Source organism: Janthinobacterium lyxosi (assembly GCF_051380665.1).
Lineage (GTDB): Bacteria > Pseudomonadota > Gammaproteobacteria > Burkholderiales > Burkholderiaceae_D > Janthinobacterium.
The window spans coordinates 1-53,230 of record NZ_JBNYXM010000003.1; the positions used below are offsets into that span (position 1 = coordinate 1).

The following is a 53,230-nucleotide window of genomic DNA, read 5'->3' on the forward strand; positions in this document are numbered from 1 at the left end:
CTGCAGCATTTCAGCCTGGCCGGTACGGCTGGTGACGCCTGTGTTATTCCCGGCAGCATCGTAGCCAGTGTATCCCTGGGTCAGCGGCGGCGTGCCGCCCGCCACCATCCACATGCCAGCGCTGAAATTGGCGACCAGACGACCCGCGTTTTTCAGGCTGCGCAGGATGCCGGTCGGCTGCCCCGAAGGAAGCAGCTTGACCTCACCGACCTGCAGCGGCCCGCGCGAGCCATTGAACCCGCCAACATCGGTGGCCTGCCGCACTGCAGTCAGGTCGGCGACCCGGCCCTCAACGTTCACACTCCCTGCCGAACAAGTCACCAGAAAACGCTGCTCACCGGCATACGGCCCGATGGGCGTCAGCGCGACAGCGCCGACAGTCCACGATTGCAGCGGTGTATTGCCGCCGGCCATGTCGAGCCGATGTACTTTGCCAACAGTGCCCGCAGTGCCCGATACGTTCAGCACCTGACCTTCAGGCAAGACCGCTGGAGCTTGCTGGGCAGGCTGCAAAGTCAGCGATCCCACGGCAATCTGGGGCACCTGCAGTTTCAGCCCCGGACGCGGCAAGAAGTATTCAAAGCCACCCGTCAGGTCAGCCGATGCCTGCTTGGATTCGATCATGCCAGCTTCGGTGCTTGCATCGAACGTGGCAATAGCGCCGGCAGGGCGTTGAGCGTATGGCTTCAGCAGGCGGATGGTCATGGGCGAGACTTTCTTTCAGTTGGTTTTACTTGCGGCACAAGGGCGGCCGTTGCGCTGGCAGGCAAGCCCGCCACGCCGTACCCGTTGGCGCGCAAGATTTCCTTGGCGCGCTCGGCATCGACCACATGCTCGACGATCAGGCCGAGCGTCTTGCCGTCAGGCTCGCCCACTGCGCGGATGATCATGTCTCGGTAGTGGCGCGGATTCATATCACGCGGTCCAGGCGTGCAGCGCCGGCTTGGCCAGCGCCCACAACCAGGGCCAGGCCAGCAACACGAGCGCGACGATGGCGCCACCGACCACGGCACCCATCAGGGCGATGCCCACGATCATGCGACCGATATCGAAGTTGAACATTTAGCGCACCACTTCCGCATAGACCGTGCCGAATGGCTGGAATTGCAATGCAAACTTGTTATCATCTGCGTGCTGCTTGTATTCGATAGGCAGAAGCTCCCCGGTGCCGTTGGTGTCGAAGACACGCACGATCTTGCCGTTTGCTTGGTACTCGAACGCGCCTGGATTCACTAAGGCTGCTGGGGTAATGACGTTCATGATTTGCGTACCTCAAATAAAAAAACCGCTGGCGCACGTTTGCGGTCAGCGGCGAAGGCCCGGCTGATGCCGAGCGAGGAGACAGTTTTCAATTCCCGCGAATTCGACGGAATTAGAATCTAAAGCGGTGGCCTGAGCCAATCTCCGGCCTGTCTCGCATTTATTTGTATGCACAAATAAATTGACATGCCATCTATTTGTGCATACAATAAACAAATGAACTACACACACGACCCCAAAAAACTCGCACAGAACGTAGCCAAGCATGGCGTGTGGTTCGATATCGCAGAAGGCTTTGACTGGGAAAATGCAATCGTCCGCATTGATGATCGTAACGATTATCCAGAAGCCCGGCTTGTCGCGATGGCCCCGATTGGGAGCCGCCTCTATGCGATGGTCTTTTGTCTCCGTGAAACAACTGTCCGCATCATCAGCCTTCGCAAGGCCAACCGTAGGGAAGTGAAAGAATATGAAAACCAAGCTTAAACTGATCCTGCCCACCGAGGCAGAGGATATCCAAATCAACGCCGGCATCGCCGCCGATCCAGATAACCCGGAATGGTCGGCCGGTGATTTTCAGCGGGCGCAGCCAGCGAAAAAGTTCTTCGGTGCCGCGACCCTTGAAGACCTGGTCACATTAAAACGCAAGCCGGGTGAGCGCGGGCCGCAAAAGTCGGCCGTGAAAGAGCGCATCACAATCCGTCTGTCGCCTGACATCGTCAGCCGCTTCCGTGCTACCGGGCCAGGTTGGCAAGCAAAGATTGACGAGGCGCTGGCAGACTGGCTCGGTGCGCATTCACCGGATGAACTGAGCGCCTGAGCAACAAAAAAGCCCGCGACCGTAAGGTGGCAGGCTTCATATGGGCGTAACAAGGCATCAATGGTCTCGGCTTCAGGTTGGCCGCTGCCCTGCGTCGCGCCGTAGCGCTAGGCTTGAATTATGCGCGCTGGATGGATCGTAAGGCGCGCAGTGGTTCGATTATATACCTGTGTTTACAAACAGTGCAACACATTCCCTCACGTCACAAAACCATATCAGCGGCCAGGCGCTTCATGGTCAGTCCGGCCGCGTCCGCCGCCATGGCGTTGAGCGTCTCCACCATATCCTCGACCAGGTGCAGCATCTTGTGCTGGGCCTGCACCGCTCGCGTGCCGGTACCGTCACATGCCCGACACGCGACGTCCGATAGCACCGTCGTCTGACCGCGCACTGGCTCGTAGGCGCGGCCGGTGCAGGCCGGGCACACATCGTTTAGCCAATGATCCAGCGACAGGCGCGCCACCTTGGCCGGGCTCACGTCTGCCGGCCAGGTCCTGTACCCTGCCTTGCTCTTCACGATCTCGCGCCAGGCGTCTAGCAGTGCCGGGTAGCTGGTGGCGTCGCCGGCGTACTTCACGCGGAACAGCTTGGTGCCCAGGTCGCGGCACAGCGCTGCGGCGGCCAGCACCTCGGTGCTGTGGTGGTGGGCGTCGTCGCGCAGGTTCGAGGAGCCGAGGGCGCTGGTGTATTTCTGGATTACGTTCATTTCATTCCTATTCGAGTGCGCCAGGTTGTCAGCAGTGAGTGACAACCTTCGGGTAATTTCAGGCTGTTTTGTCAACCGCCCGGCTTCTGCTTTGTCGCTTAGCGACCAGGGAATCCTCCCCCGCTCTTTTGCGGCGCCGCGGCTGGCGCGCGCGCATGCCATCGGTAAGGCAGGTCTTCGAACCTGGTCTGGCTGCCGATGTAGGCCATGCCGATGACGCCGGGCTCGCCCTGGCGCACCTTCCCGCAGTTCACCTCGCAGACGCCTTTGTCCATGGTTTCCGGGTTGTAGACCTCGTCCCGGTATAGAAAGATGATGACGGCCGCGTCCTGCTCGATGGATCCGGACATGGCCAGGTCGGCCATGATCGGCCGTTTGTTGGGCCTCTTCTCCAGCTCGCGATTCAGCTGGCAAAGCAGTACGACAGCGCAGTCGAGTTCCTTGGCCAGTTCGATCAGCCCGCGCGTGTACTCGCCCACGACCTCATACGATTTATCGGATTTTCCGCCTGTGATAAAACTGAGCTGATCGATGACGAGAGCATCGAGGCGGCCGAACTTGCGCCGGGTCTTGCGCGCCTTTGCGCGGATCGCGGCCATGTTCAAGCCGGTTTGGCAGTCGACGTCCAGGCGCATTTCCTTTGCTTTGGCGATGACGTGCGACAGCGAGGTCCAGTGAGCAGAATCCGGCGAATTGGCGCCAATACCTTCGCTAGGCTTTCGCAGCCACTTGAGCGGAATCTTCCCCAGCGCCGAAACGTTCCTGTCGCTGACCTGCGTCCTTGCCATTTCCATCGATAGGAACAGCGCTGCACCGTCCTGCGATACATTGCGCGCGATGCCCAGGCCCAGGGCCGTCTTGCCCATGGCCGGGCGCGCGGCCACAATCGTCAAGGTGCCGCGCTCAAGGCCGCCGTCGAGCTGCTCGTCCAGGTGGACGTGGCCGGTACTGATTGGCTTGATCTTCCCCTCCAGGCGATCCGTCAGCACCTGCATGTAGTCGCCCATCATGTCGCACATCCATTCCGGATCCGTCGAGGTCTTTTTCTGCGCCAGCGCGTCAAGCCTCCCGGCCATGGTGTCGATACACATGGCAGCAGGCTGCGCCGACGATGCCATGGCCTGCATCTCAATGCCGATCGACACCAGCTCGCGCTTGTCCGCCTTGTCCATCACGATGGCGGCATGCCTGGCGATGTTGGCGGCGCCGCCAGAGGTGGCATGCAGGGAGAGCAGATATTTCAGGCAGTCCACGACCTTGTCGCCCAACGCCGCAAAGACGGTCATGGCGTCGGCGCGCTGACGTGCGCCCACCTGGCGGCAAATTTCCTGAAAAATCAGCTGGTGGTCAGCGCGGATGAAGTGCGCAGCCTGCAGGTCGGGGATGCGGTCAAGGGAATCGCTGTCGTGCATCAGCGCGCCGATGACGGATTGCTCGGCACGAATCGACACGCCGTGGTCTTCCAGGTACTGCTGTTCGTTCATGTTCATGGTGCGTCTCGGTGGTATTTATTTTCAAGCGTTTTGGCGAACCCGCTCGGTGAAAAGAGGAAATCGATATCGGCAATGAAAGCCGGCTTGCCCGGCTGAGGCGGCGCCTGGCCGGTCAGGAACTTCGACTCAGCGCAGACCGCGAAGAATTTGCGCCAGGCCTCCAGGCCGGCCGACATGCTTGCGTAGCCGAACGGCTCGCAGTCGAGCTTCGCGGCTTCCAGCCACCGCGCTCGGATCGCAGACTTCCTAGCGGCGTTGATGACTTTGGCCTGCGGGTTGAGCGGCATCAGCTCGTGGTACAAGTTCACCAATGTCCCGGTCGGGCATTGCCGCACGTCGTCGCCAGACGACATAGGCTTTTGACCTTGGTTTATAGATGTAGATGGAGATGGAGATGAAGGGCCGTCACCTTGCGGCTCACCAAAGGGGGGCTTTGGTGATGGCTTTGGTGGATGGTTCGTATCGCTGGAATCGCCATCCTTTGGTGCGCCCTTTGGTGGCTGGTTATCGGCGGAATAACGTGTGCTTGCGCCACGACGCTGCCGTACATACTCATCGCGTACAAAGCGACTGCAATACCAGCACGGGCCGTCACCAGCGACTACAAGCGTGACCGGCTCGCCGTCCTTGCCAGCGTGACGAGGCGTGAACACGTAGTCGGGCGCGGCCTTATCTGCGCCCTTGAGCACATCTTTAGTAGACAGCTCGCGCACCAGCTTAACTGGCACGCCGGCAGCCTGCGCCAACTCGGCCAGTGGCCAGCGACACACGCCGTATTCATCCTGGTCGTGCAGGACACACATGACATCGAGCCATGCCCCGCGCGCGGCCGGCGAGCAGCGGCGCAACTTGGAATTATTCCGATAGTCAGCAGGGTAAAACTGAAAGGATGGGCGCTTCATACGACCCATCCTGGGAGCATCGCGTAGTAGTGACCTACTTCAATTCGCCCTGCCCGACCTCGAACTTGATCGCTGCAATCACGGTATCTGCATGATTTGCCGGGAAAATAATCACATGATCGTCCTCGCCCATACTCCCCTGCTGGCGAATCACCACGTCGCCGTTTTCGTTCGAGTAAACGGCCAACGCATTGACGCGAGGAATCACTTGCGAAGTTTTTTCCTCGTCCCCGTTCCAGTTCCAATCCGACATATTTATCCTCTTTAATTGGTAGAAAAACCATGATAAACCAACCTTCCATCCAGCCGTTAAAAAAGGTCGGGGCTTGACCAGCGGGCTGGAATCGCTTGGTCGCGGCTGCGCAGCCGCTGCCCCGTTTGTGATCGGGACTACTTGTTATCTGACGGGCTCGGCTGAGCACCACCTGGGCGCGGGCACACTTGTTTGCCATCACGATCCAAGCGCGGCACCAGCACCTGGAAGGCGTCGGTGGAGAGGTAATGGCATCCCGTTTCGTTGTCGACGTAAAGCACTGGCGGGTAAGCCATCGTCGCGGGACGGTCGGGAGTACCCGTTCGAGGGTGGGGATCAGCGAATGGTGCTGAGCCAGCGTTGTGAGTGGCCACCATAAACATGGTCGGCGTCAGCGCAACCAGCAGCGCCGCAGCTGCCAGCAGCTTCATGACAGCACCGCCGCGCCGCGCGCAAAGCGATCCGACGCCTGCTCGGCGCGCATGCTGCGCAGCTCGGCCAGCACCAGCAGCTGCACCACCAGGTCGGCCGGCTGCTGCAGCTGGTCGGCGGCGGTGAACAGCTCGCGCTTAATCTGCGCGAGGGCAGAGTTATCGCGCGGCGGCGCCGACTTGCATGCAGGGGTGTCGAGCAGTACGTCGACACCCCTGCTATCGCTTGGCGCCGGCGTGCAAGCATGCGCTGGAACTTCAGCGCGCTGGCCAGCCTTGAGCACCTGCTCCAGATATTCCAGCGCGTCCTGCGCATCACGGTGGCCCTCGAACACCAGGCGCGTTTGCGCGATGGCGCCGCGCAGCTCGACGGCGTGGTCGATGGTGCAGTTGCCGGAAAATTTTCCGGGAAGGTCGGTCGCAGGTGCTACCAGTTCAGGCCAGATGCGCGCCCAGCTGTCCGGAAACAGTTCCTGCCGCGTGACTTGGCCGCCGGTAGCGCGCTCGATGGCGGCGCCGTGTTCAGCAGGAACAGGTCTGCCGCCAAGAGCGATGCTTGACGCGAAAGCCTGCGCCAAGCCGGTAGCTTTGACGAATGCTGCCTGATTGCCGTGCGCGAGCGCGAAGTATTCGGAGAGGGTCATGGCGCTTCCAATATCAAATAAAAACAACGTGTAAGGGCGAGGGTTGCCAAATGCGCTACTATTTCAGTTCCCCAACTTCAACAACAGAGCAAAGGAACCCTCATGAAACTAGATGCCAGCAACGTCCAATTGCAGATCCCCTGTCCCAACTGCGAGCAAAAAATCCCGGAGACGATCGGACGGCTGAAAGATGACCCGAATGTCACCTGTACCAGCTGCGACACCGCCTTCACCGTCAACTCGACAGAGCTCGACAAGGGTATTGAGGCTGCCGAGAAAATGCTGGCAGATTTCGGGCGAAGTCTTAAAGACAGCTTCAAGTGATGCCAGAGCCGCCTGGAGCGGCGCAGTGTCGGCGCCAAGCTTGATTTCGGCACCGATACCACCTACTGCCGGTGCGCCAGTGGCGTTATCGGTGGTGGTCATGGAGCTTCCTTGGTGGTAACGAGTTCTGGCCAGAACCGATGCCAATCATCCGGCCGCAGATCCCTTCGGCAGACCGCGCCCTGAGTGGCTTTTTCGATTTCGACGCAGCGATCAGGTGGAGTGGGTCTTTGCACATTTGCCCACTGACTGATGAGAACTGGCGAGATGCCGAGTTGCTTTGCCAGCAATCGCTGCGATCCACGTACCTGGAGATAGTCTAGAAGTTTCATTAAACCACTATAGCAATTTGCTTTTGCTTGGTCAATAGCAAATTGCGCATTGCCTTTACGAGCAATTTGCTATTAAATATCGACATGGCCACCTCAAAACAAATTCGAATCGAAAACCTGCGCTCACTCGTCAAAGAGTTTAAGACGGCGGACGCCGTTGCTCAACGCGCGGCCACGGCTCCTATGTATCTCAGTCAGATATTGAATAGCGCGAAGTCATCTACCGGCACTGCACGTGGAGTGGGCGACAAGTTGGCTCGCAAGCTGGAGGTCGGCTGCGATAAGCCGGAGGGGTGGATGGATACTGACCACAGCGGCGACCAGAATGAGGATGGCCATCAAGATCACGGCGATCCCGTCTCCACCTCCCCTGCCCACCCTCTCTTGCCTGGTGCGCGCCGCGTCACCGTTGGCGAATCCAGCGTGACAACGATTCCCATCAAACTGGTCACAATGCACCTGCAGGCCGGGATCATGGGATTTGAAGTGGAGCAAAACTTTGATGATGGCGGCACCTTAGATGTGCCATTGCAATGGGTCGAGGAAAATGATTATGTCGCGCACTGTCTGATTGCCATCAAAGTGCGAGGCGATAGCATGCAGCCCCTGCTGTACCAGGGCGATATCGCTGTGGTTAATATCGCCGATAACAAAAAAGTAAGCGGAGGCGTCTACGCCATCAACTTCAATGGCGAGGCCGTCATTAAGCGCCTCAAATATGAGGGTCGCGAGTGGTATCTGACTTCGGAGAATGGAGATCCTCAATACGCTCGCAGGCTTTGCCGTGGCGGCGACTGCATCATCGTCGGGCGCATAGTGCGATTCGAGGCGCGCAATTTCAAAGATCGACTGTAACCCGCAGATGATCTCCAGATGTCATCGCCATAAAGCCCGCCTCTGCGGGTTTTTTTTCGACCAGAATAAAATAAAAGCAAATTGCTCTTGCCAAATAAAAAGCAAATTGCTATAGTCCGTCTCACATCAACGCAATACTGACTGAGGCGAACATGACTACCACTACCAGCAGCACCGCGCCAGCCGGCGCAGACTTTAGCCAGCTTTCTACCAGCCACCGCGAACTCGCCGCTCAACTCGGCATCGAGCTCATTCTGTTTCCTGGCGGATTCGGTGCAAAAAAAGATTGCGACATTTTGGCAGAGGATCTCACGGCTGCTGAAATCAAAGAATGGCTGGAAGGCTACCTGAATGGCCGCGATGAAATCGACGTGCCAGCACTGCTCAACGAGCTTGCGCTGGCCGATCAAATCATCATGACCTTGGTCGCCCAGATGAACGACTCTGAAAAGGAGTCGGCACGTAGCTCCTTGGTGATCGCCGGGTTCGAAGAAACCCACACCATCCGTTGCAAGCAGCGCCATAACCTGATCGCAACCACGCGCCAGGCGATCAGCGCCAGCTAAATACGATCAGCCAAGCCTTTATCTGAAGCAGAAACGTAAAAGCCCACCCAGCGTTCTAACGCCGAATGGGCCGGTGCGCTCTTTTGCAGCAAAAGACGCATGGACATTAATTAATGATCTTTTTTTGGCGGGGTACGAGATTTGACATCGATTGTGGCCACGTTCTTGCTCGCATGTATGGATATCAGCTCGTCATTATCGCGAGCCTTCCGCATAAGGACATCCACCAGTTCATCGTAGTCAAGCTCAATTACCGGCCGCACGGTGTTGGGTTGCGCACCGGCACCTTCAAGGCCCAGTTCAAGACACGCAATGAACTCGGCGTTGAGCGAACGCCCCTTTGCCTCGGCTTGCGCAGCAAGTCGAGCGTGCAGTGTCTTCGGCATGCGAAGAGCTGTTTTGATGTAGTCGTCTTGTTTGGCCATGGCCCGATTGTACGCATTGCGTACCTAAACTGCCACCAAAATAAAAGATTGCCTTTAATTTGAAGGCGCATCATAATTCAACTACGCCTTCATTTTGAAGGCAGAAAGCACAAGATGGGGAACGACGCAAAAATCCAGCTTCGATTGCCGATTGAACTACGTGACTGGTTTACGGCTTATTGCAAAGAGCATGACCGATCGATGAATGGACAGATGATTGTCATCTTGAAAAATGTTATGCAGCAAAACCAGAGCGCTGCCAACCAGGAGAACACAAAGTGAGCGGACCAATCCGAAATTTTGATGCAACGATGTGCAGCGTGGATATCGTGGACGTAATCAACGAAGAGCGCAAAGCGGAAGCTGCGGGATCGACCTTCGCAGCGATGCAGCACAAAAATTTCATTGCGAAGGTTGAGGCCCACCCAGGAATCCAATCGGCTAAATTTTTAGCCGATTACAAGGATGACCGCGGCCGTATGCAAAAGTGCTACAACCTGCCCAAGCGCGAGGCCGAGCTGATGGTCATGTCGGAATCGTTGAAGGTGCAAACCCGTGTCTACGATCGCCTGGCGGCGATCGAGGCTGGTGCGCTGCCGGCCAAGCCAGCCGTGCTATCGCGCATGGATTTGATCGAGTTGGCTATGGCCGCCGAGCGCGAACGGATGGCCGCCGACGCCAAAGTGGAACAACTGGAACGCCAGGTCGCAGACCAGGCGCCCACCGTCGCTGGCTTCAATTTAATCGCTGACGCCAGCGGCTCGATGTGCTTCCGCGATGCAGCCGCCACGCTCAATATGCCCCAGTACGACCTGACCGACTATCTGGTCAGCAAAGGCTGGATCTACGAGCGGGCGGGCACGGAGGGCTATAAGGCCTACCGCGCTCGATTGCAGGCACTCGACCTGCGATACAACACCTTCGGGTATGAGAGCAAAACCACTGGCGAACGGAAGGCGCGCCAACAAGTCCGCATCACGAACAAAGGCTTGTCCAGGCTGGCGGAAATGATCGCGGCCGAAGCTGATGAGCGGAAGTTGGATGCCGCAACTCCTCAGCACCAGCACCGACTGGGCCTCGATCCCTCGTAGCCCCGCAGGCTGAAAAGCCAACCCACAAAAGAAAAGCCCAACCGGTGTTGACGCACCGGCTGGACCGTTACGCCCTAATTTTTTGGAGAAAGACCATGGCGAAGCTTAACAATAGCACAATGTTACCAGCAAGCACAAGCGGCTCAGGCTTGACGCATAACAAAGAGGTGCCAGTCGGATCGCTGAGCGACGAGTCAGGCACCCTGCAGCTGACGCTTGAAGGCGTGCGCCTCCACGCAGCCGATATGGCAGCCATCTGGAACGGCAATGAAGATAGCCCGCGCAACACAATGCCGTTGCTCGAATGGCGTGACAGTTGCCGCGACTGGATCCGTGACGAAATCCTCGAAGAAATCCAAGGATGCGCCCAAGATGATCTTCTGGCCGCGTGGGCCAAGACATTTGACGGCGCGACTACAGGAGGCTTGCTCGACACAATTGAAGATGTAAGTGCTGACATTTTTCTTGCCGCCACCTCCATACGCGACCTTGCAGCACTCGTACTTGCTGAATGCAGCCTCGAAGGTGCCTATGTGGGAAAGGCGAAAACATTACTTTACGCGTTGCTGCGATGCGTGGAAGACATTAATGAACTGACCACTTGGATTAAGCGCGAAGCCGCTACACAAGGCGGTGCAGCATGAGCGCCAGCAACCCGCATTTCAACAATATCGACCGCGCTCCATGTGAGCTTGGAGGTTTGCTGCGCGTACTGCCCGCCCACTTCTCGGTGGACCACGTCATGTCCACCGACGAGCGCCAGCAAGCAGAAGCGGCAATCCAGCATGCCGGCAACGCCAGCTATGTACTGCTGGCAGGCCTGGAGTCCATCGGGAAAATCCTCTTCTCGGCCGCCACCAACGAAGACTGGCCGGTGAAGGCGGGAACGCTCTCCGATCTTGCGGCGCTAATCAACCACATCGCTGTTGAAGCGCAAGCCGTGCAAGAGACCCGGGCGGACTTGCAATCCAACCTCGACCAGGACGCAAAGCGCGCCGCACCAGCCGGGCCAGCCAAGAAAGGCGTAGCCAAGTGACCATCACCCCATCCCGCGCCACCACCATCAAGCGCCTCGCCTGCCTGGCCGACGTCGTCGGCGCGCTGCTGGCTGCAATCGAAATCATGGAACCGGCATCCCAGCCGGAAGCACTGGAAACCTGCGCCACGCTGGCCAGCGATATCGCTGACGGCCTGGACAAACTGACGAGGACCAAGGAATGAAAAGATCAAAAGTCGAGCAACTTGAGGCTGTGCTGGCCAACTGCTCAAAATCCATCGTCACCGAATTTCTCTTTGCTCGCTTCAATGCGCGTGAAATTCACAACATGAGGGAAAACCTCTGGGCCTTGCTGGCATATGGCCGCCGTGCGGTCGTAAAGCTTGAGGCAAATCCGTTCAACGCCCACCGGGCGGAATTTATCCGCATTGAGCTGCGAAAAATGGACAAGCAGTGTGACGAATTGGATGAAGTCTGGCGAGGCGTAGGCGCCGCCCTGGTCGGCATGGCAAAGGAATTCGACGCGGCTACGACGTTCGAGCAGCGCTGCGAGCTGCTGGGCGTGAACGTTGTCGACCGCGCCCAGCTGCCAGCCGACAGCGGCATGGTGCACATTGCTTCAGCATATGGCCTGGAGGATTCCGCAGCCGGCCGCGGCCTCCCGCACAAGAGCGGGCCGCTGTGCGCCGCGATACAGGCGCATATGCATCACGTCATGTTCACGACACCAGAGGGCCGCGAGGCCATGGACAAAATGTGGGAAAAGCTGACCGAGCCAGGCGGCCTGTTCCAGGGCCTGCCGATTTACGACGAGGCCGGCGACGGCTCAATGGTGCGCCGCCCGCCCAAGCTCGCGCTCGTCGCCACCACCCCGACAATCCAACCAGAAAGCCAACAATGAAATACGTTAATTTTTACAGCGGCATGGCCATGGTGCTGATCGCCTCCCTCTTGGGCAGCCTGGGCAGCACCACTGGCGAACTTGCGCCGCCGCTTGTTCTTGGCGCCCTGCTCGCCACTGTGCTAGTGCTGGGCTGGGCCGGCGGCGCCAGCGACTCGCGCCACGAGCTCGACGGCGGCACCGGCCCGAAGGCGGCAGTCTTCCTGGTCAATATCAGCCTGACGTCCTGGACCTACACCAAGGAAACGGCTGAAGCCTACGCCCGTGGCTGGAACAGCGGTGTGCGGGCGCTGCGGGGCGCCCTGACCGAGGCGGCGGTGGTCAAGCTGCTGCCGACGGCGCTGGGCGATAACTCGGCGGGAAGCGCCAGCACGCCGGCGACGACAGGAGCGCAATCATGACGCGCATCCCGAGCAGTGGCTGGGCTACTTTCCAGGCTTTCGTGTGGATGCCAATTTTTACCGTGGCGGCGTTGAATTGCTTCGAATGGGTGGCGACCTTAAGCCGCGTGGGCCAGGCGACATTCTTCATCACATGGTTTTACGTCACGCTGGCGCCAACGATCTATGCAGTCTGGATCTTGCCAGCCCTCGATGCGCGCCGCGCAGCCCCGCCGCCCGAGGGCAAATGACGCCGAAGACCCCACCCGGTGGCTGGTGGCGCGGCAGCGGGCCGCCCGGCGATCCTGGCGCCCTGCACTTCACCGCGGCGCTGGCAAGCGCCGAATACAAGGGCTGCCTGTTCGAACGCAATGATGCGGCGACATGCCGTCGGGCCGGCGAAATTGCAGCGGCGATGGGATTGCCAGACTGCGAGGAACGCGCTGATCATGCCAGGCTCACTTTTGAGCCCGGCATTGGAGGCTCAAAAGTGAGCCTCCAATCGGCTTCGCCAAACCGCAAAGAACATGCGCCAGCCGGCCAGGCCTACATCTACGTGCAGGACAAGAGCGACCCGCGCCAGGTCGACCTGATCAAAGTATTGAAATCAACTGAAAGCGAAAAATGAGCGATATGAGCGAAGTGAAAAAATTCATGCGCATGCCTGCCGTGATCGAGGCCACCGGCAAGGCGCGCCAGACCATCTACGACAACATGAAAGCGGGCACGTTTCCGAAGGCTGTTCGCATCGGCCCAAGGTCCATTGCGTGGGATGCTGGCGAGATCGCGGAATGGCAAAAAAAGGTGCGCGACGAGCGCCAATAGTCCAACTATGTACGGAAAAATACGGCAACAGCCCATATTATTTAAGGCACCGCTAAGGCACGAAGCACTCAGGCAAGAAAAAGGCCAATCCGAAGATTGGCTTAAGTCATTGATTCTTATGGTCGGGACGGGAAGATTCGAACTTCCGACCCCATGCACCCCATGCATGTACGCTACCAGGCTGCGCTACGCCCCGACGAGGTGGGAATTATAGCAGAGGCTTTTAGGTTTTTGCCATGCTTTGCGCATGATTCATATCGAACTGCGCAAAGTTTTTTTCAGCCTGGAGGCAAAGCGTTCTACTCGCCCAGCAGCAATGCTGTCAGGACGATGCGGAAACCGGCGATCAAGGGTTCGACCTTCATGTCCGGATTGTGCACCGCCCGCACGGGCAAGCCCTGGTACATGGCGATCATGGCATTCAGCCGGCCTTCCAGCATCTCTTCGTCGGCCGGCAAGCCGCGCTTGATGCGCGCATCCCTGATAATGGACAAGAACAGCTGGCGCGAGCGCTGATCCGCGCAGTGCAACATTTCCGCGATGGCTGGGTTGCGCGAAGCTTCGGCAAAGATTTCCAGCGGCATCACCCAGGTTTTCGGGTCCAGGCTTTCCAGCACATGCTCGCCAGCATTGTCGACCACGGCCTGCAGCGGGTCTTCGCGCTGCGCCAGGTCCTGCATCAGGTTGGTGACCCGCTCCATGTTCTTCATGACGAAGGCGGCGATGATCGCATCCTTGCTATCAAAATAATTATAGATGTGGCCCGCGCTCATGCCGGCCGCCTTGGATATCTCGGCCATGCTGGCGCCGTGGAAGCCGCGGCGGCTGAAACAGCTTTCGGCTGCATCGAGCACCTGCTTGCGCCGCGTGTTGGCGCGCTCGGGATCCGGATGCTTCTTTTCAACTTGGTTCATGACTTTTCCAGTAGCGCGCCGGCCCTGCCCTTGCGGGCAAGGCCGGCGTCGGCGTCCCCGTGATTATTGGACGCCGCCAGCCGCCGCGACGGCTGTCTGCTCAGGCTGCCAACCGCCGCCCAGCACCTTGTACAAGGTCACCAGGTTGGTCGATTTGGCCAGGCGCGCCGTGATCAGGCTTTGCTGCGCCGTGTACAGCGCGCGCTGGGCCACCAGGGCGTTCAGGTAGGACTCGGCGCCCTGCTTGTAGCGCGCGTCGTGGATGGTGTAGCTCTTCGTCGACGCCTCGACCAGCGAGACCTGCGATTGCAGGCGCTCGTCGATGGTGCCGCGCTGGGCCAGCGCATCGGACACTTCACGGAAGGCGACCTGGATCGCCTTTTCGTATTGCGCCACGGAAATTTCACGCTGCACCTTGGCGATATCGAGGTTGGCGCGGTTCACGCCGCCATCGAAGATAGGCAAGCTGATCTGTGGAATGAAACTCCACGTGCCGCTGCCCGCCTTGAACAGGCCCGACAGGTTGTCGCTGAGCGAACCCGCTGTCGCCGTCAGCGAAATGCGCGGGAAGAAGGCCGCGCGCGCCGCGCCGATGTTGGCATTCGCGGCGCGCAGGGTGCGCTCGGCCGCCAGCACGTCGGGACGGCGTTGCAGCACGTCCGACGGCACGCCAGCCGGAATATCCGTCAGCGCCGTCACGGCGCCGAACTCGGCTGGCGGCAGCAGGTCGGCCGGCACGGGGCCACCCACCAGCAGGACCAGCGCGTTCTGATCCAGCGCCACCTGGCTCGTGAACACAGCCACGTCGGAACGGGCCGACTCGACACTGGTCTGGGCATCGTACTTGTCCAGGCCGGAAGTAGCACCGGCATTGAAGCGGCGCACGGCCAGATCATACGACGACTGCTGGCTTGTCAACGTGTCCTGCGCCACGCGCAGGCGCTGCTGGTCGGCCACCAGGTTCAGATAGGTGCTGGCCACTTCGGCCACCAGGCTGATCTGCTGCGCACGGCGTGCTTCTTCCGTCCCCAGGTATTGCTCCAGCGCGCTGTCGGACAGGCTGCGCACGCGGCCGAAGAAGTCCAGCTCGTACGCCGATACGCCCAGGTTCGCCGTGTACTGGCGATTGATGGACGCTTCGCCGTTGGCGCTGGCGTTCTTCGGCACGCGGCTGGCCGTCTGGCCGCCGGAAGCCGACAGGGTCGGGATCAGCGCGGCGCGTTCGATGCCGTACGTGGCGCGCGCCTTCTCGATGTTCAGGATCGAGACGCGCAGGTCGCGGTTGTTGGCCAGCGCCAGTTCCAGTACCTGGCGCAGGCGCGCATCGGCAAAGAACTCGCGCCAGGCGACGTCCGCCACCGGCTTGGCGTCGGCGGCGGCCGTGTCGGCCTTGTAGGAAGGGCCAGTCGGCCACGCCGTGGGCGCCGGCGCTGCCGGACGCTCATACGTGGGAGCCAGGCTGCAACCGGCCAGCAAGGCCAGTGCCGCCATGGAGAGTAGCGTTTTTTTCATATTAATGCGCATCCTTAGAAAGCGTGACGGCTGGCGAGCCAGGCGTCGCCGGCGTGGCTGGCGCGTCCGGCTTCGAGAAGAAGCCGCGCACCAGCACGAAGAACACCGGCACGAAGAAGATACCGAGGAAGGTGGCCGTCAACATACCGCCCAGCACGCCGATACCGATGGCGTTCTGGCTGCCGGAACCGGCGCCGCTGGAGATGGCCAGTGGCAACACGCCCAGGCCGAAGGCAATCGAGGTCATCAGAATCGGACGCAGACGCAGACGCACCGCATGCAAGGTCGCGTCCAGCAGCGACATGCCCGATTCCTGCATTTCCTTGGCAAACTCGACGATCAGAATCGCATTCTTCGCCGACAAGCCCACCACCGTGAGCAAACCCACCTGGAAGTACACGTCATTCGACAGGCCGAACATCCACGTACCGAGCACGGCGCCAATCACACCCAGCGGCACCACCAGCAGCACGGAGAACGGAATCGACCAGCTTTCATACAGCGCAGCCAGGCACAGGAACACGATCAGCAGGGACAGCGCGTACAGCTGCGGCGTCTGCGAACCGGATTCGCGCTCTTCCAGCGAGACGCCGGTCCAGCTGAAGCCGATGCCAGGCGGCAGCTTGGCTACCATCTCTTCCATCGCGTTCATGGCGGCGCCCGTGCTCTGGCCCGGCGCCGGCGTACCCAGGATCTCTACCGACGGCAAGCCGTTGTAGCGTTCCAGGCGTGGCGACGCGTAAATCCACTTGCCGGTGGCAAAGGCCGAGAACGGCACCATCTGACCAGCGGTGTTGCGCACGAACCACTTGTTCAAGTCTTCCGGCAGCATGCGCGACTCGGCATTGCCTTGCATGAACACTTTCTTCACGCGGCCACGGTCGAGGAAGTCGTTGACATACGAACTACCCCAGCCCACGCTCAGCACGCGGTTGATTTCCGAGATCTGCAAGCCCAGCGCGGTCGCTTTCTGCTGGTCGATGTCGATCTTGTACTGCGGCGTATCTTCCTGGCCATTCGGGCGCACACCCACCATGGTCGGGTTTTGCGAGGCCATGCCCAGCAACTGGTTACGCGCTGCCATCAGGGCGTCATGGCCGACACCTCCGATATCCTGCAGCTGCATGTCGAAACCGGTGGCGTTACCCAGTTCCAGCACGGCAGGCGGTGCAAACGTAAACACCATCGCATCCTTGATCTGCAACAACTTGCCCATGGCGCGACCGGCCACGGCAGGTGCCTTTTGTGCCACGTCCTTGCGCAGGGCCCAGTCTTTCAGGCGCACGAAGGCGATACCCGTGTTCTGGCCGTTACCGCCGAAGCTGAAACCGGCGACAGCAAACACGGAGGCGACGTTATCTTTTTCGCTATTCATGAAGTGCTCTTCGACCTGCTCGATCACTTTCAGGGTGCGCTCTTGCGTGGCGCCCGTCGGCAATTGAATCTGCGTAAACAGGATGCCCTGGTCTTCTTCCGGCAGGAAGGACGTCGGCAGGCGCATGAAGACGAATACCAGGCCGGCCAGCAAGATGACATACAACAACATCGAACGGGCGCGGTGGCGGATCATGCTGCCAACCAGGCCCTGGTACTTGTTGCTGCTGCTATCGAAGCTGCGGTTGAACCAGCCAAAGAAACCCTTGTTGGTGGCGTGATGGCCTTTCTCTACCGGCTTGAGCAAGGTGGCGCACAAGGCTGGCGTAAATACCAGCGCGACGATGACGGAGAGCACCATCGACGAGACGATGGTGATCGAGAACTGGCGGTAAATCACGCCCGTCGAACCGCCAAAGAAGGCCATCGGCACGAACACGGCCGACAGCACCATGGCGATACCGACCAGCGCGCCCGTGATCTGCGTCATGGACTTGCGCGTCGCTTCCAGCGGCGACAAGCCTTCTTCGCTCATCACGCGCTCGACGTTTTCCACCACCACGATCGCATCATCGACCAGCAGACCAATGGCCAGCACCATGGCGAACATGGTCAAGGTGTTGATCGAGTAGCCAAACGCGTTGAGGATGCCGAAAGTACCCAGCAGCACGACCGGCACGGCCATGGTCGGGATCAGGGTGGCGCGGAAGTTTTGCAGGAACAGATACATCACCAAAAATACCAGGATGACCGCTTCGACCAGGGTCTTGACCACTTCTTCGATCGACAGTTCCACGAACGGGGTGGTGTCGAACGCTACCTGGTAGCTCATGCCTTCAGGGAATTGCTTGCTCAGGTTGCCCAGCATGGCTTTCGCCGCATTGGCCGTATCGAGCGCGTTGGCACCCGTCGCCAGCTTGATCGCCACGCCGGTAGCCGCATGGCCGTTGTAGCGGGCCACGGTATTGTAATTCTCGCGGCCCAGTTCCATGCTGGCCACGTCCTTCAGGTACACCATGGCGCCGTTGGTCGTGGTTTTCAGCAAGATGGCGCCGAACTGCTCCGCCGTTTGCAAGCGGCTCTGCGCCGACACGGTGGCGTTCAGCTGCTGGCCCTTGACGGACGGCGTGCCGCCCAGTTCACCGGCCGACACTTCCGCATTTTGCGCCTGCACGGCCGTGATCACATCCGCCGGGGTCAGGTTAAAACTTTGCAGCTTGGCCGGATCGAGCCAGATACGCATGGCGTATTGCGAACCGAACAGGGTCACATCGCCCACGCCGGCAACACGGCTGAGCGGATCGACGACGTTGGCGGCCACATAGTCGCTCAAGTCGGTCTGGTCCATCTTGCCGTTTTCGGAAATGAAGCCGAACACCATCAGGAAGTTCTTCGTGGCTTTCGACACGACCAGGCCTTGCTGCGTGACAGCCGTCGGCAGCAGTGGCGTGGCCAGCTGCAGCTTGTTCTGCACTTGCACCTGGGCAATGTCTGGGTTGGTGCCACTGGTAAACGTCAGCGTGATGCTGATGCCGCCAGTCGCATCGCTCGACGAGGCCATGTAGCGCAAGCCGTCGATACCCTTCATCTTTTGTTCGATGACCTGGGTGACAGCGTCTTCCACGGTCTTGGCGGAAGCGCCAGGGTAGGAGCCGCTGATCGAAATCGACGGCGGAGCGATGCTCGGGTACTGCGCGATCGGCAGGCTGAGGATCGAAATCACGCCGGCAAGCATGATGACGATCGCGATCACCCAGGCAAAAATCGGGCGATCAATGAAAAAACGGGCCATTAATATTCTCCTGAATTAGTGGGCGCTGGCAGCCGATGCGGCGGCAGAAGCGGCTGCGGCAGGCGCAGCAGCCTTGGCCGGCACGGCAACAGCCGGGGCACCTGGCTTGACTTTTTGCAAGCCTTCCACGATCACGCGGTCGCCTGCGGCCAGGCCGGACGTCACCAGCCAGTCGTTGCCGACCGTACCGCTGGTGGTCAGCACACGTTGTTCGACCTTGTTTTCCTTGTTCAGGATCAAGGCGGTTGCCTGGCCCTTCTGGTTGCGCGTCACGCCCACTTGCGGCACGGTAATGGCTTTCTCATCCACGCCCGTTTCCAGCTGTGCACGCACGTACATACCTGGCAGCAATTCGCCTTTCGGGTTCGGGAACAGCGCACGCAAGATCACATTGCCGGTGGTCGGATCGACCGTCACGCCAGAAAACTGCAGCTTGCCCGATTCGCTGTATTTGCTGCCGTCCGGCAGGATCAGGTCGACCTTGGCCTGGCCTTCGCCCACTTTCTTCAGCGAGCCGTCAGCCATCTGGCGTTTCAGGCGCAGCAGGTCGGTGCTCGACTGGGTCACGTCGACATACATCGGGTCAAGTTGCTGCACGGTGGTCAGCGCTTCGGCCTGGCCCGCCGTGACCAGCGCGCCGGCCGTCACGGTCGAGCGGCTGGTGCGGCCGCTGATCGGTGCCGTCACGGTGCTGTATTTCAGATTGATGTTGGCCGATTCCAGTGCCGCGGTAGCGGACTCGACGTCTGCCTTGGCTTGCTCGAACGCAGCGATAGCATCATCGTATTCCTGGCGGCTCACGCCTTCGATGGCAACCAGTTCCTTGTAGCGGGACGCTTTCGGACCGGCCGTCAGCAGGTTGGCCTTGGCTTTCGACAGCGCGGCCTTGGCTGAGTTATAGGCAGCCTGGTAGGTGGCAGAATCGATCTGGTAGAGGGCCGTGCCCGCTTTCACGTCGCTACCCTCGACAAACAGGCGCTTCTGGATCAAGCCACCGACTTGCGGGCGCACATCGGCGACCTGGTAAGCGTTCGTGCGGCCGGGCAATTCGGCGCTCATCGGCAACGCGGCCGGATTAACAGTAAACACGACCACCTGTGGCGCTTGCTGCGCGTGAGGTGCTTCCTGTTTTTTACTGCAGCCGGCCATGATTACAGTGGCGCACAGAACGGCAATAGCGCCGCTCGTACGCGGCGACGTCAAGGAAAAGGTTGGTTGCATCTTGGACTTTCTGAAAAAGAAGCTGGCTAGTGTCGTTAGAAATGACTAAATTTATTAACGCAGATCAAAGAATGAACGATCATTCTAAAATCGTCAAGCGTCGTTACAATTGAAACATAGTAACTATCAAGCGAATTAAGTTATCAATGAGGCAATAAAATGAGGGCAGCAGCTGCGGTGACACGCCAGCAAAGTTGCTCAGGAACCTGGCGGGCGGCGGCAAGACGGCAATGCGGGAAAGTTGGATTGAATGAATACTGTAGCAGGGTAATGCGTTTTTTGCTGAAGCCGTGATCGCGTGCGCAACACTGCCCGGCACGGCCAAGCCCAGCGCCATAAATATTTACCAATGGTATCGAAAAGACATGCCGCGACAGGCGCGCTAATATACTGGCCACAGCGTGGCACAGCGGGGGCGCGATGATGACAGCACAGGCGCAAGGAATGGCGCAACTCCACCCTGGCGGCGCAATTCGTGCACGCGGCAACAAAGCGCGGCGAACCGTGCGCCATGTTCCTGTTCGAGGAAGCACGCAGCAAGCTGCTGAACCGGGCCGACAACGTGGGCATGCGCCTGCAGGCGGCACTCGACACAGGCCTGCTGAGCGCACAGCAGATCGATCCGGCCGAGCTGACACCGGGCGAATTCGCCCAGGCCGTGGTCGACGCGGCGGAACGGGGCGCCCGCGTGATCGTCATCGATAGCCTGAACGGCTACATGCATGCGGTGCCCGATGAACGCTTCCAGAGCACCCACCTGCATGAACTGCTCAATTACCTGGGCCAGCGCGGCGTGGTCACCCTGCTCGTCGGCGTGCCGCAAAACAGGCTGGGCACCTGCATGACCACCTCGGCCGACGCCAGCTACCTGGCCGACAGCGTCATCATGCTGCGCTATTACGAAACGGAAGGCGAGGTGCGGCAAGCCATTTCCATCTTCAAGAAACGCGGCAGCGCGCACGAACGCAGCATCCGCCGCTTCGACATCAGCCCGCAGGGCATCCGCATCGGCCCAGCCCTGGCCGGCTTTCACGGCATCCTGTCGGGCTTGCCATAGAATTGCCATGGAGCAGCGCATCCTGATCTACGCGCCTGCCGGCCAGGATGCCGCCCTGGCCGGCACGGTATTCGCAAGCAGCGCCATCGCCAGCCACGCCTGCCGCTCTCCCGGCGAACTGGCCGAGCAGCTGGCGCTGGGCGCCGGCGGCGTCCTGACGGTGGACGAAGCGCTGCAAGCAGGCGTCTACTCCGTGCTTGACGCTTACGCCCGGCAGCAGCCGGACTGGTCCGACTTGCCCATCATCCTGCTGACGCACGCGGGGCGCGATTCCCTGCCCTTGCGGCAAGCCATTGCCGCCCTGGGCAATCTGACCCTGCTGGAACGCCCCGTGCACATATTGACCTTACTCACTTCGGCCCACGCCATGCTGCGCGCGCGCCAGCGCCAGTACCAGGTGTGCGAAACGCAGCGGCGCAAGGACGAATTCATTGCCAGCCTCGGACATGAACTGCGCAATCCGCTGGCGCCCATCAAGTCGTCCGTGGCCCTGCTCAAACACCTGTTCCCGGCATCCGAGCAGGTCGGCAAGGTGAGCGACGTAATCGAGCGCCAGGTGATGCACCTGACGCGGCTGGTGGATGACTTGCTCGACGTGGCGCGTATTACCAGCGGCAAGGTGTTGCTGCAACGCAAGGAGTTTGAGTTACGACAAGTGCTCGACCATGTCACCGAGTTGTGCCAGCCTGCGGCCAGCAAGCGGCACATCCGCATCGCCCTGGATAGGCCGCCGCATGCCGTGATGCTGTACGCCGACTATGCCAGGATGGTGCAGATCTTTGCCAATATCGTCTCGAATGCCGTGAAGTTCACGCCGGACGGCGGCCACATCCACATTACGGCACGCCGGGCGCAGGGCCAGCTGCAGGTGGCGGTCGAAGACAATGGCATCGGCATCGAGCCGGACGCCATCGCGCGCATCTTTTCCATGTTCGAACAGGGACGCACGGTGGCGGGCCAGATGACCAGCGGCCTGGGCATCGGCCTCAGCCTGGCGCGCCAATTTGCCGAAATGCACGGTGGCGGCATCGACGCCTACTGCGACGGCCCCGGCCGTGGCAGCCGCTTCATCGTCACGCTGCCGGCCAGCGCCAGCGACATCCCGGCCGCCACGCCGGCCACTGCCGGCAGCGATTCGCCCGCCAGCGCACACCAGCCGGTGCAAGTGCTGGTGGTGGACGACAACCGCGACGCGGCCGATTCCTTGCAAAGCCTGTTCCAGCTGGAGGGCTATGCCGCCAGCGTCGCGTATGGCGGCAAACAGGCGCTGGCGGCCGTTGATATGGCATGGCCACAACTGGTCGTGATGGACCTGGGTATGCCGGACATGGATGGCTATGCTGCGGCACGCCAGATACGCCTGCGTGCGCAGGGACGCGAGGTGCTGATGATCGCCCTGACGGGCTGGGGCCAGGGCGAGGCGCGCTCACGCACGGAGCAAGCCGGTTTCGAGCATCACCTGAGGAAACCGGTGGATTTCGCCGCCATCGCCGCCCTGCTCCGCGTGCACCTGGAGCAATGGGCGGGAGCCGTTACGCGAGCGCAATGACGCTTATTTCCACTTGCCGCGCAATTCCTGCACCTTTTGCTGCAGCAATTCCGGCGTAGCGGCCTCGGGCGCCACGGGCATGCCCACGGCCAGCGACAAACGCGAGCGCAAGCCGGCCTTGAAGGCGCGCTCAAACAGATGGCCATTGCGGTGACTCAACAGATGGCCCCACAAGCCGCGCAGGGCCAGCGGAATCACGGGCACCTTGCTGCGTTCGATAATCTTGGCGATGCCGCCCTTGAACTCGCTGATCTGGCCCGTACGGGTCAGCTTGCCTTCAGGGAAGATGCACACCAGTTCGCCCTGGTGCAGCGCTTGCGCGATATCGATGAAGGCCTTTTCCATCAGGAAAGGATCTTCCTTGGCCGGCGCGATGGGAATCGCCTTGGCCGTGCGGAAAATCCAGCCCATCAGCGGCATCTTGAAGATGCGGTGATCCATGACGAAACGGATAGGACGCGGGCTGGCCGCCATGATGACGATGGCGTCCACATAGCTGACGTGATTGCACACCAGCACCGCCGCGCCTTCCGTGGGGATGCGTTCGCCATCGACCACTTTCACCCTGTGCACGGTCTGGATGAGTATCCACGCCAGGAAGCGCATGAGAAATTCCGGCACCAGCGAGAAGATGTAGGCCGCCACCAGCGCATTCAAAATGGCCGTGACGAGGAACAGTTGGGGTATGGTAAAGCCTTGGTCCAGCAGCACGATGGCTACGCCGGCCGCCGCCACCATGAACAGCGCATTCAGGATATTCATGCCGGCAATCGTGCGCGAAATGTGTTTCGGGTCGCAGCGCGTCTGGATCAGGGCGAACAGGGGTACGATGAAGAAGCCGCCGAATACGCCGATCATGACGATGTCGAGCAAGATGCGCGGCACGCCCGCCTGGCTGACAAACGCCAGCGCGTCGACCACTTGCGTATTTGCATAGGCATTGCTGGCGAAATACAGGTCGATGCCGAACAGCGACAGGCCGATGGAGCCGAACGGCACCAGGCCGATCTCGATCTTGTGGCCGGACAGGCGTTCGCACAGCAGCGAACCGGTGCCGATGCCGACCGAAAACACCGTCAGCAGCAGCACGAACACGCTGTGGTCGCCATGCAGAAAATCCTTCGAATACACGGGGAACTGGGCCAGGATCAGGGCGCCGTAAAACCAGAACCAGGAATTGCCCAGCATGGCCAGGAAGACGGGACGGTTCTTGCGCGAGAAATTCAGGTTGCGGAACGATTCGGCGACAAAGTTCAAACTCACCTTCAAGTCCGGCTCGGGCGCGGGCGTGCGCGGCACGCGGTAGCTGGCGACCAGACCGAAAATGGCCACGGCAATCGTCGCGCCGGCCACCAATTCCACGCCCAGCGGCTTGTGCACGATCAAGACCGCGCCCAGGATTTCGCCCAATAAAATGCCGACAAAGGTGCCCATCTCGATCAGGCCATTGCCGCCAACCAATTCTTCAGGCTTCAGCTGCTGCGGCAGATACGCATACTTGACGGGGCCAAACAGGGTCGAATGCACGCCCATGCCCACCACGGCCGCCACCAGCAGCCACAAGGTATGCGTCATCCAGCCGGCGGCGGCCATGGCCATGATGGCCAGTTCCATCCATTTGACGAAACGGGCCAGGCCCGCCTTTTCGAACTTGTCGGCCAGTTGGCCGGCCGTGGCCGAAAACACCACGTAGGGCAGGATGAACAGGCCCGGGATCAGGTTGGTGATGGTGGACGGGTCGAGCGTGGTCCAGCTGAGCGCATCGTAGGCGAGGATCACCATCAGGGCCGTCTTGAACAGATTGTCGTTGAAGGCGCCAAAGAACTGGGTCCAGAAGAAAGGCCCGAAACGGCGCTGCGACAATAAGGAAAACTGGCTGCTTTGACTCATGGCATGGGGAACTGGCAATTAAGGAATTGCTAAAATACAGCACTATCTTGCGCACGACAATCTGAATGTCGTCATCTTGCTTGGCGTCAATACGGAAAACAGCATGCCACGTCATGCTCGCCTTGCCGCCGCACGCGCTTCCTGACACTTGCCCTGACACAACAGAAATCGCTTGTTTCTTAATAATAAGGTAATGTGCGCATACTGCTGGCACCCCTGCCCGCCCCTCCCGGAAAGCTGCTCCCATGTCTGGAATGACATCATTGACCATCCTGGCCTTGCTGGTCACCGCCTTCGTGCTGGTGCTGCAGCACCGCAGGAAAGTAGCGGATCTGGAGTTGCTGACGGCGCGCCTGCGCAAGGAAGTCGACGGCATCCAGCAGCGTCTGCGCGCGCTGGAAGGCCAGGGCGAAGCGCCGGCTGCCGCGCCCGCCGTGGAGAGTGCAGCGCCAGTACCTGTGCCGGCGTCTGTTCGTATTTCCGCGCCTGCACCGCTGCCGGTGCCGCCAGCCGCTCCGGTGCCGCAAGCGGCAGTGATCGAGCCGGTCGAACTGGCAAAAGTCGCGCCATCGGCACCACCTCTCCCAGCCAGGACTGCACCTGCCGCCCCCAACACCCCCTCCTGGATCGCGCACCCGGATGGCCTCGTTGCCAAGGCGAAGAACTGGTTATTTACCGGCAACCTGGTCGCCAAGCTGGGCTTGCTGATCCTGTTCCTCGGCGTCAGCTTCCTGCTCAAGTACGTGTCGGCCCAGGTCACGGTGCCCATCGAGCTGCGCCTGGCCGGCATCGTGCTGGCCGATATTGCCCTGCTGGCCTGGGCCTGGCGCATCCGAATCAAACGTCCCGGCATCAGCTTGCCACTGCAGGGCACGGCGCTGGCGATATTGATGCTGGTGACGTTTGGCGCCTTCCGCCTGTATGAACTGATCCCGGCCGGCCTGGCGTTTGCCGTACTGTTCGTGCTGACGGCGTTCACGTGTTTGCTGGCCGTGCTGCAAAACGCCGTCTGGCTGGCTGTCTTCGGCATCGTCGGCGGCTTTGCCGTGCCCTTGCTCGTGTCGACGGGCAGCGGCAACCATATTGGCCTGTTCAGCTATTACGCGCTGCTCAATGCGGGCGTCTTCGCCATCGCCCTGAAACGCGCCTGGCGCGTCTTGAATGTGCTGAGCTTTGGCTTCACCTTCGTCGTCGCCACCATCTGGGGCCTGCTGCGCTACACGCCCGAGCACTACCTGTCGACGCAGCTGTTTTTGATCCTGTTCGTGCTGTTCTATATCGGCATCGCGATTGCCTACTGCGCGCGCCAGGCGCCGCGCCTCAAGCATTACGTGGATGGCACCCTCGTCTTCGGCACGCCGCTGGCGGCCATGGGCTTGCAATACGGCCTGGTCCGGCACTTTCACTTCGGCCTGGCGTTTTCCGCGCTGGTTGCCGGCCTGTGCTACACAGGACTGGCCGTGGCGCTGTGGCGCAGGAACAGCTTCCGCCTGCTGGCCGAAGCCTTCCTGGCGCTGGGCATCGTCTTCGGCACGCTGGCCATCCCGTTCGCCCTCGATGGCCGCTGGACGTCCGCCGCCTGGGCGCTGGAAGGTGCCGGCATCGTCTGGGTCGGCTTGCGCCAGCGCCAGACGCTGGCCTGGGCCTTCGGCTTGCTGGTGCAGGGAGCCGCCTGGCTTGCCTTCCTTGGTGCCATGCAGGAACTCGATACGGCAGCAGCCCTGCACGCCAACATCTGGCTCGGCTGCGCGCTGCTGGCCGCTGCCGCGCTGGTGATGGCCTTCAATTTCCGCCGCCACGGCAGCCACTTGTACCCGGAATTCTTGAGCAGCCTGTCCGTGCTATTCCTGACCGCCGCCACGGCCTGGCTGCTGGGCGGCATCTGGAGCGAAATCCTGCTGCGCACGGATGCCGCCACGCAACTCAACCTGCTGACCGTCAGCGCCCTGGGCGTGGCCGCCCTGCTGGCGGCGCTGGCGCGGCGCGAACAATGGCATGCGCCGCGCGCCCTGCTGCTGGCCGTGCAGGTGCTGGCCGGCATGATATTGTTGAGCCGCGCCAGCTGGGCCTGGGACCAGCACCCGGTCAGCCTGTTCGGCGGCTCCTTCCTCAGCGCCCTGCTGCTGGGCGCCGCCGCCTTTGCCAGCGCCCGCTTCCTTGCGTTGCGCGCGCGCGGCGGCGACGAGCTGCTGGCCCTGGTAGCGCGCCCGCTGCTGGTCTGGAGCGGCCTGCTGTGGTTTGCCGCCATCCTCGTGCCGCTCGCCAGCTGGCTGCTGCGCCTGATCGACGGCGACCTATCCATGCAAGCGCACGCGGGCGTGCACTGGCTGGCGCTGTACCTGATTGCCGTGTGCGTCACGACACCCGTGTTCGCCCTCCTGGCGCGGCGCCTGGGCTGGCCGCAACTGCGCTGGTTCAGCGTGGCCGCCTGGCTCGGCCTGGGCTTGTGGAGCGCCAACCTGCTGCTGGCGCTGTATGTGCGCGATTACCTGCCGACGGGCTTGAGCTGGCTGGCCCTGGCCTGTGCCCTGGCGGCCGGCGAATACTTGCTGCGAGCCTGGCCGCAAGCGGGCTGGCAACTCGACGTGCGGGCGCTGCGTTTCTTGCATACGCTGCGCACGGCCGCGCCATGGCTGATGCTGTGGCCAGTGGGCGCCATGCATGTCAACGCCTGGCTGGCTGGCCATGAAGGCAGCGTCAGCCCCGCCTGGGCCCGCTACTTGCCGGCCTGGAGCATGATGCTGGCGCTGGCCTGGCTGATCCGCCGCTGCAGAACAGGGGCCTGGCCGGTGGCGCCGATTGCCGCGTGGTACCAGCGCACCCTGATACCGCTGGGCGCGCTATGGTCGCTGCTGCTGCTTGCCGCGTGGAACATTTTCGACGATGGCGCCATGGCGCCACTGCCCTACTTGCCGTTGCTCAATCCGCTGGACTTGAGCACGGGCTTTGCCATCTTGCTGGCCATTGCCAGCTACCGCTTGCTGCCAGCAGGCCACTTGCCCCTGCCCGCCGTGTGGCAGGCGCGCTTGCCTGTCGTGGCCGCGTGCTTCCTGTATGGCTGGTTCAACCTGATGCTGCTGCGCACGGTCTCGCATTATGTCGGGGTGCCGTATACCTTCGACGCCATGCTGGCCTCGCAGTTCGTGCAAGCGATGCTGTCGTTGGTCTGGAGCATCACGGCCCTGCTGCTGATGCGCCACGCGGCCCGCCACCAGCGCCGCCAGCAATGGAGCATGGGCGCCGTGCTGCTGGGGCTGGTTGTCTTGAAACTGTTCCTGATCGATTTGTCGAACGTGGGCGGCATCGAACGTATCGTCTCTTTTGTCGGTGTCGGCTTGCTGATGGTCTTGATCGGCTACCTGGCGCCCTTCCCCAAGGCTGCCGCGCCAGCGCCAGCCGAACCGCAAACGGGAGCAGCATGAAAACCACACTCATGTTCGGCATCGTGTTGATGGCAGGCGCAGCGCTGGCCGCGCCGTCCCAGGACAGGCCGCAGGACTATCGCTGGAGCATCGCGCTGACGCCGCAACCTGGCGCCGGCCTGAGCCGCATAAGCATCCCCACCGACGTGTACCTGCATGCGCGCTCGGCCAGCCTGGCCGACGTGCGCCTGTTCGACCGTACTGGCAAACCGCTGGCCTTCGCCCTGACGGCCCCGCCCGCGCAATCGCGCACGCAGCGTGACACGCTTACCATGCGCATCTTTCCCGTCACCGGCAGACACATCGGCTACTACGAACTGGACAACGTGGATATCCGCACCGGCAATGACGGCCGCCTGTTATCGGTCACGGCACTTGGCGGCAGTACGCCCGATGCGGCGCCGGGCTTGCAAGGGCTGATCCTCGATGCGGGCCCGCCCGCCAAGGATAGCCGCATCGGCTCCCTGCGTTTTACCTTGCCGCCAGGAACCGACAACTACAATGCGCAAGTGCTGCTGGAAGTGAGCGACGACCTGAAACAATGGGATGCGATCGCCACTACCAGCCTGAACTGGCTGCGCAACAGCGACACGCAAACCCTGGCCAACGACCGCATCGAATTTGCGCCGCGTGCCTTCCGCTATGCTCGGCTGAGCTGGCAATATGGCGAACCCATCACTTTCGCCGGCATCACCGCGCAGCAGGTCAGTGTCACCGCCGTCGCCGCGCCACGCGCCACCATCGCGTTGAAAGGGACGGCGGGCAAGAGCGTCGATGAGCGCCTGTATGCCACGCCGATCGCCATTCCCGCCGACAGCATCGGCTTGCAGCTGTCTGAGGGCAACACGTCCATGCCAGTCACCCTGGGCGTGTATCACCCGGCAAGCGCGGCGCCGCGCCAGCGCCTGCACCTGGGCCCGCAAGCGCGCGCGACGCAGGCCGCCGAGTTCGAACCACTGCTCAACACGACCTTCTACCGCATCAGCATGGATGGCAAGGAACGCGTCTCCGGCGACCTGGCCATGCCTGTCGTGCAAACGGCGCAATGGGTGCTGCGGCCGCAATACCACAGCGGCACGAACCCGCACCTCGACTCCATATTGCGCCTGGGGTGGACGCCGGCCAACCTGGTGTTCCTAGCCAGCGGCAAGGGGCCGTATCAACTGGTCTTCGGCAGGAATGGCGCGACGCCGGCAGCGCTGCCGCTGGTGCAGGTCGCGCCCGGTTTCACGCAGGAGGAATTGCTGGCGTTGCCTGTTGCCACGGCAGCCAAGGTTGTGGCACTGACCAGCGAGGCCCCTGTCGAGAAGACGCCGGACGGCGCAGGCTTGCGCCTGGCAGCGCTGTGGGGCGCGCTTCTGCTGGGCGTGGCCATGCTGGGCTTTTTCGCCTGGCGTTTGCTATCGCAGATGAAAGAGGAACAAGGCAGTACTGACAAGCAGGAACATTAGCCGCTTGGCCACGATATCGCTGCCTCACTGCCTTAGCAGCGCCTTGAACGTCTGCGGCATCCACGGCCGCGCCGCCAGCATGAAGCTGATGGCCAGGCGCTCGACACCAGGCAAGCGCGCGTCTTCCTGGTGCTGCTGCGAAAACTCCACCGCCACTTGCTTCAAGCGCTCCAGCAAGGCTGCCGTGGATTTTTTCGACAACATCACGTTCACCAGGCGCAACAATTCCGTCTCGCCATCGAACTGCGAATTCAAATAGTCACCATAGGCTTCCTTTTTGAAATACGTGTGGATGGGACCGTTCGGTATCCACGCAAACGTGCGCGCCACCAGCAGTTTGACCCGGTTATTCGGCAGCAGTTCCAGAAAACCGATCTTGTCGAGGCGCAGCAGGTACTTCACGGCTTGCGCTTCGCTGATATCGTAAATGGCGACGATCTGTTCCAGCGGCAACAGGTTCAGGGCGGACACGGCCACCACGAACAGCCGGGTGTCTTCAATGATTTCCTTTTCCTGCGCATACGTCAGCCCCGTGATCAGGGTGGGTGCGGCATGCGCCGCCTGCACGGCCAGCGCCAGCTGCTGGAAATCGCTGCCGATGGCCACCAGGATCTGGTCCAGCCGCTGCAGGGTAAATTGCTTCTGCGAAAACATCCGCTTGACGCTGGCTTCGGACACGCCGATGCGCTGGGCCAGTTCGGCATACGTGACGGCGCGCGCTTTCAACAGGCGTTTCAAGGCTTCGATCAAGGCGTGGGTTTGCGGCATGCACTTCCTTTATAAAAATAGCATCGGTACTGGCGGCAAAAAAGTAGCGCAATACGCTACCTGCGGTATGCCTGCCCGCTACGAGTAGCGTTTTCATTGACCAATTGCCCACAGTCTACAATGATGGCGTTGCCACTTGGCACACTTGAAGGAGAAACACATGAAACGCCTGCAGCCCCTCTGCCTGTCCCTGTCGCTGTTGACGCTCTCCGTGGCCGCTCCCGGCCTGGTCCACGCCGCTGCCTCGGAGAACCTGTCGAAAGGCTCGCAAAACCTCAGCCAGGGTTCCGCCGTCGTCGTCGCAGGTTCCATGTCGATGCTGGTTGCGTCCGGCCAGGTGGTCGTCGCCAGCGTGGAAACGGTGGGCGAAGGCATCGTCATCGTCTTGAAAGGCGCATCCGAAGCGGGCGGCGCATCCATCCAGATGAGCGCGCAAGCGGCCAAGGGCCTGTCGCTGGCCGCCGGCACGGTGGTCAATGTGGTGGCGCTGTCCACCGGCCACATGCTGGTCATGTCCGGCAAGGCCATCGCCTTCATCCCGAACGAACTGGGCAAGGCGCTGCTGCACCACTCCAAAGTGTAATGCACCCATCAGGAAGAACAGGATCTCCATGAAACACATATTCGCCATTACCCTGTTGTGCGCCGCCAGCCTGACGGCCCAGGCCGCCAACTCCGATACCACCAACGCTTCCGACAACGCCAGCATGGCCTCGGCCATCGTGCTGGTCGGCTCCATGTCGGTACTGGCCGCCGCCGGTGAAATCGTCATCGACAAGGTGGAAGATGTGGCCGACGGCAGCGTCCTCGTGCTCAAAAGCGCGGCCAAAGGCGCGTCCCCCGCCGCCACGGCTTCCGTCAAGCTGAGCCAGAAAGCCGCGCAAGGCCTGTCGCTGGCGGCCGGCACTGTCGTCAACGTCGTCGCCGTCTCGACGGGCCACATGCTGGTGCTGTCGGGCAAGGCCATCGCCTATGTGCCGAACGCGGCCGGCAATGCCATCCTCCACCATTCGAAAGCGTGAACCCATGAAACGCCTGACTGCCATTATCATCAGCCTGGCCCTGGCCGGTGCCGCCCATGCGGGGCGCTCGTGCGAGGAAAAGCAAACGGATGCCACCACGCTCGTCAAATCGATGGACCTGGCGCAAAAGACCTTGCAGGCGCTCGATACCTCGGGCGCGCAAGTGGCGCTGGTGGCGCGCGCCGGCCAGGACCTGTCGAAGTACAATTTGCGCTATTCGCACATGGCGCTGGCCTGGCGCGACCACCCGAAAGGGCGCTGGCTGGTGGTGCATGAACTCAATGAATGCGGCACGTCGCAATCGTCGCTGTACAACGAAGGCTTGGGCAATTTCTTCATGGATGATGTGTTCATGTATGAAACCCTGATCCTGATTCCCGGCCAGGATACGCAGCAGCAACTGGTGCGCCTGCTGACGTCGAGCACGCCCAAGCGCCTGCATGAGGCGCACTACAATATGCTGGCCTACCCGTTCTCCACCAAGTACCAGAACTCGAACCAGTGGGTTCTGGAAACCCTGGCCGCCGCCAGCAACGAGCCTGGCAAGATCGAAACGCGCGCCGAAGCGCAAGGCTGGCTGCGCAGCGCCAGCTATGCGCCGCAAACGCTCAGCATACCCGCCGCCACGCGCCTGGGCGCACGCATGTTCCGTGCCAATATCGCTTTTGACGATCACCCGTTCGAGCGCCGCATGACGCGCCAGATCGACGTCGTCACCGTCGACTCCATCGTGCGCTTCATGCGCCAGCGCGAACCGAAGGCGCAGGAAATCGTCGTGCGAGGAAATTAGTCCGTAGCCAGCCCGGACAAGACCAATGCCGGCGCCTGCGCCAGCGGCGCCGCGCTGCACAGGACGATGGCCAGCTCGGCATGCGCGATCGTCACACAAACGGCGGCATCCATGCCCAGCTTGTAGCGCGCCTCCGCTTCGCTCCAGCGCTGGTAGAACTGCGCCAGCCGCGCATCCTCAGGCAAGCCTTGCAGCTCGGCGAGCACAGCAGCGCCAAACGCCTGGCGCGCCAGCGCCAGCACGTCGCGCCGCGGGTCGCGCAGCTCAATATCGAGCCCCAGCCGCGTAGTATCGCTCAGCGCGCAGGCGACCCAGTGGCCGCTGTGCGAAATGCTGAAATGCGCACCCTCGACGGGCGACAGCAGCAGCGGCGCCTGGCCGGAGCGCTCTTCCAGCTCGATGGATTCCGGCGCCACTTCCAGCATTTCCCCCATGGCTGCGCGCAGCAAGGCGCGCCCCAGCAGGAACTGGCGCCGTCGTAACGGCCGCACAAAGCGCGCGTAGCGGGCCGCTTCCGCTGGCCCGAGCCACGTTTCATACTGAGTCAACCGCGCGAGGTCAATGCTGCGGGAATCGAGCAGCCAGATGCTGGCGCCGGTGCTGGGCAGGGCTGAGGACATGAAAGCGAATCGATAGATAAAGGCGCAGTCTGCCATAAATCGCCGGCGACGGCCTGGCAAAAAAACTGGCAGTGCGGTTTCCCGTCGCTGCCAGTTTGATGACCGCCTTGCTGGCGCTTGCGCGCCGCCGGTCTGCCCTGCTGCTTACTTACCTGCTTTCAACTTCACGAACTCGCCCTTCAAGGCCACGCCCGTCATCATCGTGCCTTCATGGCACTCAAATTCCGTGGCGCTGGAATGTTCGACATTCTTGTAGTTGCTGACGATATTGACGACCGCATCGGCGCCCACCGACTGCGCGCGCTTTTGCAGCGCCAGCATGGCCGACAGGAAAGCCCAGTTGCATGACGTTTCCGCCGACTTGCCGACGCCATTGGTCTTCTGGCTGGTCTTGTCGCTGCTGATGCGCGTGGCAATCGGCGGTGTCGGCTGGTCGCCAAAGAAGAACTGCACGCTATCGCCAAGGCGGGCCTGGGCATCGTTGGCGGACATCGCATTAGCGATCGACATCATGTGTTTGGTATCGCCTGCCTGTGCCGGCAAGACAACTGTCAGCGTTGCACTCATTGCCGCCAGGATCATCATTTTTTTCATGCTGTTTTCCTCGATAAGATAGGGATGGTACAAAAAGAAGCGCCTCCGCCGTTTGCGCCAGCACAAGCGGGCTTCACGGCCGGTAACGCTTGAAAATCAGCGACGTGTTGATGCCGCCAAAGGCAAAATTGTTCGACATCACGTACTCGCATTCGATCGCCCTGCCTTCGCCGGCGATGTAATCGAGCGGTGCGCATTGCGAGTCGATCTGCTGCAGATTGATGGTGGGCGCAAACCAGCCTTCGCGCATCATCTCGATACTGATCCACGCTTCCAGCGCGCCGCAGGCACCCAGGGTGTGGCCCATGTAGCTTTTCAGCGAACTGATAGGGGTACGGTCGCCAAACACTTCAAACGTGGCTTGCGACTCGGCGATATCGCCCTGCTGCGTGCCGGTGCCGTGCGCATTGATGTAGCCGATATCGGACGGCTGCAAGCCGGCGTCGGCCAGCGCCAGCAGCATCGCCTGGCGCATGGTGACGGCGTTCGGCTGGGTCACGTGGCAGCCATCGCTGTTCGTGCCGAAGCCCACCAGTTCCGCATGAATGGCGGCGCCGCGCGCCTGCGCATGCTCGAATTCTTCGAGTATCAGGCAACCGGCGCCCTCGCCGATCACCAGGCCATCGCGGCTGGCGTCGAAAGGACGCGGCGTCGTATGGCCTTCGTCGTTGCGCGTGCTGGTGGCAAACAGGGTGTCGAAGACGGCCGCTTCGGTAGCGCACAGCTCCTCGGCGCCTCCGGCGATCATCGCCAGCTGCTTGCCGCCGGCGATCGCCTCGTAGGCATAGCCGATGCCCTGGCTGCCCGAGGTGCAGGCGCTCGAGGTGGTTATGACTCTTCCCGTGACGCCAAAGAACACGCCAATGTTGACGGGCGCCGTATGCGCCATCATCTTGATGTAGGTGGTGGCGTTGATGCCCTTGGTGGTGCGCTCTTCCATCATGCGGCCAAAGTCGCCGATGGCGCTGGGCGTGCCGGCCGACGAGCCGAAGGAGATGCCCATGTCGCCGCTCTTGAGCAGTGGATGCCCGGACAGGCCAGCGTGTTCCAACGCCAGTTCGCTGGCGCGCGTGGCCATCAGCGCGATGCGTCCCATGCTGCGCACGGCCTTGCGGTTGTAGCGGTCCGTCAGCGCGAACGGCGCGGCCGGTGCGCCCAGCTGCGTATTCAGGCCTTCGTAATCGGCCCATTCGTTCATGCGCACGACGGCGTTGCGGTACTCGCCCAGGCGCTGGCGGATGGCCGGCCAGTCATTGCCGATCGGGCTGATGCCGGCCATGCCGGTCACGACTACCCGGCGGCTCATGCCATGCCTCCATTCACGGAAATGACCTGGCGCGTGATGTAGCCCGCTTCCTCGCCAACGAGGAAACTCACGGCGGCTGCCACCTCTTCCGGCGTGCCGACTCTGCGCGCGGGAATCATCTTCAGCGCTTCGTCGAGCGGCACCTCGCTGATCATGTCCGTCTCGATCAGGCCCGGCGCCACGCAGTTCACGGTGATGGCGCGCTTGGCCAGTTCCAGCGCCAGCGCCTTGGTGGCGCCGATGATGCCGGCCTTGGCCGCGCTGTAATTGACTTGCCCCCGGTTGCCGATCAGGCCCGAGACGGAGGCCATGGTGACGATGCGCCCCGGTTTGCGGCGCTGTACCATCGGCATCACCAGCGGGTTCAGCACATTGTAGAAACCATCGAGATTGGTCTGCAGGACGATGTCCCAGTCCTCGCCCGACATGGCGGGAAACGCATTGTCGCGCGCCACGCCAGCGTTGCACACGACGCCGTAATAGCAGCCATGTTCGGCGATGTCCGCTTCCAGCGCGGCGGCTGCTGCGGCACGGTCGCCGATATCGAATTGCAGCACGCGTGCCGCGCGTCCCAGCGCCTGCACCTGCTGCGCCACCGCGTCGGCTTCGCCGCGCGCGCTGCGGCAATGCAGCACCACGTCAAAACCGTCGCGCGCCAGGCGCAAGGCGATGGCCTTGCCGATGCCGCGCGACGACCCCGTCACCAATACACTTTTACTCATGCTGCGCTCCATTCATACTCTCCTGCAGAAATTGCTTTGCATCCTCGGGCTGGAATACCGTAATCGTCGCCTGCGCCAGCACGGCGCCCGCCATCTCGATACGGCACTCGAACGCGCCCAGTCCATTCTCGCCCTGCAAGGCCTGCTGCACATGCACTTGCAGCATGCTGCCGTCCACAAACAGAGGCACTTGCGCTTCGTAGCGCCGCGCGCCCAGCAAAAAACCGATCTTCACGGGCGAGCCGGCCTGGTGCGACAGGTAGCCCGCATGCGCGGCAATCGCCTGCGCCATGTATTCGATGCCGACCCAGCTACCCACGCCGGCCGACGTCGCGTCATAAAACACGCTGCCGGCATGGATGGCCACTTCGGCGCACAGGTTTTCCGCATCGGCCGACAACACCCGGTCGAGCAGTACCATGGCGCCGGAATGGGGCACCAGCTCGCGGATAGTTGGAAAACTCATGCTCCCCTCCCGAACAGCAGGGCGGCGTTCGAGCCGCCGAAGGCGAACGAATTGCTCAGCGCCCAGTCGAGCGGACGCCCCAGCCGCGCGCCGGGCAAGGCCAGGCGCAGCGGCGGCAGGGACGCATCTGGCACACCATCCCACAGGTGCGGCGGCAGCAGGCCCTCGGCGTTATCGTCCTGCATCGCCAGCCAGCACAGCGCGGCCTCGATGGCCGCTGCCGCGCCCAGCGCGTGGCCTGTCAACGGCTTGGTGGAACTGCTCATCGCCGTGACGCCGAACAGGTCGCACACCACGCGCGCTTCCATCGCATCGTTTTGCGGCGTGGCCGTGCCATGCAGGTTCACATAGTCGACTTGCGATGCCGTGATGCCCGCGCGCGCCAGTGCCTGGGCGATGGCCAGCCGCGCGCCGCCGCCGTCGGGGTCGGGCGCCGACATGTGGTAGCCATCGGATGATTCGCCCCAGCCGCGCAAGGCGACAGTGGCCGGTTGCGCCGTCATCAGGAACAGGGCCGCGCCCTCGCCGATATTGATGCCGTCGCGGCTCGCGCCCAACGGATTGCAGCGCCGCGCACTGACAGACGCCAACGCGGAAAAACCGGCCACGGTAAAGCCGCACAGGGTATCGACGCCGCCCGTCAGCACGGCGTCGCACAGGCCCATGCGGATCAGGCGCGCCGCGCTGGCCATCGCCTTGGCGCTCGACGAACAGGCGCTCGAATGCACGAGGGCCGGGCCGTCGATGCCCAGTTCATCGGCCAGCATCAGGGCCGGCGACGCCATCTCCTGCTGCCCGTAGTGGAAGGCATCCGGCAAGCCATCTCCGGCCACATGCTGGCCGATCGCGCCTTCCGTCTCGGCAATGCCCGAAGTGCTGGTGCCGATCACCACGGCCACGCGGTCCGCGCCGTAGCGGGAGATGGCCTGCTCCACGGCAGGGCGGATCTGCGCCAGCGCCGCCAGCGCCATCCGGTTATTTCGGCTGCGCGCGGCGATGCCGTGCTGCGCCACCGATGGCAAGGGCGCATCGACCACGCCCAGCGGCAGCATGCGCCCCGGTGTGTAGGTATCGACGGGCACCACGCCGCTGTGCGCTGCGAACAGGCGCGCGCGCACTTCTGCACGGCTGGCGCCCAGCGCGCAGATGATGCCGCAGTCATTCAGATACACAGTCAAGCCATTCATTCAGCTTCCTTCCGGGGCGTTCTGTATCGTCAGGCGATAGCGGTAGCGCAGGTTGTCGAGCACCACCGTGCCGCTCCAGCGCGGCATGCCGCTGTAGTCGATCACCGTCACCGCCTCGTCATGCAGGAACAGGGTGCGGCGCAAGCCGCTGTCTTCGATGCGCCAGCCAGCCGGCAGGGCTTGTGCGATCGCCTCGCGCGGCCACAGGGTCAGCTGCATGTCTTCCAGCACGTCCTCGGCGCGCACCTGCGCCGGCAGCATCAGGTGGCGCCACGAGGTCATGTCCTTGCCGTCGTAATGCAGCGACAGCACGCGCTGGCCGAACGCCAGTCCCACCAGATCGAGATGCGACGGCTCCACTTCCAGCGCCGCATCGAGTTCGTCGATGCGCCCCGCCCGTTCGACGACCAGGTGCTGCTGCACGCTGACCGTGGCGCCCAGCGCCTGCGGCGCCAGCTTCAGCCCCAGGCGCGCGGGCGCCGAAGGCGGCGTGCTGGCGCAGCCGGCAAGTGCCAGCAGTAATGCTGGCGCCCATCGTTGAGAATGCAAAAACATCAGACTTCTCCTGCGGCATCGGCCGCGCTACGATGGTCGGCTTCGGCAAAGCATGGCGACAGCAGCCACACCAGCGCCGTGCCGATCAGCATGGTCAGGCCAAACGCCTGCAATGCCGCCGTCTTGCTCAGGGCCAGCAAGCCGAAAGACAGAATGGTATTCGCCGCCGACAGGCCCACGGCCAGCCACGGCGTGTTATTGCGGCGGTCCGGATGCTCCTGCATGAAGATGCCGTAATCGACGCCGACGCCCAGCAGCAGCATCAGCGCCAACACGTGGAACAGCTGCAGCGGCATGCCCAGGTAGCCCAGCAAGGCCAGGGCCGTCACGCTGGCCAGCGCCGTGGGTGCCAGCACGCGCCAGGTACGACGCCGGTAACGGGGCAGCAGCAAGCCGAAAACCACCAGGTAGGCGCCCAGCACCACGGCGCCCATATAGACGCGGTAGCGCCCCAGCACCGAGGAGATTTCACTCACCTTATCGACCCACTGCACGCCGGGCACGCCCTCGCCCGCCTGCGCCAGCAGCGGGATGGCCGCGTACTGCATGCCGCGCAAGGCGACGATGGAGGCATAGCCGCCTTCCACCTTGCCCAGCCACAGATGGCGCCATGGCTCGCTGGCCGGCACCTGCAGGAAAGCGTCGATGGACAGCGGCGCGCCCGCCTGCGCCAGTTGCGCGCGCACCTTGCCAACCCACTCGGGACCTTCATCGACCGACTGCGCCAGCAGGTCGAGCGCGGCGCCCGGTTGCAGGATGGCCGTGTCGAGCAGCGCGCGGCGCGCCGCCTGCGTCTGCAGCGACGGCACCCAGTTCGACATGGCCTGATAGCCGCTGATGTGCTTTTGCGCGATCAGCGGCAGCAGGCGCTGTTTCAACACTTCCTCGCGCTGCAGCACGGCTTCCGCGCTATCGCCGCGCACCAGGTAAAACTGCACCGGCGTGGGCCCATCGAGCAATTTGCTCAATTTGATCTGGTCGCGTATCAGATGCGCGGGCGGCGTTTGCAGCAAGCGGATATCGTCGTTGACACCCAGGCGGCTGATGCCGACGAGCGCAAACAGCGCAAACAGCACGCCACAGATCAAGGTGGCGCGGTTGGCCCGCAACAGGGGCCAGCGCGCGCGCGCCGCGCCATACTGCCTGACCAGCGCGCCGCTCTTCAAGGTGCCACCGCCAATCAGCGCGGGGAACCAGCACACCACCGTCAGCCAGGCAAACACCAGACCCAGGGCGGAAAACACGGCCATGTGGCGCAAGCCGGGGAATGGCGTCAGCGCCAGGCCCATGTAGCCGATGACGGCGGCCAGCAGGGTCAGGCACAGGCCCGGCAGCAGGCGGCGCAGCAAGGTGCGCGAATCGAGCGCCGGATCGGCGCCCAGGCGGTTGCAGAGAAAATAAATGCCGTAGTCCTGCGCCACGCCGATCAGGCTGGCGCCAAAGACCAAGGTCATCAGGTGTATTTTGCCAAACAGCAGCCAGCACACGGACAGGGAACCCAGGCAGCCGATGCCGATCGACAGCAGGATCAGCGAGATTGGTTTGAACGAGCGGAAGGTGAACCACGTCAGCAGGATGATGCCGGCCAGGGATCCCAGGCCGATGGTCGACATTTCGCCCGCCGCCTGGCTGCTGGCGGCCGCCGCATGCAGGATCACGCCGGCGCTGATGATTTCCACGCCGGGCACAGCCTGCCGCGCCGCCGCCTCGGCTTGCGCCAGCACGGGCAGCACGCTTTCCTGCGCGCCCAGCGAAAAGGCGGGCAGGCTCAGGGTCATCGGCAGCAGCACATACTGGCGCTCGCCGTCGGCGACGAACAAATGGCCGTCGCGCGGACGCACGGGCGTTTCCTGTGCGCGTTCCTGCACCCAGCCGCCGAACAGGCCGAACGGATCGTCCTGCCAGGCGCCCAGTTTCGGCCCGCCGAAAGGACTGTAGAGCTGACTGAGCGCAGAGTCGCGCCAGAACGCGGGCGCTTCCTGGCGCAGCTGCGTTTCCTGCGGCGCCGTCAGCAAGGTCAATCGATGCTGCTGGAACAGCGCCAGCCAGTCGTTCTGCGTCTGCTCGTCGAGCGGCGTGGACTGGAACAGGCCCGCATGGCGCGCCAGCACGGCGCCGTAGGCATCGGCCGCTTTTTTGGCCTCGGTCCAGTCGGGCGCGCCGACCAGCACCACCACGCGCTGCTGCGCCGCGTCGACCATGTGCGTAAATGACGCCTGCAGCACCGGATCGCGCTCCTGCACCGGCAGCAAGGCGAGAATGTCGGTTTCAGGCGCGATGCGCTTGCCCAGCCACAGATAGGCGTTATGCGCCAGCAGCAGCGCCACCACCAGCGCCCAGGCGATGGCAAGCAGGCGCCCGGCGTTGCGGCCGCGCTTTGTCAGGGAAGTCAAAACAGGGCCGCCTCTTGCGCCGTGATGGCGGACGGTCCCGTTTCAATCGCCGAGAACACGATGCTGGTGCGGTCGCCGCTCGCCTCGCTGATGCTGATGTTTTTCACGAAGGCGCCGCCATCGAGGCGGATGCTGCCGATGGCCTTGGCCAGGGCTGGCTGGCGCGCCTTCAGCGCCACCTGCCAGGTGCCGCCATCGATGCTGCCGTCCACTTCAAACAAGGTGTCGAGCTGCGCCAAGTCACCGGCTAGCAGCGAAAACAGCACGCTGTTGATCATCTTGACCACCGGTTCCGTCTTCGCGTCCAGGCGCATGGCCACCCGCTCGCCCTGGAAATGCACGATCTCGTCGCGCGTCAGGCGCAGGGTATTCGGAAACGGCTGCAAGGTGCGCCACAAGACGCCCTTGCCGGCCACCACGCAAAAGCGGCCATTCGACGCCAGCGCCTTTTTCATGCCAGCCAGTTGCTTGCTCTGGTCAAAGCGGCCGCACAGCTGCTGCGGCTTGGCCAGCATGGCCTCGATCTTCGCCACAGGCGCGGCCGCATGGAGCGGCACCGTCGCCAGCAGGCACAAACTCGCCAGCAAAACTTTGAATTGTTTTTTCATACGGCCTTTAATCCCAATTTTTCAAACAGTATCGGCGGCGAGGCAAAGCACATCTCGCCGCTGGCGATATCGACGGCCACCTGCGTCGTGCTGGCGCGGTTCAGGCGCTTGCCTGTTGCGCTGTCGCTGACCAGGTACTCGATCTTCAGCCGGTCTTCCCACTCCACCAGGTCGGCGCGCAAGGTCAGGCGCTGGCCGAACGTGGCTGGCGCCACGTAGCGCAAGTGCATGTCGATCACGGGCCAGGCAAAGCCGGAGGCCTTCATGTCGACGTAGTTGTAGCCGATGCTGTCGAGCAGCGCACAGCGCACCACTTCGAGGTACTTCACGTAGCGGCCGTGCCAGACGATCTCCATCGGGTCGAGGTCGAAGAACTGCACCTGCATCTCCACTTCGGCATGCCAGCGGCTGGGCGTGGCCTTCTTGCCGCGCAGCTTGTGGGTTTCCTTGGGAAGATCAGCCATGTTCGGCTCCATACAGTGGCCACGCCTGGGCGCGCATGCGTTCGAGCAGCACGCGCAGTTCCGGGTCGAGGCGGCGGTCTTCCTCGACGGGTGCGATATCGGCGGCCAGCGCCTCCATCATCGCCGCCAGCGCCGCCTGCGGCAGCACGTCGGGGTTGACCTTGCAGCGCAGCCAGACACCCTGGCGCACCGTGATCAGGAGGGCGGCGGCGACCTGCTCGCACAGTTCCAGCACGCGCAGGCAGTCGCGCGCGGCGATGGTGCCCATGCTGACCTTGTCCTGGTTGTGGCATTCGGTCGAGCGCGAAAACACGGAAGCGGGCATGGTCAGTTTCAGCGCTTCGGCGGTCCAGGCGGAAGCGCTGATCTGCAATGCTTTCAGGCCGTGGTTGATGGCCGCACGCGGGCCGGTGGCGCCCGACAGGTTGGCCGGCAAGCCCTGGTTGTAGCGGCTGTCGACCAGCAAGGCCATCTGGCGATCCAGCAAGTCGGCCAGGTTGGCCACCGTGTTCTTCATGCTGTCCATGGCGAAGGCGATATGACCGCCGTAGAAATGGCCGCCATGCAGCACGCGCTCGCCTTCGGCGTCGATGATGGGATTGTCATTGGCGCTATTGAGCTCATTCTCGATCGAAGAACGCAGCCACGGCAAAGCGTCGGCCAGCACGCCGATCACGTGCGGCGCGCAGCGGATAGAATAGCGGTCCTGCAGCCGCTTGCCGTTGCGTTCCCAGGAATCGGTGGGCAGATCGGCACGCAGCCAGGCCGCCACCTGCTGCATGCCCGGATGCGGCTTGACGGAAAACAGGGTTGCATCGAAGTGGTGCGCGTTGCCATCGAGCGCAAACGAGGCCATGGCCGTGATGCGCGTCGTCAGGCGCGTCAGATACTCGGCGCGCTCATATGCCAGGCAAGCCAGCGCCGTCATGACGGCCGTGCCGTTCATGATCGCCAGGCCTTCCTTCGGACGCAAACGCAGCGGCGTGATACCCGCTTCGCGCAGCGCCTGTTCAGCCGGCACCTGTGCCCCGTCACGCCACACTTCGCGTTCGCCGCACAACACCGCCGCCAGGTAGGACAGGGGCGTCAGGTCGCCGCTGGCGCCGACCGAGCCTTCCGACGGGATCAGCGGCAACAGGCCCGCATCGAGCAGGCGTGCGATCTGCGCCAGCAATTCCACGCTGACGCCGGAAAATCCCTTGGAGAGCGACGCCAGGCGCGTAGCCATGATGGCGCGCGTCTGCGCCGGCGTGAAGAATTCGCCCAGGCCGCAGCCGTGATAGGTGTACAGGTGGTGCGGCAGCTCGGCCACCAGTTCCGGTGGCACGGTCACGGTGCACGAATCGCCATAGCCCGTGGTCACGCCATAGATGGTGCCGTCCTCGCGCAGCAGGCGGTCGAGGAAATCGGCGCCGCGCGCGATCGCCGCCAGAAAGACGGGGTCGCTGGACAGTTCGGCGCTGGCCCGGCCATGCGCGATATCGGCAATGTCTTCGATACGCAGGCGTTCGCGGTCGAAGCGGACGGCGCGCCGGGTATGTTGCAGGTCAGCGAGGTGCATCGGGAGTATCCAGTCTTGAAGTATCGGGGAGTTGCCAAAAATCGTAAAAATTGAACCATTCCAGCGGCGCGCGCAGGCAATGGTGCTGCAGGCGCGCCGCATAGGCAGCCGCCAGTTCGGCCAGCATCGCCTCGCGCGCCTTGCGCGGCAGGTGCAGCGACTCGCGGAACAGTTCGAAGTGCACCTCGGAGCGCTGGCCTACGCGCATGGAAAACAGCAAATACACCGGGCATTGCAGCACGCTGGCCAGCACATACGGACCAATCGGAAACGCGGCCGCCTGGCCCAGGAACGGCGCCACGGCCACGCGCGGCTGCGGCGAGACGGCAACACGGTCGCCGGCGATCACCACGAACTCGCCCTGCGCCACCTTTTCCGCCAGCAGCATGGCCGTGGCAGGGGTGATTTCCGTCACCTGCATCAGATTGAGCTGGCTGTCAGGATTGAGACGCTCCAGCATGCGGTTGAACGCTTGCGCATGGCGCGTGTGCACGAGCACCGTCAGCTTCAAGCGCGCATTGCGCTGCGAGAGTACGCGGCACAGGTCCTGGTTGCCCAGGTGGGCGCAGATCAGCAAGGCGCCGCGCCCCTCGTCCAGGCAGCGGTTGACACCATCTTCGCCATCGACGCCGTGCAGGCTCACGCTACGCGTATCGTACAAGCCACCCCACAGCAGCATCTTGTCGAGTATGGTTTCCGCAAACGCAGCGAAGTGCCGCAGCACGCTCAGGTTCGCCGGGCCGCCGCAAGCCGCGATGCGTCGCAGATACGCACGCGAAACGCGGCGCGCACGGGCATTCGTCAGCACATACCAGGCCAGCACCGGATACAGCACGATGCGGAAAGGCCAGCGGCCGAAGACGCGGCAGATCCAGAACAGCAGGCGCATGCCGGCCACGAAGCTGACTTCATTGAAGCCGGACCAGTGTCCGCGCAGCTGCTGTAATGCTGCCGTCATTGCGCGCGCCAGTGACGTGCCAGCAGGCGCGGCGCGCGCCACAGCATGCCGAGAAACAGGTGCGCGTGCATGCGCGAGATCAGCACGTTGTCGCGCCACAGCTCAAAATGCGAAACACCATCGCTGGGATAGCCAACTTTCGTGGGCAGATTCGCCATCTCCAGGCCATCCCAGTACAGGCGCACCAGCACATCGGTGTCGAAATTCATGCGCTGCCCCAGCTGGCGCCGCTCTGCCAGCGCCATGAAAGGCGCCAGCGGATAGACGCGAAAACCGCACATGGAATCGCGGATCTGCAGCGACAGGGTATTGATCCACACCCAGATATGCGTCGCGTAGCGACCGTAGTAGCGCGCCTTCGGTACCGAAGCGTCGTACACGGGGTAGCCGACCACCACCGCCGCCGGCGTGGCCTGCGCCTGCGCCAGGAAGCGCGGCACATCGTCCGTTTCGTGCTGGCCGTCCGCGTCGATCTGCAGCGCATGGCTGTAGCCGTGCGCATGCGCGTGGCGGCAGCCGGTCAGCACCGCCCCGCCCTTGCCCTGATTGCGCGCGTGGCGCAGCAAGGTCACGCGCGACGGATGCGCGGCGGCCAGCGCATCCAGGGTGCGCGCGCCGGCATCAAAGCTGCCGTCGTCGACGAGGATCAACGGCACACCATGCGGCAGCAGGCGCTGCACCACGGCGCCGATCGCGTGTTCATGGTTGAACACGGGGATCACGATGCAGGGGCGAAAACGCACTTCAGTCACCGCGGACTCCGGCGCGGCCAAAACGCAGCAGCGAGTGGCAATAGCCGATGCCGTCGCGCGTGGTCAGCAATTCCAGGCCGGCCTCTTGCGCCAAGCGGATATAGTCGGCGCTCTGGTAGATCTTGCTGTTACCGCTGGCCATGGCCGTGAAGTACGGCGAAGTGTTGATCAGGCAGTAGGCGGCGATATCGTATTGCTGACGGTCCCAGAAGGTATCCATGATCAGCACCTGCCCGTTCGGCCCCAGCGCCTGCGCCACGCGGCGCAGGATGCTGGCGATGGCCGGCTCGCTGAAACAGCTGAGAAATTGGCTCATCCAGATCAGGTCCATGCCGGTCGGCAGCGGCGCCGCGTCGTCGAGCAGGTCGCAGGCGTGCAAATGGGCCCGTTCGCGCACGCCAGCGTCGGTCAAGGTCCGGTCGGCTACCGCCAACTGGCGTTCCAGGTCGACCAGGTGCAGTTCCACGCCCGCATGGTAGGCCAGCGCCGCGCTGGCGAACTTGCCCGTATTGGCGCCGATATCCATGATGCGGCGCGGCGCCGTGGCGAAGACATCCGGGAAAATCTCGGGGAACGAGGTGTCCGAATAGTGGTGATCGAAGGCGAACCAGCTGCCCTTGGCTGGTTCCGACAGCGCCGACAAACCCTGATACAAGGTTGGCCAGTCGCCCAGCGCGGCCAGTCCCAGTGGCTGCTCGGCGTCAAGCGAGCGATCCAGGTCGAACAGGCCCTGGTAGCAAACGTCATGCATGAAGTCCAGGTTGACCTGGGTGATGCTGTCCGTCAGCATGCAAAAACCTACCTTGTCGAGTACATACGCGCCGTCGCGCAGCGACACAACACCGGCCGAAAGGCAGGACTCCAGCGCTACCTTCAGCGCATACTCCGTCCAGCGGCCGCTGGCGGCCATGTCGGCAACCGTCAGACCGCTGTGCCCCGTATCGGCCAGCGCCTGCAACATGCCGCGCTTCCAGGCATAGCGCACGCATTGAAAGACGACGGGACCGAAAGCGATTTTTTGCGCCTCGAAACGGGCGGCAAAGGCGGTCTGGCGTTCGGGTGAGAATTTTTTATCTAACATGCGCTCGCTGCTGGAGTGGGTGTATCGGTGCCGCCACCGGGAACGGCAGCGGCATTCGGGTGAAACAGGATGCGGCCACTGGCATGCTGGCCAGCGTCCGACAGATAACGAAATTGCAGGCTGGCCTTGAGCGCGTCGTATTCCAGCGCCAGCCGCACCGGTCGGTCCGGCAGCACCGGCTGCTGGAATTTCAGGGCATGCATGGCGCGGAAATGCATAGGCAGCTCCAGGTGCTGGCGCGCGAAGTGCAGCGCCCACTCCACTTGCACCACGCCAGGCAGCAAGGGCGCGCCCGTGAAATGGCCTTCGAAATAAAACAGATTCGCGGGTACGCGCAGCTCGAACAGCAGCCGTGGCGTTTCGCCTTCGGCCGAACGTTCGATCAGCTGCGCATGCGGCAGACGGGGTTTCTCCAGCAATGCCAACAGCAGCGCCTGCGTCGTCTTGCCCTGCGCATTGATGGGCAGTTGCTCCAGGTAGCGCCAGCGGCGCGGCAAGGCAACGGTGTCGACCTGGCCGCCCAGCGCCGTTTGCAGCTGGCGGTTCAGGGCCAGCTTGCCTTCGGCGTCGAGCAGCGCGCGGCCGGCGGCGCTGCAAACGATAAAGGCGGCCACCTTCTGACGCTCGCCAGCCGGCGCGTCGCACAGCAGCACGCGCGCGTCCAGCACCAGCGGCGTGGCCAGCAATGCCGCTTCGATGGCATTGAGGGAAATGCGTTTTTCTTCGATCTTCACGATGCGGTCGCTGCGTCCCAACAGCTGGAAGCGTCCTGGCGCCGTTTGCCGCGCGCGGTCGGCCAGGCCTAACCAGCTATCGTCGGCCAGGTGCTCCGAACGCACTTCCAGCGCGCCGTCGTCCAGCAGGCGCCAGTCCACGCCAGGAAAGCCCTGCCAGCTCTCGTCGTCAGGACGCTCTGGCGAACGCTGGCGCCACGCCACGCCGCCCGTCTCCGAGCTGCCATAGATTTCGCGCGGCACGCAGCCTAGCAAGTTCCCCGCCGCCAGTGCGTTGTCCAGGGCCAGCGGCCCACCCGAAGAAAACACGGCGCGCAGTTGGGAGCGCGCGCCGGACCAGTCCAGGTATTCCGGCAGGCGCTTCAGGTGCGCGGGGCTGGCGGCCAGCACGCATGGACCGCGTGCCAGCAAGACTGCCAGCTGCTCCGGATAGTCCACGCTGTGCGCATGCACGGCACGCCCGGCAGCCAGCGGCCACAGAACCTTGAACAGCAAGCCGTAGATATGCTGGTGCGAGACCGTGGCGACGACGGCCGCGCCAGCGGCATGGTCGCCAAACAGCAGCTCCAGCGTGGCCACTTCGCTGGCCAGCTGCGAAAGTTTTTTCGGCATGGCTTGCGCCGCGCCCGTGCTGCCGGAGGTGTACACCACCAGCGCCGGAAAATCGTCAGCGAGCACTGTCCATGCACGCTCGGCCAGGCTGTCAGCAGGCAGGGGCAACGGCGCATGCGCGGCCGGGAACTGTCCCAGAAAACCGTCCACGGACGCAGCCAGCGAGGCGCAGCTGGCCGGCAGCGTATCGGCCGTCAGCCAGATGGTCTTGCCCACCTGCCAGGCGCCCAGCAAGGCGGCGCCAAACTCGATGCTGTCATCGAGGTACAAGGCGAAATGGCGGCCTGCCTGGCGCTCCAGCAAGCCAGCCCACGCCTCCATGCGCGCGACAAAATGCGCGTGATCGAGCACGGCGCCATCGCGCCAGCCGGCCGGCGTGGCTGGCGTACGGCCATGCATGTCCAGCGCAAGGTGCGCCAGCGAGGAAATCGGCGGATGTGCTGCAGGCACGGGTACTTCCGGCAAGAAGGATTCAAACATGGTGCAAACGCTTAAAACGCAGGCGGGCAAGATATTCGCCACCAAATAACAAGGCCATCAGGATATAGGCGATGACGCCCGTGTACAGCGACCAGACGGCTTCGCTGGCCCACAGTGCCGTGCCCAGCGCGACGCCGCCATTGACGATGAAAAAACCGCACCAGACCTGCGTCACGCGGTGCGTATAGTGCACGGCCGCGGGTGGAAAATCCTTCTCGTGCAAGCGCGCCAGGCGTTCCACCACCGACGGCGGCGCCCACAGGCTGTAGCCAAAGGTGGCCAGCAAGACGGCGTTGACGAGCACCGGATACAGTTTCAGCGGCAGCAGCAGGTTGCTCCACAAAGTGATGCCGGCCAGCAGCAGCGCGGCGGCCACCGACCAGCGCGCGGCGCGCTGCAGTTTCAGCGCGGGCAGGCGACAGGCGACAGCCAGCAACAGCAGCAGCGCCAGCCAGCGCGGCTCGACTTGGCCGTGACCGAACCAGATCGCCAGCGGGTACAGTACGGTCAGCAGCAACGCGACGGCATTGAGCAGCACGCGTTATGCCGCCTGTTCCGACACCGACATCGCGCGCAACGCCTCGACCACATCGTCGATTGTGCGGATAGTCTTGAACACTTCCGGCTGCAGTCGCTTGCCCGTCAGTTGCTTCAGCTTGACCGCCAGGTCGACCGCGTCGATGCTGTCGATATCGAGTTCGGCATACAGATTCGACTGCGGCGTCAGCGCCGCCGGATCAAGCTCGAACATTTCGGCCAGCAGTTGCACCACCCATGCGTACAGTTCATCGCGGTTCATTGCGCTCATATCTACCATTTTGCTGCTCCTTACTTCTTTCTGTGAGTGTCAACCATGGCTGCCAGCGCCCGTACCGAGGCAAAGTGGCGGCGCGTATCGGCCGAATCGGCCGACAGGGAAATGCCGTATTTTTTTTGCAGGGCGACACCCAGTTCCAGCGCATCGATCGAATCGAGTCCCAGGCCCTCGACAAACAGGGGTGCATCCGTATCGATATCGGCAGCGCTCATGTCTTCCAGTTGCAGCGCCTCGATGATCAGTTCCTTCACTTCTTGTTCAAGCATGTTGTTCCTGTTTCCCGCTAAAGTAATGTTGCAAATGAGTGGTCAAGGTACGCGCCGCCATTACGTCGCTGGCGCCACCGCCGGTAAACTCGTCGATCGCCAGGTCGTCCTGCACGGCGATCTCGAAATGCGCGCGGCGCGCCGGCACGCGCCACCACGGCTCGCCCTTGCCCAGAGTCCTGGGCAGGCAACGTATCAGCACGGGCGTCACGTCGCGGCGGCCGCGCACGGCGATATTGGCCGCGCCCCGCTTTAGCACGACCTCGCCGCTACATGGCGTACGCGTGCCTTCCGGAAAAATGATCAGGTTGTTGCCGCGTGCCAGCGATGCCAGGCAAGCGTCCACCAGTTCGGCGCCGCCCGTGTTGTTGATATAGCCGGCCGCGCGCACGGGACCACCCGTGAACGGGTTATTCCACAAATCGGACTTGACGATGCAATCGGCCTGTTTGACATACGCCATCAGGAAAATCGTGTCAATCAGGGTCGGATGATTGGCCAGGATCAGCAAACCGCCGCGTTCCAGCTTGTCGAGACCGCGCAAGTCATAGCGCAGCACGCCGAGAAAACGCATCAGACCGATATACAAGCGAAAACTCCAGCGGATGATGGCGCGCGCACAGGCAATTCGCGTCTCGCGCCGCCACACCAGCACCTGCAGCACGGGGAACACCAGCACGCGCAGCAGCAAACCACCCAGCCCGAAGGCGGCAAAACTGACCGCGGTCGCGAGAGTACGCCAGCCTATCGATATGCCGGCGCGGGCAGTCTCCAGCCTATGCATGACGGCTCCAGCACCATGTCTGGCGGTTGGCCGCATGCTCGAACGTGCGGACCTCACCGAGCATGAATCGCAACACGGCCAGGCTGCCCGGCATGGCGCCGGCGGCTACCGCCAACGCATCATCACTGCTGCGGGCGCGCCACGTCAGGCTGAAAGCGGCACCCGGGGAAGCCTCGGCCTGCAGCAGCCAGGCAAACGCATGCGGCTGCTCATGACAATCTTCAAAGGCCTCGAATGGCACTGGCAAGGGACACTCCGCCAGCACCAGCAATACCTGCGCCGCGCCATCGGCCAGCAAGCCGCACGCCTCGATCACCGCAGCCTCGATACTGGCGGCACCGGCAGCGACGGCCAGCTGATTCGCCGTATCGGTGCGAGCGATGGAAAACAGACCGGCGCTGGCATTGTGCACGGCCATGCCGAACGCCGTCGGTGACAAGGGTTCGCCCTGGGCCAGCGCCGACAACAGTTCGACGGCGCGCGCCACCTCGCCATGGCGAGAACAAAAGACGAGCGGAATATCGCGCTGTTCGCCGAGGCAGGCGTACGCCACTTCGAGCGCCATCTTGCCCAGCTGACCGGCGCGGCGGCGCAGCATCGGCACCATCGCACGCACACCCGGCTCGCCGGCAGCAGTAATTGGCGCGACGGAGAAGGCGCTTTGCGCCCACGCGTGCCATTGCTCCGGCGTTTCGAGGCCTGGCGCCCAGGCGGCATGTCTGACAATTGAAAAACGGACACCATCGGTGCGCATATGCATTTTCCTGAGCTCAAAAAAAGGGCGAACTCACGTCAAAACTGCGCAAAAAGCCCCGCCGGCGTTCTTTTCAAATTATAAACGAAGGAAGTAAAAATAACTAAAATAAATGGCCGTGAGGCAACTTTTAAAATATAAATACAAAATCCATATTTTAAAAAAACCCCACTTTAGTTACTATTTGTAACATTTCCCCTCTATTCTCTTCCGCTGGGAAAATCGGCATTCTCCGGCAAACCGCCAGGATTCCCGGGATTGACGTTTTTTTATCCCTGATCAAAACAAGCTGCGCATGCCACACGTAGGAGCGTTGTTTTTAGATAACACGCGCAGCATGGCGCAACGGTACGCCAAACGCAGCCATCGGGCATGGCTGGCCAATGCGCCGCCAAGATGGAAACCCCAGAAAAATGGGTATCCACATATTACCCACGCATGGCGGCTGCGGGGATTAAACCGGGTGCGCAGCAGGGGCGATACAGAGCATTTGCTTTATGCCAATTCCAGCCGGCCGATTCAACTCTGGCGGCTTTGTCCTGTCAGCAGGGAAAAGAATGGACCGGTCAGCAATACCAGCACCACCATGCGCCACGTGAAAGGCCGTGACGATGGGCAAGCCCAGATGCAGGGTCTTCGCCGTCAGCGACATTTCCGCGATACCGCCGGGCGAGGTGGCCAGGTAGCGCGGAGCCGCATGCAGGAAGGCGGGGCTGAAGCGCGTGGCCAGCGCGATGCCGATGAACAGCTGGCCCGCGCGTATCATCCATTCGGGCAGGCGCGACAGATGGAGCCGCCCGTCGTCAGCAGCCCGGCGGCCAGCGCGGCACAGACTGCGCGCCAGCGTGGCCACTACGGCACCGTTAAAACACCCAGAGCTTATCGACCGGCATGTGCAGCCAGTACTTGCCCGCTTCGAGCTTGTGGCGCGAATACGCGCGCAGGCTGATGTTCTCGACGCCGCCGCGCTCGAACAGGCATTCCCAGCGGTCGCCCAGGTACATGCAGGTCAGGAGCGGCAGCTCGATGGCGTTGTCGACCTGCGTGGCGCTGATCTTCACTTCCTCGACGCGGATCATGGTGGTGACTTCCGTGCCCACGTTGGCGCCGCGCGCCACGCCCTGCATGGAGGCACCATCGACCAGCAGCCTCACCTGATTGCCATCGCGCTGCACCACCTTGCCGGGCAGGCGGTTGTTACTGCCCATGAATTCAGCGGTAAACAGGGTGTCCGGCGTTTCATACATGCTTTGCGGCGTGCCCTGCTGCTCGATCTTGCCGTTATTGAGCAGCAAGATGCGGTCGGAAATGGCCATCGCCTCGCCCTGGTCATGCGTCACCATCAGGGCCGACAGGCCCAGGCGCACGATCAGTTCGCGCAGGAAGGCGCGCGCTTCCTCGCGCAGCTTGGCATCCAGGTTCGACAGCGGTTCGTCGAGCAGGATCACGGGCGGGTTGTACACCAGCGCGCGGGCGATCGCCACGCGCTGCTGCTGGCCGCCAGACAGCTGATGCGGATAGCGCTCGCCCAGGTGTCCCAGGCCCAGCTGCGTCAGCACTTCCTTGATGCGCGCGGCGATTTCCGTGCTGCCCATCTTGCGCAATTTGAGGCCGTAGGCGACGTTGTCGAACACGGTCTTGTGCGGCCACAGCGCGTACGACTGGAACACCAGGCCCAGGTTGCGATGCTCGGCCGGCATCTCGAAGTGTTTCGCGCCATCGTAGACATTGCGCTCGCCGATCTGGATGGTGCCCGCCTTCGGGCTTTCCAGCCCGGCGACGGCACGCAGCAAGGTGGTCTTGCCGCTGCCCGAAGGCCCCAGCAAGGCGACCACTTCGCCTTTTTTCAGGTGCATCGAGACACCCTTCAGTATCTGGTTGGCGGCAGCGCCGGTGCCATAATCGAGGTACAGCTCATTGACAGTCAATTCATTCATGATGTGGTCTCAGTCTATTTTTAGTTATGTAACTTGACGCCGAAGCGCAGCGCGATGCCCAGGCCGATGGCCACCAGGGTGATATTGATGAAGGACAGCGCCGCCACCAGGTCGGTCGAGCCGCCTGCCCACAGCGACACCAGCATGGCGCCGATCACTTCCGTGCCCGGCGAGAGCAGGTACACGCCCGTCGAATATTCGCGCTCGAAGATCAGGAAGACCATCAGCCAGGCGCCCAGCAAGCCGTATTTGATCAGCGGCAGCGTGACGTCGCGCGTCACCTGGCCGCGGCTGGCGCCGACGGCGCGCGCCGCCTCTTCCAGTTCCGGGCCCACCTGCAGCAGCGCGGTGGAAATCAGGCGCATGCCGTAAGCCATCCACACCACCGAATACGCCAGCCACAGGGCGAAAATGGTCGAGCGCACTTCGCGCAGCACGGGGATCACATGGCCGCTCAGCCACAGGGCCACGCCGTTGTCCATGCCCTTGAGCATGCCGTCGAGCCAGGCCGGCACGAACAGGAACACCCACAGGAACGACAGGCCAGCCAGGAGACCCGGCACGGCGCGTGGCACCAGTACGCTGTAGTCGAGCAGGCGCGTGATGCCGTCCTGCTTGCGGTGCATGGCCAGCGCGATGAAGCTGTAGCAGCCCACGGCCAGCGCACCACCGACGACGCCGATCAGGATGGTGTTGACGATGCCGCGCACCAGCGAGGGCTGGTCGAAAATGTCGCGGAAATGCTGCAGGGTCAGCACGTCGGCCAGGTGCACGCCTTCGCCCCAGTACTGCACGAAGGAGCGCAGCACGATGCCCGTCAACGGCAGGATGATGGTGAAGATCAGCCAACCCGCCAGCAAGGCAAAAGCCAGCCACTTCCAGCGACCCAGCGGCATGGCCTTGCTGCGCGCGCCCTTGCCCTTGATCGACACATACTTGTTGGCGGACTTGAGCAGCCAGCGCTGTATCATCACCAGCGGCATGGTCACCATCACCAGGCAGACGGCGACGGCGGCCATCAGGTGGTACGACGGCGTGCCCAGCTTGTTCGTCAGCTTGTACAGATAGGTCGGCAGCACCAGATGGCCTTCCGGATCACCGAGCACCAGCACCAGGCCGAATACTTCGAAGCCGAGGAAGAACACCAGCACGCCCGCATACGCCAGCGCCGGCATGATCATCGGCAGCGACACATTGAGCATCACCTGGATCGGCGAGGCGCCGGCCACGCGGGCCGCTTCTTCCACGTCCGATCCCAGGCTTTTCAGGGCTGACGAGGCGTACAGGTAGACGTGCGGCACGTGCGTAAGGCCGGCGATGATGACGATGCTGGTGAAGGAATAAATATTCCAGGGCACGAAGCCGAGCAGCTCCTTTGCCCAGATCGAGTAAAAGCCCACGGGCCCCATTGAGACGACGTAGCCAAAGCCCATCACCATCGGCGAGACAAAGATGGGCACCAGCAGCATGGGCGCCACCCAGCCGCGGCCGGGCAAATCGGTGCGCACCATCAGAAAGGCCAGCATGCCGCCCAGCGGCACGGCGATGACGGTCAGGCCGAAGGCCAGCATCAGGCCATTCTTGAAGGCCATGGCGAAATCGGGATCATCGA

The 53,230-nt window shown here is 62.6% G+C and carries 63 protein-coding genes and 1 tRNA gene (1 of these 64 cut by a window edge); 21 read left to right on the top strand and 43 right to left on the bottom strand.

The genetic code is table 11. The features are described from left to right. The 4 genes from ACQ4WP_RS03300 to ACQ4WP_RS03315 all read right to left on the bottom strand — a co-directional run. Positions 1 to 705 (bottom strand): hypothetical protein (locus ACQ4WP_RS03300; RefSeq protein WP_436518664.1); only part of this gene is annotated, 705 nt, incomplete at its 3' end. After that, complete coding sequence (locus tag ACQ4WP_RS03305) at positions 702 to 914, bottom strand: hypothetical protein (protein ID WP_436518665.1); 213 nt, start codon at positions 912 to 914, stop codon at positions 702 to 704. The genes ACQ4WP_RS03300 and ACQ4WP_RS03305, both read right to left, overlap by 4 nt. Position 915: 1 nt before the next feature. Beyond that, positions 916 to 1,062, bottom strand: a complete 147-nt coding sequence (locus ACQ4WP_RS03310) for a hypothetical protein (protein WP_436518666.1) — start codon at positions 1,060 to 1,062, stop codon at positions 916 to 918. Continuing rightward, on the bottom strand, positions 1,063 to 1,260 hold the full coding sequence (locus ACQ4WP_RS03315) for a hypothetical protein (protein WP_436518667.1): 198 nt from the start codon (positions 1,258 to 1,260) through the stop codon (positions 1,063 to 1,065). It lies immediately after the preceding gene. A 216-nt stretch (positions 1,261 to 1,476) separates the two neighbouring features. Here ACQ4WP_RS03315 and ACQ4WP_RS03320 point away from each other — a divergent pair, with 216 nt between their 5' ends. Both ACQ4WP_RS03320 and ACQ4WP_RS03325 read left to right on the top strand, forming a co-directional pair. Then, complete coding sequence (locus ACQ4WP_RS03320) at positions 1,477 to 1,746, top strand: BrnT family toxin (RefSeq protein WP_436518668.1); 270 nt, start codon at positions 1,477 to 1,479, stop codon at positions 1,744 to 1,746. Further along, positions 1,730 to 2,080: a BrnA antitoxin family protein gene (locus tag ACQ4WP_RS03325; protein ID WP_436518669.1), complete on the top strand. Its 351-nt coding sequence runs from the start codon at positions 1,730 to 1,732 to the stop codon at positions 2,078 to 2,080. Before ACQ4WP_RS03320 ends, ACQ4WP_RS03325 begins: the two co-directional genes overlap by 17 nt. Before the next feature lie 202 nt (positions 2,081 to 2,282). On the opposite strand, the gene ACQ4WP_RS03330 is transcribed toward ACQ4WP_RS03325, so the two are convergent. The 8 genes from ACQ4WP_RS03330 to ACQ4WP_RS03365 form a co-directional block, all read right to left on the bottom strand. Continuing rightward, the gene (locus ACQ4WP_RS03330; RefSeq protein ID WP_436518670.1) at positions 2,283 to 2,786 is read right to left on the bottom strand and encodes a hypothetical protein; all 504 of its coding nucleotides are present in this window, start codon (positions 2,784 to 2,786) and stop codon (positions 2,283 to 2,285) included. A 98-nt stretch (positions 2,787 to 2,884) separates the two neighbouring features. After that, the gene (locus ACQ4WP_RS03335) at positions 2,885 to 4,276 is read right to left on the bottom strand and encodes a replicative DNA helicase (RefSeq protein WP_436518671.1); all 1,392 of its coding nucleotides are present in this window, start codon (positions 4,274 to 4,276) and stop codon (positions 2,885 to 2,887) included. Continuing rightward, a complete protein-coding gene (locus ACQ4WP_RS03340; protein ID WP_436518672.1) occupies positions 4,273 to 5,181 on the bottom strand; it encodes a hypothetical protein in 909 nt (302 codons plus the stop codon). Before ACQ4WP_RS03340 ends, ACQ4WP_RS03335 begins: the two co-directional genes overlap by 4 nt. A 34-nt stretch (positions 5,182 to 5,215) precedes the next feature. Beyond that, positions 5,216 to 5,434 (bottom strand): hypothetical protein, encoded by a 219-nt coding sequence (locus tag ACQ4WP_RS03345; protein WP_436518673.1) that lies wholly within the window; start codon positions 5,432 to 5,434, stop codon positions 5,216 to 5,218. A 137-nt stretch (positions 5,435 to 5,571) separates the two neighbouring features. Further along, complete coding sequence (locus ACQ4WP_RS03350; protein ID WP_436518674.1) at positions 5,572 to 5,865, bottom strand: hypothetical protein; 294 nt, start codon at positions 5,863 to 5,865, stop codon at positions 5,572 to 5,574. Beyond that, entirely contained in the window at positions 5,862 to 6,509 is a 648-nt protein-coding gene (locus ACQ4WP_RS03355; RefSeq protein WP_436518675.1) for a transcriptional regulator, read from the bottom strand. Before ACQ4WP_RS03355 ends, ACQ4WP_RS03350 begins: the two co-directional genes overlap by 4 nt. Before the next feature lie 108 nt (positions 6,510 to 6,617). Next, positions 6,618 to 6,935 carry a hypothetical protein gene (locus ACQ4WP_RS03360; protein ID WP_436518676.1) on the bottom strand — a complete coding sequence of 106 codons (318 nt, stop codon included), beginning with the start codon at positions 6,933 to 6,935 and terminating at the stop codon, positions 6,618 to 6,620. After that, positions 6,932 to 7,165 carry a transcriptional regulator gene (locus ACQ4WP_RS03365; RefSeq protein ID WP_436518677.1) on the bottom strand — a complete coding sequence of 78 codons (234 nt, stop codon included), beginning with the start codon at positions 7,163 to 7,165 and terminating at the stop codon, positions 6,932 to 6,934. The genes ACQ4WP_RS03360 and ACQ4WP_RS03365 overlap by 4 nt, the downstream gene beginning before the upstream one ends. Before the next feature lie 27 nt (positions 7,166 to 7,192). Here ACQ4WP_RS03365 and ACQ4WP_RS03370 point away from each other — a divergent pair, with 27 nt between their 5' ends. Continuing rightward, positions 7,193 to 8,020, top strand: coding sequence for a S24 family peptidase (locus tag ACQ4WP_RS03370; protein WP_436518678.1), 828 nt, complete (start codon positions 7,193 to 7,195; stop codon positions 8,018 to 8,020). A gap of 152 nt (positions 8,021 to 8,172) precedes the next feature. Then, entirely contained in the window at positions 8,173 to 8,586 is a 414-nt protein-coding gene (locus tag ACQ4WP_RS03375; RefSeq protein WP_436518679.1) for a hypothetical protein, read from the top strand. A gap of 110 nt (positions 8,587 to 8,696) precedes the next feature. Here ACQ4WP_RS03375 and ACQ4WP_RS03380 read toward each other — a convergent pair whose 3' ends face one another. Further along, positions 8,697 to 9,011: an Arc family DNA-binding protein gene (locus ACQ4WP_RS03380; protein WP_436518680.1), complete on the bottom strand. Its 315-nt coding sequence runs from the start codon at positions 9,009 to 9,011 to the stop codon at positions 8,697 to 8,699. Positions 9,012 to 9,125: 114 nt separating this feature from the next. On the opposite strand from ACQ4WP_RS03380, the gene ACQ4WP_RS03385 reads away from it, so the two are divergent. The 10 genes from ACQ4WP_RS03385 to ACQ4WP_RS03430 all read left to right on the top strand — a co-directional run bounded on the left by ACQ4WP_RS03385 (position 9,126) and on the right by ACQ4WP_RS03430 (position 13,205). Beyond that, on the top strand, positions 9,126 to 9,293 hold the full coding sequence (locus ACQ4WP_RS03385; RefSeq protein ID WP_436518681.1) for an Arc family DNA-binding protein: 168 nt from the start codon (positions 9,126 to 9,128) through the stop codon (positions 9,291 to 9,293). Further along, positions 9,290 to 10,102 (top strand): phage antirepressor KilAC domain-containing protein, encoded by an 813-nt coding sequence (locus ACQ4WP_RS03390; protein ID WP_436518682.1) that lies wholly within the window; start codon positions 9,290 to 9,292, stop codon positions 10,100 to 10,102. Before ACQ4WP_RS03385 ends, ACQ4WP_RS03390 begins: the two co-directional genes overlap by 4 nt. Positions 10,103 to 10,197: 95 nt before the next feature. Next, positions 10,198 to 10,746 carry a hypothetical protein gene (locus ACQ4WP_RS03395; RefSeq protein WP_436518683.1) on the top strand — a complete coding sequence of 183 codons (549 nt, stop codon included), beginning with the start codon at positions 10,198 to 10,200 and terminating at the stop codon, positions 10,744 to 10,746. Next, on the top strand, positions 10,743 to 11,138 hold the full coding sequence (locus tag ACQ4WP_RS03400; RefSeq protein ID WP_436518684.1) for a hypothetical protein: 396 nt from the start codon (positions 10,743 to 10,745) through the stop codon (positions 11,136 to 11,138). Before ACQ4WP_RS03395 ends, ACQ4WP_RS03400 begins: the two co-directional genes overlap by 4 nt. Continuing rightward, positions 11,135 to 11,323 (top strand): hypothetical protein, encoded by a 189-nt coding sequence (locus ACQ4WP_RS03405; RefSeq protein WP_436518685.1) that lies wholly within the window; start codon positions 11,135 to 11,137, stop codon positions 11,321 to 11,323. Before ACQ4WP_RS03400 ends, ACQ4WP_RS03405 begins: the two co-directional genes overlap by 4 nt. Further along, on the top strand, positions 11,320 to 12,000 hold the full coding sequence (locus ACQ4WP_RS03410; protein WP_436518686.1) for a hypothetical protein: 681 nt from the start codon (positions 11,320 to 11,322) through the stop codon (positions 11,998 to 12,000). The genes ACQ4WP_RS03405 and ACQ4WP_RS03410 overlap by 4 nt, the downstream gene beginning before the upstream one ends. Next, positions 11,997 to 12,401: a hypothetical protein gene (locus ACQ4WP_RS03415; RefSeq protein WP_436518687.1), complete on the top strand. Its 405-nt coding sequence runs from the start codon at positions 11,997 to 11,999 to the stop codon at positions 12,399 to 12,401. The genes ACQ4WP_RS03410 and ACQ4WP_RS03415 overlap by 4 nt, the downstream gene beginning before the upstream one ends. Next, positions 12,398 to 12,631: a hypothetical protein gene (locus tag ACQ4WP_RS03420; protein WP_436518688.1), complete on the top strand. Its 234-nt coding sequence runs from the start codon at positions 12,398 to 12,400 to the stop codon at positions 12,629 to 12,631. The genes ACQ4WP_RS03415 and ACQ4WP_RS03420 overlap by 4 nt, the downstream gene beginning before the upstream one ends. Beyond that, entirely contained in the window at positions 12,628 to 13,008 is a 381-nt protein-coding gene (locus tag ACQ4WP_RS03425) for a hypothetical protein (protein WP_436518689.1), read from the top strand. The genes ACQ4WP_RS03420 and ACQ4WP_RS03425 overlap by 4 nt, the downstream gene beginning before the upstream one ends. Then, complete coding sequence (locus ACQ4WP_RS03430) at positions 13,005 to 13,205, top strand: AlpA family phage regulatory protein (RefSeq protein WP_436518690.1); 201 nt, start codon at positions 13,005 to 13,007, stop codon at positions 13,203 to 13,205. Before ACQ4WP_RS03425 ends, ACQ4WP_RS03430 begins: the two co-directional genes overlap by 4 nt. Before the next feature lie 119 nt (positions 13,206 to 13,324). Here the strand turns inward: ACQ4WP_RS03430 and ACQ4WP_RS03435 are convergent. The 5 genes from ACQ4WP_RS03435 to ACQ4WP_RS03455 form a co-directional block, all read right to left on the bottom strand. Continuing rightward, a tRNA-Pro gene (locus ACQ4WP_RS03435) sits at positions 13,325 to 13,401 on the bottom strand. 103 nt (positions 13,402 to 13,504) lie between these two features. Further along, positions 13,505 to 14,119, bottom strand: coding sequence for a TetR/AcrR family transcriptional regulator (locus tag ACQ4WP_RS03440; protein ID WP_436518691.1), 615 nt, complete (start codon positions 14,117 to 14,119; stop codon positions 13,505 to 13,507). Positions 14,120 to 14,182: 63 nt separating this feature from the next. Next, a complete protein-coding gene (gene adeC / locus ACQ4WP_RS03445) occupies positions 14,183 to 15,631 on the bottom strand; it encodes an AdeC/AdeK/OprM family multidrug efflux complex outer membrane factor (protein WP_436518692.1) in 1,449 nt (482 codons plus the stop codon). 1 nt (position 15,632) lies between these two features. Beyond that, the gene (locus tag ACQ4WP_RS03450) at positions 15,633 to 18,797 is read right to left on the bottom strand and encodes an efflux RND transporter permease subunit (RefSeq protein WP_436518693.1); all 3,165 of its coding nucleotides are present in this window, start codon (positions 18,795 to 18,797) and stop codon (positions 15,633 to 15,635) included. Positions 18,798 to 18,812: 15 nt separating this feature from the next. Next, positions 18,813 to 20,018, bottom strand: coding sequence for an efflux RND transporter periplasmic adaptor subunit (locus ACQ4WP_RS03455; protein ID WP_436518694.1), 1,206 nt, complete (start codon positions 20,016 to 20,018; stop codon positions 18,813 to 18,815). 460 nt (positions 20,019 to 20,478) lie between these two features. On the opposite strand from ACQ4WP_RS03455, the gene ACQ4WP_RS03460 reads away from it, so the two are divergent. Together ACQ4WP_RS03460 and ACQ4WP_RS03465 are read left to right on the top strand one after the other, a co-directional pair. Beyond that, complete coding sequence (locus tag ACQ4WP_RS03460; protein WP_436518897.1) at positions 20,479 to 21,075, top strand: ATPase domain-containing protein; 597 nt, start codon at positions 20,479 to 20,481, stop codon at positions 21,073 to 21,075. A 7-nt stretch (positions 21,076 to 21,082) separates the two neighbouring features. Then, a complete protein-coding gene (locus ACQ4WP_RS03465) occupies positions 21,083 to 22,624 on the top strand; it encodes a hybrid sensor histidine kinase/response regulator (protein WP_436518695.1) in 1,542 nt (513 codons plus the stop codon). A gap of 3 nt (positions 22,625 to 22,627) precedes the next feature. Here ACQ4WP_RS03465 and ACQ4WP_RS03470 read toward each other — a convergent pair whose 3' ends face one another. Beyond that, a complete protein-coding gene (locus ACQ4WP_RS03470) occupies positions 22,628 to 24,514 on the bottom strand; it encodes an MFS transporter (protein WP_436518696.1) in 1,887 nt (628 codons plus the stop codon). A gap of 254 nt (positions 24,515 to 24,768) precedes the next feature. Here ACQ4WP_RS03470 and ACQ4WP_RS03475 point away from each other — a divergent pair, with 254 nt between their 5' ends. Both ACQ4WP_RS03475 and ACQ4WP_RS03480 read left to right on the top strand, forming a co-directional pair. Next, a complete protein-coding gene (locus ACQ4WP_RS03475) occupies positions 24,769 to 27,936 on the top strand; it encodes a DUF2339 domain-containing protein (RefSeq protein WP_436518697.1) in 3,168 nt (1,055 codons plus the stop codon). Further along, positions 27,933 to 29,387 (top strand): DUF3999 family protein, encoded by a 1,455-nt coding sequence (locus tag ACQ4WP_RS03480; protein ID WP_436518698.1) that lies wholly within the window; start codon positions 27,933 to 27,935, stop codon positions 29,385 to 29,387. Before ACQ4WP_RS03475 ends, ACQ4WP_RS03480 begins: the two co-directional genes overlap by 4 nt. 24 nt (positions 29,388 to 29,411) lie before the next feature. On the opposite strand, the gene ACQ4WP_RS03485 is transcribed toward ACQ4WP_RS03480, so the two are convergent. Continuing rightward, positions 29,412 to 30,155, bottom strand: coding sequence for a helix-turn-helix domain-containing protein (locus ACQ4WP_RS03485; RefSeq protein WP_436518699.1), 744 nt, complete (start codon positions 30,153 to 30,155; stop codon positions 29,412 to 29,414). Between the two features lie 160 nt (positions 30,156 to 30,315). On the opposite strand from ACQ4WP_RS03485, the gene ACQ4WP_RS03490 reads away from it, so the two are divergent. Genes ACQ4WP_RS03490 through ACQ4WP_RS03500 form a run of 3 tightly spaced genes read left to right on the top strand, consistent with a single transcriptional unit; the run spans position 30,316 to position 31,967 of the window. Beyond that, positions 30,316 to 30,738 (top strand): hypothetical protein, encoded by a 423-nt coding sequence (locus ACQ4WP_RS03490; protein WP_436518700.1) that lies wholly within the window; start codon positions 30,316 to 30,318, stop codon positions 30,736 to 30,738. Between the two features lie 28 nt (positions 30,739 to 30,766). After that, on the top strand, positions 30,767 to 31,177 hold the full coding sequence (locus tag ACQ4WP_RS03495; RefSeq protein ID WP_436518701.1) for a hypothetical protein: 411 nt from the start codon (positions 30,767 to 30,769) through the stop codon (positions 31,175 to 31,177). Between the two features lie 4 nt (positions 31,178 to 31,181). After that, positions 31,182 to 31,967, top strand: coding sequence for a DUF2145 domain-containing protein (locus ACQ4WP_RS03500; protein ID WP_436518702.1), 786 nt, complete (start codon positions 31,182 to 31,184; stop codon positions 31,965 to 31,967). On the opposite strand, the gene ACQ4WP_RS03505 is transcribed toward ACQ4WP_RS03500, so the two are convergent. From ACQ4WP_RS03505 to ACQ4WP_RS03615, 23 genes are all read right to left on the bottom strand, one after another. After that, the gene (locus tag ACQ4WP_RS03505; RefSeq protein ID WP_436518703.1) at positions 31,964 to 32,587 is read right to left on the bottom strand and encodes a 4'-phosphopantetheinyl transferase family protein; all 624 of its coding nucleotides are present in this window, start codon (positions 32,585 to 32,587) and stop codon (positions 31,964 to 31,966) included. The genes ACQ4WP_RS03500 and ACQ4WP_RS03505 overlap by 4 nt on opposite strands. Positions 32,588 to 32,731: 144 nt before the next feature. Next, entirely contained in the window at positions 32,732 to 33,181 is a 450-nt protein-coding gene (locus ACQ4WP_RS03510) for an excinuclease ATPase subunit (RefSeq protein ID WP_436518704.1), read from the bottom strand. A 73-nt stretch (positions 33,182 to 33,254) separates the two neighbouring features. Next, entirely contained in the window at positions 33,255 to 34,487 is a 1,233-nt protein-coding gene (locus ACQ4WP_RS03515; protein ID WP_436518705.1) for a beta-ketoacyl-ACP synthase, read from the bottom strand. Then, entirely contained in the window at positions 34,484 to 35,209 is a 726-nt protein-coding gene (gene fabG / locus ACQ4WP_RS03520) for a 3-oxoacyl-ACP reductase FabG (RefSeq protein WP_436503391.1), read from the bottom strand. The genes ACQ4WP_RS03515 and fabG overlap by 4 nt, the downstream gene beginning before the upstream one ends. Continuing rightward, positions 35,202 to 35,675: a hotdog family protein gene (locus ACQ4WP_RS03525; RefSeq protein ID WP_436518706.1), complete on the bottom strand. Its 474-nt coding sequence runs from the start codon at positions 35,673 to 35,675 to the stop codon at positions 35,202 to 35,204. The genes fabG and ACQ4WP_RS03525 overlap by 8 nt, the downstream gene beginning before the upstream one ends. Next, the gene (locus tag ACQ4WP_RS03530; protein WP_436518707.1) at positions 35,672 to 36,862 is read right to left on the bottom strand and encodes a beta-ketoacyl-ACP synthase; all 1,191 of its coding nucleotides are present in this window, start codon (positions 36,860 to 36,862) and stop codon (positions 35,672 to 35,674) included. The genes ACQ4WP_RS03525 and ACQ4WP_RS03530 overlap by 4 nt, the downstream gene beginning before the upstream one ends. Further along, the gene (locus ACQ4WP_RS03535; protein WP_436518708.1) at positions 36,863 to 37,417 is read right to left on the bottom strand and encodes a DUF3261 domain-containing protein; all 555 of its coding nucleotides are present in this window, start codon (positions 37,415 to 37,417) and stop codon (positions 36,863 to 36,865) included. Beyond that, positions 37,417 to 39,801, bottom strand: a complete 2,385-nt coding sequence (locus ACQ4WP_RS03540; protein ID WP_436518898.1) for an MMPL family transporter — start codon at positions 39,799 to 39,801, stop codon at positions 37,417 to 37,419. Before ACQ4WP_RS03540 ends, ACQ4WP_RS03535 begins: the two co-directional genes overlap by 1 nt. A gap of 5 nt (positions 39,802 to 39,806) precedes the next feature. Next, positions 39,807 to 40,418 (bottom strand): LolA family protein, encoded by a 612-nt coding sequence (locus ACQ4WP_RS03545; protein ID WP_436518709.1) that lies wholly within the window; start codon positions 40,416 to 40,418, stop codon positions 39,807 to 39,809. After that, entirely contained in the window at positions 40,415 to 40,882 is a 468-nt protein-coding gene (locus ACQ4WP_RS03550; RefSeq protein WP_436518710.1) for an acyl-CoA thioesterase, read from the bottom strand. The genes ACQ4WP_RS03545 and ACQ4WP_RS03550 overlap by 4 nt, the downstream gene beginning before the upstream one ends. Continuing rightward, the gene (locus ACQ4WP_RS03555) at positions 40,875 to 42,443 is read right to left on the bottom strand and encodes an HAL/PAL/TAL family ammonia-lyase (protein WP_436518711.1); all 1,569 of its coding nucleotides are present in this window, start codon (positions 42,441 to 42,443) and stop codon (positions 40,875 to 40,877) included. Before ACQ4WP_RS03555 ends, ACQ4WP_RS03550 begins: the two co-directional genes overlap by 8 nt. Next, positions 42,430 to 43,401: a lysophospholipid acyltransferase family protein gene (locus ACQ4WP_RS03560; protein ID WP_436518712.1), complete on the bottom strand. Its 972-nt coding sequence runs from the start codon at positions 43,399 to 43,401 to the stop codon at positions 42,430 to 42,432. The genes ACQ4WP_RS03555 and ACQ4WP_RS03560 overlap by 14 nt, the downstream gene beginning before the upstream one ends. After that, positions 43,398 to 44,153 carry a glycosyltransferase family 2 protein gene (locus ACQ4WP_RS03565; protein WP_436518713.1) on the bottom strand — a complete coding sequence of 252 codons (756 nt, stop codon included), beginning with the start codon at positions 44,151 to 44,153 and terminating at the stop codon, positions 43,398 to 43,400. Before ACQ4WP_RS03565 ends, ACQ4WP_RS03560 begins: the two co-directional genes overlap by 4 nt. Beyond that, positions 44,146 to 45,234, bottom strand: coding sequence for a class I SAM-dependent methyltransferase (locus ACQ4WP_RS03570; RefSeq protein WP_436518714.1), 1,089 nt, complete (start codon positions 45,232 to 45,234; stop codon positions 44,146 to 44,148). Before ACQ4WP_RS03570 ends, ACQ4WP_RS03565 begins: the two co-directional genes overlap by 8 nt. Further along, positions 45,228 to 47,060: an ApeI family dehydratase gene (locus ACQ4WP_RS03575; RefSeq protein ID WP_436518715.1), complete on the bottom strand. Its 1,833-nt coding sequence runs from the start codon at positions 47,058 to 47,060 to the stop codon at positions 45,228 to 45,230. The genes ACQ4WP_RS03570 and ACQ4WP_RS03575 overlap by 7 nt, the downstream gene beginning before the upstream one ends. Beyond that, a complete protein-coding gene (locus ACQ4WP_RS03580; RefSeq protein WP_436518716.1) occupies positions 47,053 to 47,598 on the bottom strand; it encodes a COG4648 family protein in 546 nt (181 codons plus the stop codon). The genes ACQ4WP_RS03575 and ACQ4WP_RS03580 overlap by 8 nt, the downstream gene beginning before the upstream one ends. 3 nt (positions 47,599 to 47,601) lie before the next feature. Then, positions 47,602 to 47,868 (bottom strand): acyl carrier protein, encoded by a 267-nt coding sequence (locus tag ACQ4WP_RS03585; RefSeq protein WP_436518899.1) that lies wholly within the window; start codon positions 47,866 to 47,868, stop codon positions 47,602 to 47,604. 20 nt (positions 47,869 to 47,888) lie between these two features. Next, entirely contained in the window at positions 47,889 to 48,143 is a 255-nt protein-coding gene (locus ACQ4WP_RS03590; protein ID WP_071322591.1) for a phosphopantetheine-binding protein, read from the bottom strand. Then, the gene (locus tag ACQ4WP_RS03595) at positions 48,136 to 48,927 is read right to left on the bottom strand and encodes a lysophospholipid acyltransferase family protein (protein ID WP_436518717.1); all 792 of its coding nucleotides are present in this window, start codon (positions 48,925 to 48,927) and stop codon (positions 48,136 to 48,138) included. The genes ACQ4WP_RS03590 and ACQ4WP_RS03595 overlap by 8 nt, the downstream gene beginning before the upstream one ends. After that, positions 48,920 to 49,681: a beta-ketoacyl synthase chain length factor gene (locus ACQ4WP_RS03600; protein WP_436518718.1), complete on the bottom strand. Its 762-nt coding sequence runs from the start codon at positions 49,679 to 49,681 to the stop codon at positions 48,920 to 48,922. Before ACQ4WP_RS03600 ends, ACQ4WP_RS03595 begins: the two co-directional genes overlap by 8 nt. A gap of 454 nt (positions 49,682 to 50,135) precedes the next feature. Beyond that, a complete protein-coding gene (locus ACQ4WP_RS03605; RefSeq protein ID WP_436518719.1) occupies positions 50,136 to 50,534 on the bottom strand; it encodes an AbrB family transcriptional regulator in 399 nt (132 codons plus the stop codon). A 10-nt stretch (positions 50,535 to 50,544) separates the two neighbouring features. Continuing rightward, positions 50,545 to 51,618, bottom strand: coding sequence for an ABC transporter ATP-binding protein (locus ACQ4WP_RS03610; protein ID WP_436518720.1), 1,074 nt, complete (start codon positions 51,616 to 51,618; stop codon positions 50,545 to 50,547). 20 nt (positions 51,619 to 51,638) lie between these two features. Then, on the bottom strand, positions 51,639 to 53,230 hold the 3' portion of the coding sequence (locus tag ACQ4WP_RS03615) for an ABC transporter permease (protein ID WP_101482233.1). 199 nt of this gene lie beyond the right edge of the window; 1,592 of the gene's 1,791 nt are visible here — the last part of the coding sequence; its start codon lies off the right edge, out of view; it ends in the stop codon at positions 51,639 to 51,641.

What these genes read in the sequence shown, in the direction of transcription:
- ACQ4WP_RS03375 (WP_436518679.1), top strand. Translation starts at nt 8,173, where the DNA reads ATGACTACCACTACCAGCAGCACCGCGCCAGCCGGCGCAGACTTTAGC.
- ACQ4WP_RS03330 (WP_436518670.1), bottom strand. Translation starts at nt 2,786, where the DNA reads ATGAACGTAATCCAGAAATACACCAGCGCCCTCGGCTCCTCGAACCTG.
- ACQ4WP_RS03315 (WP_436518667.1), bottom strand. Translation starts at nt 1,260, where the DNA reads ATGAACGTCATTACCCCAGCAGCCTTAGTGAATCCAGGCGCGTTCGAG.
- ACQ4WP_RS03335 (WP_436518671.1), bottom strand. Translation starts at nt 4,276, where the DNA reads ATGAACATGAACGAACAGCAGTACCTGGAAGACCACGGCGTGTCGATT.
- ACQ4WP_RS03355 (WP_436518675.1), bottom strand. Translation starts at nt 6,509, where the DNA reads ATGACCCTCTCCGAATACTTCGCGCTCGCGCACGGCAATCAGGCAGCA.
- adeC (WP_436518692.1), bottom strand. Translation starts at nt 15,631, where the DNA reads ATGAAAAAAACGCTACTCTCCATGGCGGCACTGGCCTTGCTGGCCGGT.
- ACQ4WP_RS03600 (WP_436518718.1), bottom strand. Translation starts at nt 49,681, where the DNA reads ATGCGCACCGATGGTGTCCGTTTTTCAATTGTCAGACATGCCGCCTGG.
- ACQ4WP_RS03430 (WP_436518690.1), top strand. Translation starts at nt 13,005, where the DNA reads ATGAGCGATATGAGCGAAGTGAAAAAATTCATGCGCATGCCTGCCGTG.
- ACQ4WP_RS03455 (WP_436518694.1), bottom strand. Translation starts at nt 20,018, where the DNA reads ATGCAACCAACCTTTTCCTTGACGTCGCCGCGTACGAGCGGCGCTATT.
- ACQ4WP_RS03475 (WP_436518697.1), top strand. Translation starts at nt 24,769, where the DNA reads ATGACATCATTGACCATCCTGGCCTTGCTGGTCACCGCCTTCGTGCTG.
- ACQ4WP_RS03325 (WP_436518669.1), top strand. Translation starts at nt 1,730, where the DNA reads ATGAAAACCAAGCTTAAACTGATCCTGCCCACCGAGGCAGAGGATATC.
- ACQ4WP_RS03400 (WP_436518684.1), top strand. Translation starts at nt 10,743, where the DNA reads ATGAGCGCCAGCAACCCGCATTTCAACAATATCGACCGCGCTCCATGT.
- ACQ4WP_RS03395 (WP_436518683.1), top strand. Translation starts at nt 10,198, where the DNA reads ATGGCGAAGCTTAACAATAGCACAATGTTACCAGCAAGCACAAGCGGC.
- ACQ4WP_RS03535 (WP_436518708.1), bottom strand. Translation starts at nt 37,417, where the DNA reads ATGTTTTTGCATTCTCAACGATGGGCGCCAGCATTACTGCTGGCACTT.
- ACQ4WP_RS03590 (WP_071322591.1), bottom strand. Translation starts at nt 48,143, where the DNA reads ATGCTTGAACAAGAAGTGAAGGAACTGATCATCGAGGCGCTGCAACTG.
- ACQ4WP_RS03470 (WP_436518696.1), bottom strand. Translation starts at nt 24,514, where the DNA reads ATGAGTCAAAGCAGCCAGTTTTCCTTATTGTCGCAGCGCCGTTTCGGG.
- fabG (WP_436503391.1), bottom strand. Translation starts at nt 35,209, where the DNA reads ATGAGTAAAAGTGTATTGGTGACGGGGTCGTCGCGCGGCATCGGCAAG.
- ACQ4WP_RS03465 (WP_436518695.1), top strand. Translation starts at nt 21,083, where the DNA reads ATGGAGCAGCGCATCCTGATCTACGCGCCTGCCGGCCAGGATGCCGCC.
- ACQ4WP_RS03545 (WP_436518709.1), bottom strand. Translation starts at nt 40,418, where the DNA reads ATGAAAAAACAATTCAAAGTTTTGCTGGCGAGTTTGTGCCTGCTGGCG.
- ACQ4WP_RS03585 (WP_436518899.1), bottom strand. Translation starts at nt 47,868, where the DNA reads ATGAGCGCAATGAACCGCGATGAACTGTACGCATGGGTGGTGCAACTG.
- ACQ4WP_RS03530 (WP_436518707.1), bottom strand. Translation starts at nt 36,862, where the DNA reads ATGAATGGCTTGACTGTGTATCTGAATGACTGCGGCATCATCTGCGCG.
- ACQ4WP_RS03560 (WP_436518712.1), bottom strand. Translation starts at nt 43,401, where the DNA reads ATGACGGCAGCATTACAGCAGCTGCGCGGACACTGGTCCGGCTTCAAT.
- ACQ4WP_RS03480 (WP_436518698.1), top strand. Translation starts at nt 27,933, where the DNA reads ATGAAAACCACACTCATGTTCGGCATCGTGTTGATGGCAGGCGCAGCG.
- ACQ4WP_RS03490 (WP_436518700.1), top strand. Translation starts at nt 30,316, where the DNA reads ATGAAACGCCTGCAGCCCCTCTGCCTGTCCCTGTCGCTGTTGACGCTC.
- ACQ4WP_RS03505 (WP_436518703.1), bottom strand. Translation starts at nt 32,587, where the DNA reads ATGTCCTCAGCCCTGCCCAGCACCGGCGCCAGCATCTGGCTGCTCGAT.
- ACQ4WP_RS03555 (WP_436518711.1), bottom strand. Translation starts at nt 42,443, where the DNA reads ATGCACCTCGCTGACCTGCAACATACCCGGCGCGCCGTCCGCTTCGAC.
- ACQ4WP_RS03410 (WP_436518686.1), top strand. Translation starts at nt 11,320, where the DNA reads ATGAAAAGATCAAAAGTCGAGCAACTTGAGGCTGTGCTGGCCAACTGC.
- ACQ4WP_RS03380 (WP_436518680.1), bottom strand. Translation starts at nt 9,011, where the DNA reads ATGGCCAAACAAGACGACTACATCAAAACAGCTCTTCGCATGCCGAAG.
- ACQ4WP_RS03365 (WP_436518677.1), bottom strand. Translation starts at nt 7,165, where the DNA reads ATGAAACTTCTAGACTATCTCCAGGTACGTGGATCGCAGCGATTGCTG.
- ACQ4WP_RS03500 (WP_436518702.1), top strand. Translation starts at nt 31,182, where the DNA reads ATGAAACGCCTGACTGCCATTATCATCAGCCTGGCCCTGGCCGGTGCC.
- ACQ4WP_RS03525 (WP_436518706.1), bottom strand. Translation starts at nt 35,675, where the DNA reads ATGAGTTTTCCAACTATCCGCGAGCTGGTGCCCCATTCCGGCGCCATG.
- ACQ4WP_RS03420 (WP_436518688.1), top strand. Translation starts at nt 12,398, where the DNA reads ATGACGCGCATCCCGAGCAGTGGCTGGGCTACTTTCCAGGCTTTCGTG.
- ACQ4WP_RS03575 (WP_436518715.1), bottom strand. Translation starts at nt 47,060, where the DNA reads ATGTTTGAATCCTTCTTGCCGGAAGTACCCGTGCCTGCAGCACATCCG.
- ACQ4WP_RS03450 (WP_436518693.1), bottom strand. Translation starts at nt 18,797, where the DNA reads ATGGCCCGTTTTTTCATTGATCGCCCGATTTTTGCCTGGGTGATCGCG.
- ACQ4WP_RS03345 (WP_436518673.1), bottom strand. Translation starts at nt 5,434, where the DNA reads ATGTCGGATTGGAACTGGAACGGGGACGAGGAAAAAACTTCGCAAGTG.
- ACQ4WP_RS03350 (WP_436518674.1), bottom strand. Translation starts at nt 5,865, where the DNA reads ATGAAGCTGCTGGCAGCTGCGGCGCTGCTGGTTGCGCTGACGCCGACC.
- ACQ4WP_RS03515 (WP_436518705.1), bottom strand. Translation starts at nt 34,487, where the DNA reads ATGAGCCGCCGGGTAGTCGTGACCGGCATGGCCGGCATCAGCCCGATC.
- ACQ4WP_RS03440 (WP_436518691.1), bottom strand. Translation starts at nt 14,119, where the DNA reads ATGAACCAAGTTGAAAAGAAGCATCCGGATCCCGAGCGCGCCAACACG.
- ACQ4WP_RS03305 (WP_436518665.1), bottom strand. Translation starts at nt 914, where the DNA reads ATGAATCCGCGCCACTACCGAGACATGATCATCCGCGCAGTGGGCGAG.
- ACQ4WP_RS03310 (WP_436518666.1), bottom strand. Translation starts at nt 1,062, where the DNA reads ATGTTCAACTTCGATATCGGTCGCATGATCGTGGGCATCGCCCTGATG.
- ACQ4WP_RS03610 (WP_436518720.1), bottom strand. Translation starts at nt 51,618, where the DNA reads ATGAATGAATTGACTGTCAATGAGCTGTACCTCGATTATGGCACCGGC.
- ACQ4WP_RS03340 (WP_436518672.1), bottom strand. Translation starts at nt 5,181, where the DNA reads ATGAAGCGCCCATCCTTTCAGTTTTACCCTGCTGACTATCGGAATAAT.
- ACQ4WP_RS03385 (WP_436518681.1), top strand. Translation starts at nt 9,126, where the DNA reads ATGGGGAACGACGCAAAAATCCAGCTTCGATTGCCGATTGAACTACGT.
- ACQ4WP_RS03495 (WP_436518701.1), top strand. Translation starts at nt 30,767, where the DNA reads ATGAAACACATATTCGCCATTACCCTGTTGTGCGCCGCCAGCCTGACG.
- ACQ4WP_RS03510 (WP_436518704.1), bottom strand. Translation starts at nt 33,181, where the DNA reads ATGAAAAAAATGATGATCCTGGCGGCAATGAGTGCAACGCTGACAGTT.
- ACQ4WP_RS03570 (WP_436518714.1), bottom strand. Translation starts at nt 45,234, where the DNA reads ATGTTAGATAAAAAATTCTCACCCGAACGCCAGACCGCCTTTGCCGCC.
- ACQ4WP_RS03595 (WP_436518717.1), bottom strand. Translation starts at nt 48,927, where the DNA reads ATGCATAGGCTGGAGACTGCCCGCGCCGGCATATCGATAGGCTGGCGT.
- ACQ4WP_RS03485 (WP_436518699.1), bottom strand. Translation starts at nt 30,155, where the DNA reads ATGCCGCAAACCCACGCCTTGATCGAAGCCTTGAAACGCCTGTTGAAA.
- ACQ4WP_RS03415 (WP_436518687.1), top strand. Translation starts at nt 11,997, where the DNA reads ATGAAATACGTTAATTTTTACAGCGGCATGGCCATGGTGCTGATCGCC.
- ACQ4WP_RS03360 (WP_436518676.1), bottom strand. Translation starts at nt 6,935, where the DNA reads ATGACCACCACCGATAACGCCACTGGCGCACCGGCAGTAGGTGGTATC.
- ACQ4WP_RS03550 (WP_436518710.1), bottom strand. Translation starts at nt 40,882, where the DNA reads ATGGCTGATCTTCCCAAGGAAACCCACAAGCTGCGCGGCAAGAAGGCC.
- ACQ4WP_RS03425 (WP_436518689.1), top strand. Translation starts at nt 12,628, where the DNA reads ATGACGCCGAAGACCCCACCCGGTGGCTGGTGGCGCGGCAGCGGGCCG.
- ACQ4WP_RS03320 (WP_436518668.1), top strand. Translation starts at nt 1,477, where the DNA reads ATGAACTACACACACGACCCCAAAAAACTCGCACAGAACGTAGCCAAG.